Source organism: Pantoea sp. X-Soil-OKNW-713 (assembly GCF_059730685.1).
The window spans coordinates 230,410-288,080 of record NZ_AP035995.1 but is presented as its reverse complement, the minus strand read 5'-3'; the positions used below and the strand labels follow the sequence as shown (position 1 = coordinate 288,080).

The following is a 57,671-nucleotide window of genomic DNA, read 5'->3' as shown; positions in this document are numbered from 1 at the left end:
GATATGCTGGCAGGCAACGCGTTCGGCGATGCCGGCCACCGTATCGTGATTGAAGAGTTCCTCGATGGCGAAGAAGCCAGCTTTATCGTGATGGTTGATGGCGACAACGTGCTGCCGATGGCCACCAGCCAGGATCATAAACGTGTCGGTGACGGCGATACCGGCCCGAATACCGGAGGCATGGGTGCCTACTCTCCGGCACCGGTGGTGACCGATGAGATCCACCAGCGCGTGATGGATCAGATCATTTGGCCAACCGTGAACGGCATGAAAGCCGAAGGTAACACCTACACCGGCTTCCTGTATGCCGGTCTGATGATCGATAAAGCCGGCCAGCCTAAAGTGATCGAGTTCAACTGCCGCTTTGGCGATCCGGAAACCCAGCCGATCATGCTGCGTTTGCAGTCCGATCTGGTGGCGCTGTGTCTGGCGGCCTGTGACGGCAAGTTGGATCAGCAGACGTCACAATGGGATCCGCGTCCGTCACTGGGTGTGGTGCTGGCTGCCGGTGGTTATCCGGGCAACTACAACACCGGCGACCAAATTCACGGCCTGCCGCTGGAAGAAGTTGCAGATGGTAAAGTATTCCACGCCGGTACCACGCTGAAGGATGACCTGGTGGTCACCAACGGGGGTCGCGTACTTTGCGTCACCGCGCTGGGCGCAGATGTTGCTGCCGCACAGCAGCGTGCCTACGAACTGGCGAAGTCGATCTCCTGGGAAGGCAGCTTCTGCCGCCACGATATTGGCTATCGCGCCATCAACCGCAAATAATCAGCAGGGGCACGCACAGTGCCCCTTCTTCATTCCCGGTCAGAAGTCGCTCTCTTTCGGCTGCCAACTACATTCGTCCGTGGGCGTGATATGCAATAGCTGCACCCCTTCAGGCGCTTCCAGCCAGGCCACCATCAACGGTGAGGATGTATTACGCTGCTGCTGTGCCAGCGTTGCCTGGATGCTGCTATCGAACGGCGCATTCACCACCTTCCCTTCGCAGTTGCGTACCTGAGTATCGCCCAGCCAGTGCCCCTGGCTTAGCAATACACGGCCATTCAGCAAGGCATTGCTCTGCGCCAGCATGCGCTGCGCATCGAAGCGATACAGCTCGACACTGTCGCTACTTACCTCCTCACGACGCCCAGCCAGTTGTCGCTGCATAAAATTGAGGTTGCCCTGCTGATCAAAACGCAACGTAACGTCATCCGGCTGCTCGCCCGCGACCTGACGTTGCACGCTGATAAGATTGTTGTCCAGCCAGCTGTAGTCCGTTGTCTCCATTGCATCACCATTGAATGGCGTGAAGACCGTACGCATGTGAATTGATTGATGGTCGCTATTTTTGCGCCAGATACGTACCACGCCACGATCGGCAAGATAGCCGCTGGCGGTAAAGGCAGGAAGATCAGGAGTCGTGCTACAGCCCGTCAGCAGCGCACCACATAACAGGGCGCAGACGCGCTGATAATTAAGTTTCAGCATGGCAGGCCCCGGAAACAAAAAGGGGCGATGTCGCCCCTCTTTTAAAGCTATACCGCGTCGCGGAAACTTACTTAACAGCGTCTTTCAGCGCTTTACCAGAGACGAACGCCGGTACGTTTGCCGCAGCGATTTTGATCTCTTTGCCAGTCTGCGGGTTGCGACCGGTACGCTCAGCGCGGTGGTTCACTTTAAAAGTACCAAAACCAACCAGTTGTACAGCATCACCATCTTTCAGAGACTCAGTGATCGCAGCCAGGGTAGATTCCAGAGCAGTTTTAGCCTGGGTTTTTGACAGGTCTGCTTTTTCCGCGATCACATCAATCAGTTGAGTCTTGTTCATAAGTTATCCTTAAAGTGTATTTATCGCTTGCTAAGCAACGAGTGCGAGGGAAAAGCCATATTCTGGCACTCTTCAGCCTGCACGCACCGATAGCCACAATTTTCAGCCCCCCAAATGTAGACCAGACAGGGGGCTGATGTGAAGCCTCCAGGCGCGCTAATTCGGGCCTGAAGTCACGTTTTCTCGCCTTATTGCTGAAAAATTATACCGATGTTACTGATTCCCGCTTCGCGCAGGTCAGAACGTAACCCTTTAATCAGCTCGAGGTCGCGCTCTTCGCATTCTGCCAACAGGCGGAAAATCTCCCACTGCATATCCCATTCGTCAATAATCGCCTGGTTTTCGCGCAGCTCTTCATCGCTCATTTCGCGTCCAGCCTGGGTCATTTCGAGGATAGCGACAGTGGTCACTGAGGTGCGGCTCACTTCAACCGCATGTTCCAGGGTTTCGCCACTGAGCTGAGCATGCAGCACTTCACTCAATGCCACGCAGGCATCAATCGCCGGATGCACGCCATAGATATCGAAATCGTCGCCATTGGGGATGACCGCTTCCAGCTTCTCCAGTTGGCTGTCGAAATTGATTTTAGCGCCTTTGACCGTCAGGCTTTCCCAGACTAAATCGAGAATACGGCGATAAAGCTGCGGATCGGCGAATTCGGTCTGCTGACAGAAGGCCCAGTAGTTAGGGAACATACGTTCACACAGACAGGCCATAAAGGTGACGTGCTGCCAGCTTTCCAGCTTCGCCAGGCGCAAATGGACGGGGTTCTGTAACATCAAACTTGCTCTCAATAATTTAGCTGGCGGCAGTGTACCGCAAAAGCCGCGCGCAAACAGCGTTAACGCGCATTTTGCCTGCGCAGAAAGGCCGGACGACCAGATGCTACCGCATCGGCCCAGCGTGTTGGCTCAGGCAGGCGATAACCCGCCATGCAATTTTCCACCCACTGCAATGCACTGTCGGTACTGACACGATGGCCGGTGGAGATAAAAAGTGGGTTGCAGCGCGCCTTGCTGCGCCACACCCAACCCAACTGCTCGCCTTTATCCAGCAACGGCTGACGGCTGCCCGGCGCTTCATCCAGCGTATCAAACTGGCCACACAGGCGCCGCTTTGCCACACCAATGGTCGGTACATCCACCAGCAAGCCAAAATGCGCCGCCACACCGAGCCGACGCGGATGCGAGATGCCATGCCCATCGACAAATAACAGGTCCGGTTGATGCTGGAGTTGTTGCCAGGCAGCCACCAGAGCAGGCACTTCGCGGAATGATAAAAAACCGGGGATATAGGGCATGGTGGTGCTGATGCGGGCAATCTGATGCTCCACCAGTTGCAACGAGGGGTACTCAAGAATCACCAGCGCGGCGCGCGTCACTTCCCCGCCCTGTTCAAACCCGACATCGGCACCGGCAATCAAACGGTGCGGCAGCACCTCAAAATCGTCCTGCCGCACCACGTCAGCTGCGCGCTGTTGCTGTTCCGTGCGTAGCGCCGCTAAATCCATCGCTAGCCCTGATGATAAGGACGTGACAAACGATGCACCGCCTCGACAAAGGCACCAGCATGCTCTGGCGGTACATCCTGATGGATACCGTGGCCCAGATTGAAGACGTGGCCTTCACCCTTGCCAAACCCTTCAAGGATGCCAGCCACTTCCTGCTCGATACGGGCCGGTGGGGCGTAGAGCATTGACGGGTCCATATTGCCCTGCAACGCCACTTTGTGGCCGACGCGACGACGGGCATCGGCAATATCGGTGCTCCAGTCCAGGCCCAGCGCATCACAGCCAGTTTCCGCGATCGCTTCCAGCCATTGCCCGCCACCTTTGGTGAACAGGGTGATCGGCACACGGCGACCTTCGTTCTCATGCAGCACGCTATCAACGATTTTGTGCATGTAGTAAAGCGAGAACTCGCGATAATCACGTCCGGTCAGCACGCCGCCCCAGGTGTCGAACACCATGATCGACTGCGCACCGGCTTTGATCTGCGCGTTCAGATAGAGGATCACGCTGTCGGCCAGCTTATCCAGCAACGCATGCAGCGTTTGTGGCTCGGCGTACATCATCTTTTTGATTTTGGTGAAGGCCTTGCTGCTACCCCCTTCAACCATATAGGTCGCCAGCGTCCACGGGCTTCCGGAGAAACCGATCAGCGGCACTTCGCCTTTCAGGTTATGGCGAATGGTGCGCACCGCATTCATCACATAACCCAACTCCTGCTCCGGGTCAGGTACCGGCAGTTTGTCGACGTCAGCGCGGCTGGTAATCGGGTGAGAGAAACGGGGGCCTTCACCGGTTTCAAAGTACAGGCCCAATCCCATGGCATCCGGGATGGTGAGGATATCGCTGAAGAGGATTGCCGCATCCAGCGCATAGCGACGCAGCGGTTGCAGCGTGACTTCACAGGCCAGCTCAGCATTTTTACACAGCGACATAAAGTCACCGGCCTCGGCGCGTGTGGCTTTATATTCCGGCAGATAACGCCCGGCTTGTCGCATCATCCAAACCGGGGTGACATCCACCGGCTGACGTAACAGGGCGCGCAGATAACGATCGTTCTTCAGTTCACTCATAATTGGCTCTCTCACTGACAGGGCGCCAGTGTAGCATTTTCACAGCGCGCTGGCGCGACAGTGGGCAACGGTATCTTCAATCAGACGTCGCGCGACGGTACCCGGCGGCGGTAATAAAGGTAACGCATCGTAGCGGAACCAGCCGGCATCCAGCAGTTCTTTGCCGTCATGCTGTAGCTCCCCGCCATCGTATTCCGCCATATAGGCCATCATCAGCGAATGGGGGAATGGCCAGGGTTGTGAGGTGACGTAACGTACGTTTTTCACCCGTACATTGCTCTCTTCCATCACCTCACGCGCCACCGCCTGTTCGAGAGTTTCTCCCACTTCAACAAAACCGGCCAGTACGGTGTAGACGTTGTTACGATGCTTTGCGTGGTTCGCCAGCAGGATCTCATCTCCGCGCCGAATCGCCACGATGATGCAGGGCGCGATTTGCGGATAATAGCGTTCACGGCAGTGACCGCACAGGCAAGCAAACTCACGTTTGCTCAAATGCATTTCGTGGCCGCAATAGCCGCACCAGCGATGCGAACGAAAGAATTCCGCCAGTTGCACGCCACGCCCGGCAAGCTGGAACAGGCCAACATCTTCGTCGATCAACTGGCGTACTGAGCCCATATTGTCAGAACGTGATTCACGCACCAGCCAGACGTTTTCACCCTGCCATTCGCCAATCACCATGCCGCTGCTGCCCGCCAGATCGAATTGTTCCGCCGTCCCGTGCGGCAGCTCACCCTGTGGCAGCCAAAGTTTTTGTTCATGGCTGACAATCCACCAGCCAGCGTCTACGCTTGAGATCTCACGTTGCATTTAAATCGTCATCCTTAGCGTCTATTCGCAGAATGAACCACTATAACCCACATGGAGCCTTGTATGCTTACTCAGTTAGATGACCTGACCGAGCGTGTAGGCCGCGGTAACGAATTGGTCGATTCATGGCTACACGCGCGTCGTCAGCTACTTGTGACTTACTACCAGTTGGTTGGCATGAAGCCCAAAAAAGATGCGTTGAGTGCCCTGGACGAACAGGCGCTGGATGCCTTTTGTCATAACCTGGTGGATTATCTCTCCGCCGGCCATTTCAGCATTTATGAACATATTATCAGTGAGATGCAAGGTGACAGCCCGATGATCGCCGCCGCGCAAATCTACCCGTCACTGGAAGCCAATACCGAACGGATGATGCAACTGTATGACGGCCATCTGCAACAGGCCATCACCGATGACAACTGCGTCACCTTCCAGCAGGCGCTGTCTGAAGTGGGTGAAGTGCTGGAGTCGCGTTTTACGCTGGAAGATAAGCTGGTGCATCTGGCATGGGACAATCAGCTGGCGCATACGCCGGTAGCGAATGAAAGCATCATCGCCCGCCCTGCTTAGCCGACCGCATTTGTAAAAGACTTGTTATTCGTAAAAAGCCCTTCTATGCTACGAGGGCTTTTTTATTTTACGGTTTAACACCGTAAATATTTTCTTGTCGGAGTGCCCATTTTGGGCTGAGACCGTTAATTCGGGATCCGCGGAACCTGATCAGGTTAGTACCTGCGAAGGGAACAAGAGTAAATATCACAGCCGGTGCGCGCGCCGTTTCTGTTACTCCTTCCGGACTCCGGACAAGCAACTTCCATCATTTACAGGAAACTTGCTATGTCTGTTGTAAAAACTTCTCGTCGTGAACAACGCGCCCAGGCGCAGGAATTTATTGATTCCCTCCAGGGCACTGCCTTCCCCAATTCTAAACGTATCTGGCTCACCGGCAGTCGTGATGATATTCGCGTACCGATGCGTGAGATTCAGCTTAGCCCGACCCTGACCGGCGGCAGTAAAGATAATCCGCAATACGAAGCCAACGAACCGGTGCCGGTGTATGACACGGCCGGGGCTTACGGCGATCCGCATGCGTCGATTGATGTTCATCAGGGGTTGAGCAAACTGCGCGCCAACTGGATCGCGGAACGCGGCGACAGTGAAACCATCGACCAGCTCAGCTCCAGCTATACACAGCAACGCCTGGCAGATGAGGGGCTGGATCACCTGCGTTTTGAACATCTGCCCCAACCGCGACGTGCCAAAGCAGGCCGCCGTGTTACCCAGTTGCATTATGCGCGTCAGGGCGTCATTACCCCGGAAATGGAGTTTATTGCACTACGTGAAAACATGGGGCGCGAACGCATCCGTGGTGAAGTGTTGCTACAACAACATCCTGGTCATAGCTTTGGTGCACATCTGCCGGAAAATATCACCGCCGAGTTCGTGCGTCAGGAAGTCGCCGCAGGGCGAGCCATCATCCCATCCAACATTAACCACCCTGAATCTGAGCCGATGATCATTGGCCGCAATTTTCTGGTCAAAGTGAATGCCAACATCGGCAACTCGGCGGTCAGCTCCTCAATTGAAGAGGAAGTGGAGAAGCTGGTGTGGTCAACACGCTGGGGGGCTGACACGGTGATGGATCTCTCGACCGGCCGTTATATCCATGAAACACGCGAGTGGATTTTGCGTAACAGCCCGGTGCCGATTGGCACCGTACCGATTTATCAGGCACTGGAGAAGGTAAACGGCATCGCGGAAGATCTGAATTGGGAAATCTTCCGCGACACCTTGCTGGAGCAAGCCGAACAAGGCGTTGACTACTTCACCATCCACGCCGGCGTGCTGCTGCGTTATGTGCCGATGACGGCGAAACGTCTGACCGGCATCGTTTCGCGTGGCGGTTCAATTATGGCGAAGTGGTGTTTGTCGCACCATCAGGAGAGTTTCCTGTATCTGCACTTCCGTGAGATTTGCGAAATCTGTGCTGCCTATGATGTTGCTCTGTCGCTGGGTGATGGACTGCGTCCGGGTTCGATTCAGGATGCCAACGATGAAGCGCAGTTTGCCGAGCTACATACGCTGGGTGAGCTGACCAAAATCGCCTGGGAATATGATGTGCAGGTGATGATCGAAGGTCCGGGGCATGTGCCGATGCAGATGATTCGCCGCAATATGACCGAACAACTGGAACATTGTCACGAAGCCCCGTTCTATACCCTCGGCCCACTGACCACCGATATCGCCCCCGGCTACGATCATTTCACTTCTGGCATCGGTGCCGCGATGATTGGCTGGTTCGGCTGTGCGATGCTGTGCTACGTCACCCCGAAAGAACATCTGGGTTTGCCGAATAAGGAAGATGTGAAACAGGGATTGATCACTTATAAAATCGCCGCTCATGCCGCCGATCTGGCGAAGGGCCATCCTGGCGCCCAGATTCGCGATAACGCCATGTCGAAAGCGCGTTTTGAGTTTCGCTGGGAGGACCAGTTCAATCTGGCGCTCGACCCACATACCGCGCGCGCTTATCACGATGAGACACTGCCGCAGGAGTCGGGCAAAGTGGCACATTTTTGTTCCATGTGCGGCCCGAAATTCTGCTCCATGAAAATCACCCAGGAAGTGCGTGACTTTGCCGCCCGTCAGCAGGCGGAAGCCCAGCCGATTGAAATCGGGATGGCGCAGATGTCAGATGCCTTCCGTAGCCGTGGCGGTGAGCTTTATCATGCCGCCGATGCCCTGAAAGAGGAAAATGTATGACCGCCGCCTTCCCCAGTACCGCCCCACGTTTAGGGCTTTACCCGGTTGTCGATAGCGTTGAGTGGATTGCCCGTTTGCTGGAAGCGGGAGTACGCACCATTCAGCTGCGTATTAAAGATTGCGAAGATCATGAAGTGGAAGAGGCGGTGCGGGAGGCTATCGCACTCGGCAAACAATATCGCGCCCGCCTGTTTATCAATGATTACTGGCGCCTGGCGATTCGCTACAACGCCTATGGCGTGCATCTCGGCCAGGAAGATCTGGATGTGGCCGATCTGGAGGCGATTCGTCAGGCGGGCTTGCGCCTCGGCTTATCCACCCATGATGATGCCGAACTGGATCGGGCGCTGGCGCTGCGCCCCTCATATATCGCGCTGGGGCATATTTTCCCGACACAAACTAAAGAGATGCCATCAGAACCGCAAGGCATTGCAGAGTTAACACGTCATCTGGCGCGGCTGGAAGGCATTTCAACGGTAGCCATTGGCGGTATTTCGTTGGCGCGCGCGCCAGAGGTGCTGGCGACCGGCGTGGGTAGCATCGCGGTGGTTAGCGCCATCACTCAGGCACCCGACTGGCTGGCGGCCACGCGGGAGCTGCTGGCGCTGACGGAACCCACCGTCACGGCGTAAAACACGGCTGACGACGCGATTTATTGCGCACTAAATTGCGTGATAAATCGCGCCGCTACCGATCAGGCGCAGACCAACATCGCGCGTTCAATCGCAGCACCCACCAGCGCAATCGCCTGTTCGGTGGCATCGGTAATCGGCAGCGCATAGTTGAGACGCAGGCAGTTGCGATACTTACCCGATGCGGAAAACAGCGAGCCCACCGCCACCTGAATCTTCGAGGCGCGGAGTTCCGTGTTGAGGCGCACCGCGTCGAAGGCTTCCGGCAGTTCGATCCACATCAGAAAGCTACCCTGTGGGCGTGACACACAAATACCACACGGGAAATAGTGGCGTACCCAGCAGCTAAAAGTCTCGTAATTGCGTTGATAAACCTGGCGCATACGCCGCAAGTGCGGCCCGTAATGACCCAGACGAATAAACTCCGCCACCACATGCTGCGTCATGGTCGCGGAAGAGCCGGTGCCGATATATTTCATGTGCAGCACCCGTTCGCGATAACGCCCCGGTGCAACCCAGCCGACACGCAGGCCAGGCGAGAGCGTTTTGGAAAACGAGCTGCACAGCAGCACTCGCCCATCCATATCCAGCGACTTAATACTGATGGGGCGCGGATACTCCCACGCCAGCTCTCCATACACATCATCTTCGATGATGGCGGCGTCGAAGCGTTGTGCCAGCGTCAGCAGCGCCCGTTTACGCGCTTCCGGCATGATAAAACCCAACGGATTATTACAGTTAGGTACCACCACCACCGCTTTAATGGGCCACTGCTCGAACGCCAGCTCCAGCGCTTCAAGGCTGATACCCGTCACCGAGTCGGTCGGGATCTCAATGGCGCGAATACCAAAACCGCGTAGGGTTTGCATGGTGCCGTGGAACGTGGGTGATTCCACCGCAATGATATCCCCTGGCTGACAAACGGCGCGGATAGAAACCGACAATGCTTCGTGGCAACCGGTGGTCACCACAATGTCGTCAGCGCTAAGCTGGCAACCGCTATCAATCGTCAGGCGTGCGATTTGTTCCCGCAACGATGTCAGGCCCAACAGGGTGTCGTAACTCAGCAGGTTGATATCCTGCTTCTGCGCCATACGACTCTGGATTTTCCACAGCGGTTTCAGCGTTGGCTGCGTCAGATCCGGGATGCCACTGCCCAGTTGGATCACGTCCCCTTCGATGCGACTGCTGAGCAGCTCCAGCACCGATTCCCACTGGGTGATCTCCACCGGGCGTTGAGCGGGACGGGTGATGGCAGGAACAGGCGGCGTGGCTTTACGTGTCGCCACAAAATAGCCGGAGCGAGGCTGCGGCACGATCAGCTGCTTCTCCTCCAGCAAATGGTAAGCCTGCTGGACAGTGCTGATACTCACACCATGTTCAATGCTGAGCGTACGCACCGATGGCAAGCGCTCTCCACTGCGATATAACCCTTGCTCGATGCGGTCTGAGAGCAAGCCCGCCAGATGCTGGTAACGCGTCATCGTATGCCTCACATGATTTCCAACAGGAAAAAACCAGTACAGATTGGATTAATTTTTACCATTCAGATCGGTCACAGCGCAATCTGTATGTTTAATAAATGTGTTTATTGAATCTGTATTGGGATGGGTGGAAAACGGACAATGCTTCTCAGACATCATACCGAGGGCAGGATTATGGAATTCGATCAAAACCGGGCGGCAAAACCCTTCAACATCACCTTACTGGATATCTTCCGCGCGGTGCGGCAGTTGGTGAAATCCTGGCATTTACGTCGGCAGACCCGACGCATATTGTCGCACCTCAGCGATACCCAGTTACGGGATATTGGGCTGACGCGCGGCGATATCGACCGCAGAAGCTGAGAATACAGATGAAAAAAAACCCTGCCGAAGCAGGGTTTTTTATTGGCTAACTGACGAGTGATTACTCGTCGTCGCTGCCACCGAGACCGGCGTTCAGCAGTTCAGCCAGGCTTGCAGAGGCTTCATCCGCAGTAACCTGCGGTGCAACCGGTGCTTCACCCGCCTGACGGCGACGCATACGATCCTGATGGTAAGCGTAACCGGTACCGGCCGGGATCAAACGACCCACGATAACGTTCTCTTTCAGACCGCGCAGTTCGTCGCGCTTGCCTGCAACCGCAGCTTCGGTCAGGACACGCGTGGTCTCCTGGAACGATGCAGCAGAGATGAACGACTCGGTTGCCAGAGACGCTTTGGTGATACCTAGCAGGTCACGCATGTAGGTGGCACCCAACTTGCCGTTCGCTTCCAGATCACGGTTAGAGATCTTGATGCGAGACACTTCAGCCTGCTCACCTTCCAGGAAGTCGGTGCTTCCGGCGCTGACGATGGTCGCTTTACGCAGCATCTGACGTACGATGACTTCAATGTGCTTATCGTTAATCTTAACGCCTTGCAGACGGTAAACTTCCTGCACTTCGTTAGTGATGTAACGGGTAACAGCATGAACGCCACGCAGACGCAGAATGTCATGCGGAGATTCTGGGCCGTCAGATACGACGTCACCACGTTCAACGCGCTCACCTTCAAATACGTTGAGCTGACGCCATTTCGGAATCATCTCTTCGTACGGATCGCTGCCATCAACCGGGGTGATTACCAGGCGACGCTTACCTTTGGTCTCTTTACCGAAGGAGATGATACCGCTGATCTCCGCCAGGATTGCTGGCTCTTTCGGACGACGCGCTTCGAACAGGTCGGCAACGCGCGGCAGACCACCGGTGATGTCCTTGGTACCGCCAGATTCCTGCGGAACACGCGACAGGGTGTCACCTGCGCTGATCTTCACGCCATCTTCCAACTGAACAATCGCTTTGCCCGGCAGGAAGTACTGAGCCGGCATGTCGGTGCCCGGGATCAGAACGTCATCGCCATTCGCATCAACGATTTTCAGTGCCGGACGCAGGTCTTTACCACCTGAAGTACGCTCAGCAGAGTCAAGGATAACCAGTGATGACAGACCGGTTAACTCGTCAGTCTGACGGGTAATGGTCTGGCCGTCGATCATATCGGTGAAGCGGATGAAACCGTTCACTTCAGTGATTACCGGCATGGTATGCGGATCCCAGTTCGCCACGGTTTCGCCCGCGTTGACCTGCTCACCATCACCTTTCGCCATCACTGCACCGTAAGGCACTTTATAGCTTTCTTTGGTACGACCGAACTCGTCGATCATTTTCAGCTCAACGTTACGAGAAACGATCACCAGCTTCCCGGAGGAGTTGGTAACGGTTTTCGCGTTGCTCAGCTTGATAGTACCTTTGTTCTTCACCTGAATGCTGGATTCAGCAGCCGCACGCGATGCCGCACCACCGATGTGGAACGTACGCATCGTCAGCTGAGTACCCGGCTCACCGATGGACTGTGCTGCGATAACGCCGATGGCCTCACCTTTGTTGATGATGTGACCACGCGCCAGATCGCGACCGTAGCAGTGTGCACACACACCGAAGTCGGTTTCACAGCTTACAACTGAACGCACTTTGATGGCGTCAACAGAGTTCTGCTCAACCACATCACACCAGTGCTCATCAAGCAGGGTGTTACGCGGGATCAGAATGTCTGCGGTGCCCGGCTTGAGCACGTCTTCTGCGGTCACACGACCCAGTACACGCTCACGCAGAGGCTCTTTAACATCGCCACCCTCGATAACCGGGGTCATCATGATACCTTCGAAGGTGCCACAATCGTCCTCGGTCACCACCAGGTCCTGTGCCACGTCAACCAGACGACGGGTCAGGTAACCGGAGTTCGCGGTTTTCAGTGCGGTATCCGCCAGACCTTTACGCGCACCGTGGGTTGAGATGAAGTACTGGAGTACGTTCAGACCTTCACGGAAGTTCGCGGTGATCGGCGTTTCAATGATGGAGCCATCCGGCTTCGCCATCAGACCACGCATACCTGCCAGCTGACGAATCTGTGCCGCAGAACCACGCGCACCGGAGTCGGCCATCATGTAGATGCTGTTAAAGGAAACCTGCTTCTCTTCTTCGCCGTGACGGTTGATCACAGTTTCAGTTTGCAGGTTATCCATCATCGCTTTGGAAACGCGTTCGTTAGCGGCGGCCCAGATATCGATGACTTTGTTGTAACGTTCGCCTGCGGTTACCAGACCAGACTGGAACTGCTCCTGGATCTCAGCAACTTCAGCTTCTGCTTCTGCGATGATCTCAGCTTTCTTCGCCGGGATAACCATGTCGTCGATACCAACAGAGGCACCAGAACGGGCTGCATAAGCAAAGCCGGTGTACATGGTCTGGTCAGCAAAGATAACGGTCGGCTTCAGGCCCAGAATGCGGTAACAGGTGTTCAGCATTTTGGAGATTGCCTTTTTACCCAGCGCTTGGTTGACGATGGAGTAAGGCAGACCTTTCGGCACGATCATCCACAGGATCGCACGACCAATAGTGGTGTCGATCAGGCTGGTTTTCGCAACGAATTCATCTTGTTCGTTTTTGCTGTACTCGGTGATACGCACTTTTACGCGGGCATGCAGCTCGGCCAAGCCAGCGCGGTAAACACGCTCAGCTTCTTTCGGGCCAGTCAGCACCATGCCTTCGCCTTTGGCGTTCACTTTGTCGCGGGTCATGTAGTACAGACCCAGAACAACGTCCTGAGACGGAACGATGATTGGCTCGCCGTTCGCCGGAGACAGAATGTTATTGGTAGACATCATCAGCGCACGCGCTTCCAGCTGGGCTTCCAGCGTCAGCGGTACGTGAACTGCCATCTGGTCACCATCGAAGTCGGCGTTATATGCCGCACAAACCAGCGGGTGCAGCTGGATCGCTTTACCTTCGATCAGAACCGGTTCAAACGCCTGGATACCCAGACGGTGCAGAGTCGGTGCACGGTTCAGCAGAACCGGGTGCTCACGGATAACCTCGTCGAGGATGTCCCACACCACCGCTTCTTCACGCTCAACCATTTTCTTCGCGGCTTTGATGGTGGTGGCGAGGCCACGCAGTTCCAGCTTGCCGTAAATGAACGGTTTGAACAGTTCGAGTGCCATTTTCTTCGGCAGACCGCACTGATGCAGACGCAGGTATGGACCTACGGTGATAACCGAACGACCAGAGTAGTCAACACGTTTACCCAGCAGGTTCTGACGGAAACGACCCTGCTTACCTTTGATCATGTCTGCCAGTGATTTCAGCGGACGCTTGTTGGAGCCAGTGATGGCGCGACCACGACGGCCGTTATCCAGCAGCGCATCAACCGCTTCCTGCAACATACGTTTTTCGTTACGTACGATGATATCCGGCGCAGCCAGATCCAGCAGGCGTTTCAGACGGTTGTTACGGTTGATCACGCGACGATACAGATCGTTCAGATCTGACGTTGCGAAACGACCACCATCCAGCGGAACCAGCGGACGCAGATCCGGCGGCAGTACCGGCAGCACGGTCAGGATCATCCACTCTGGTTTGTTACCAGACTGAACGAATGCTTCCAGCAGCTTGATACGCTTGGTCAGCTTCTTACGCTTGGTTTCAGAGTTGGTTTCGTTCAGCTCTTCACGCAGCTGCTCGCACTCCTGCTCCAGATCCATGTTTTTCAACAGGGCCTGGATCGCTTCCGCACCCATCTTCGCGTCGAATTCGTCACCGAACTCTTCCAGCGCGTCGAGGTACTGCTCTTCAGTCAGGATCTGACGTTTTTCGAGGTTGGTCATGCCACCTTCGACAACCACATAGGATTCGAAGTACAGCACGCGCTCGATGTCACGCAGCGGCATATCCAGCAGCAAACCGATACGGGACGGCAGTGATTTCAGGAACCAAATGTGTGCAGTCGGCGAAGCCAGTTCGATATGGCCCATACGCTCACGACGCACTTTGGTCTGCGTGACTTCAACGCCACACTTCTCACAAATCACGCCACGGTGTTTCAGGCGCTTGTACTTACCGCACAGGCACTCATAATCTTTTACCGGTCCGAAAATACGGGCACAGAAAAGACCGTCACGCTCCGGCTTGAAGGTACGGTAGTTAATGGTTTCAGGCTTTTTAACTTCACCAAAAGACCAGGAACGGATCATGTCTGGCGAAGCCAGAGCAATTTTGATCGCATCAAACTCTTCGGTTTTAGTTTGCGCTTTCAGAAACTTAAGTAAGTCTTTCACGGATTAGCTCCCGTCGGAGTGAGACTCTCAGGGATGTTCGACCCCAGCCGAACATCCCATAACCAGTACAAATGCGAGTGCTTACTCGTCTTCCAGCTCGATGTTGATACCCAGCGAGCGAATCTCTTTCAACAGTACGTTGAAGGATTCCGGCATGCCCGGTTCCATCTGATGGTTGCCATCGACGATGTTTTTATACATCTTCGTACGGCCGTTCACGTCATCAGACTTAACGGTCAACATTTCCTGCAGGGTATAGGCGGCACCGTATGCTTCCAGTGCCCACACTTCCATCTCACCGAAGCGCTGACCACCGAACTGTGCTTTACCACCCAGCGGCTGCTGAGTAACCAGGCTGTAAGAACCGGTGGAACGGGCGTGCATCTTGTCATCGACCAGGTGGTTCAGTTTCAGCATGTACATGTAACCTACGGTTACCTGACGCTCAAACTGCTCACCGGTACGGCCGTCGAACAGAGTGATCTGACCGGAAGAAGGCAGGCCGCCGAGCTGCAACAGCTCTTTGATTTCGCTCTCTTTCGCACCATCAAACACCGGAGTCGCAATCGGCATACCTTTTTTCAGGTTCTCTGCCAGACGCAGCACTTCGTCGTCGCTGAAGGTGTTCAGGTCAACTTTCTGACGCACGTCAGTGCCCAGATCGTAAGCACGCTGGATAAACTCACGCAGTTTGGCGACTTCTTCCTGCTTCTTCAGCATGGCATTGATCTTCTCACCAATACCTTTCGCCGCCATACCCAGGTGGGTTTCCAGGATCTGACCGATGTTCATACGTGACGGTACGCCCAGCGGGTTCAGTACGATGTCAACCGGCGTGCCGTTTTCGTCGTAAGGCATATCTTCGATCGGGTTGATCTTGGAGATAACACCTTTGTTACCGTGACGACCTGCCATCTTGTCACCAGGCTGGATCTGACGTTTAACGGCCAGATACACCTTAACGATTTTCAGCACGCCCGGTGCCAGATCATCGCCCTGGGTGATCTTGCGACGCTTCGCTTCGAGTTTCTTCTCAAACTCATGCTTCAGCTCGTCATACTGTTCAGCCAGCTGTTCCAGCGCGTTCTGCTTCTCTTCGTCGGTCAGGCCCAGCTCCAGCCAGCGCTCACGCGGCAGCTTGTCCAGCTTCTCAGCCTCAACACCACCCGAGATCAGTACCGCCTGGATACGACCAAACAGGCCAGCTTCGAGGATCTGCAGTTCTTCAGACAGGTCTTTCTTGGCCTGCTTCAGCTGCATCTCTTCGATTTCCAGCGCACGTTTGTCTTTTTCCACGCCATCGCGGGTAAAGACCTGTACGTCGATAACCGTACCGGAAACGCCGTTCGGCACGCGCAGTGACGAATCTTTCACGTCAGACGCTTTTTCACCGAAGATCGCACGCAGCAGTTTCTCTTCCGGCGTCAGCTGGGTTTCACCTTTCGGCGTTACCTTACCAACCAGAATGTCGCCGCCGGTCACTTCAGCACCGATGTAAACGATACCGGATTCATCCAGTTTGGAGAGCGCAGCTTCACCCACGTTCGGGATGTCAGCGGTGATCTCTTCTGGCCCCAGTTTGGTGTCACGAGACACGCAAGCCAGTTCCTGAATATGGATGGTGGTGAAACGGTCTTCCTGGACAACACGCTCAGATACGAGGATGGAGTCTTCGAAGTTGTAGCCGTTCCACGGCATGAACGCTACGCGCATGTTCTGACCCAGCGCCAGTTCACCGAGGTCGGTAGACGGGCCATCAGCCAGCACGTCGCCGCGCTCGATCGGTTCGCCCAGAGACACACACGGCATCTGGTTGATGCAGGTGTTCTGGTTCGAACGGGTGTATTTGGTCAGGTTGTAGATGTCGATGCCGGCTTCGCCCGGATACATCTCATCTTCGTTAACCTTGATCACGATACGTGAAGCATCAACGTACTGGATGATACCGCCACGTTTGGCTACGGCAGTTACACCGGAGTCAACCGCTACAGCACGCTCCATACCGGTACCAACCAGCGGCTTATCAGCACGCAGAGTCGGAACCGCCTGACGTTGCATGTTTGCACCCATCAATGCACGGTTGGCGTCATCGTGTTCCAGGAACGGGATCAGTGACGCACCAACAGAAACAACCTGCTGGGTCGAAACGTCCATATAGTCAACCTGGTCGCGGCTGAACAGGCTTGATTCGCCTTTGCTACGACAGGTAACCAGATCGTCAACGAATGAACCGTCTTCGGCCAGGTTGGTGTTCGCCTGAGCAATAACGAAGTTACCCTCTTCAATTGCAGAGAGGTAATGGATCTCGTCACTCACTTTACCGTCAACAACGCGACGGTACGGCGTTTCCAGGAAGCCATATTCGTTAGTCTGTGCGTACACGGACAACGAGTTGATCAGACCGATGTTCGGACCTTCCGGCGTTTCGATTGGACATACGCGACCATAGTGAGTCGGGTGTACGTCACGCACTTCGAAGCCAGCGCGTTCACGGGTCAGACCGCCTGGGCCGAGGGCTGAAATACGACGCTTATGCGTGATCTCAGACAGCGGGTTGTTCTGGTCCATAAACTGAGACAGCTGGCTGGAACCGAAGAACTCTTTAACGGCAGCGGAAATCGGCTTAGCGTTGATCATATCCTGAGGCATCAGGGTATCGAGGTCGCCCAGAGACAGACGCTCTTTCACCGCACGCTCTACACGCACCAGACCAACACGGAACTGGTTTTCTGCCATTTCGCCAACAGAACGGATACGACGGTTGCCGAGGTGGTCGATATCGTCCACTTCGCCTTTACCGTTACGGATATCGATGAGCTTCTTCATCACTTCGATGATGTCGTCTTTGCTCAGGATACCGGAACCTTCGATCTCGTCACGCAGCAGAGAACGGTTGAACTTCATGCGGCCAACCGCAGAAAGATCGTAACGATCTTCAGAGAAGAACAGGTTCTCGAACAGGTTTTCTGCCGCTTCACGCGTCGGCGGCTCACCAGGACGCATCATGCGATAGATCTCAACCAGCGCGCTCAGGCGATCATTGGTTGGGTCAACACGCAGTGTCTCAGAAATGTACGGACCGTGATCCAGATCGTTGGTGAACAGCGTTTCAATGCGCTTGTGACCGGACTGGCTCAGTTTAGCCAGCAGATCCAGTGACAGCTCCATGTTCGCTGCAACGATCAACTCACCGGTATTGGTGTCGATGTAATCTTTAGCCACCACTTTACCGGCAATGTATTCAACCGGTACTTCGATATGCTGGATATTGTCTTTTTCCAGCTGGCGGATGTGGCGAGCAGTGATGCGACGACCTTTCTCTACGTAGACGTTGCCGTTGGCTTCGATATCGAAGGAGGCGGTTTCACCACGCAGGCGCTCAGGCACCAGTTCCATCTGCAATTTGTTGTCGCGGATTTCGAACACCACTTTTTCGAAGAACAGATCCAGAATCTGCTCCGTGGTGTAATGCAGCGCGCGCAGGATGATACTGGCCGGCAGCTTACGGCGACGGTCAATACGGACGAACAGGTTGTCTTTCGGGTCAAACTCGAAGTCGAGCCATGAACCGCGGTAAGGGATGATGCGTGCGTTATACAGCACTTTACCGGAAGAGTGCGTTTTACCCTTATCGCTGTCAAAGAAAACGCCAGGACTACGATGCAGCTGAGAAACGATAACACGCTCAGTACCATTGATTACAAAGGTACCGTTTTCGGTCATGAGCGGAATTTCGCCCATGTAAACTTCTTGTTCTTTAATGTCTTTGACGGTGCCTTCCGGCGCTTCGCGCTCGTAGATCACCAGACGCAGTTTGACGCGCAGCGGTGCAGAGAAAGTCACGCCACGGATCTGACATTCTTTTACGTCAAAGACAGGTTCGCCCAAGCGATAGCTGACATACTGCAACTCTGAGTTGCCGCTGTAGCTCGCGATCGGGAATACGGAACGGAATGCAGCTTCCAGTCCATACTGACCTTCTGGATCTTGCTCGATAAACTTCTGGAACGAGTCAAGCTGGATAGAAAGGAGATAAGGTATGTCCAGCACTTGCGGACGTTTACCAAAATCCTTACGAATACGTTTTTTCTCGGTATAGGAGTAAACCATAGGGTTCCTCAGCTAGCTGACAAGTCGACCCACTCTGTCCGTCCTGAAGGGACAGTTCATGCAACACTATTTTGTTTTTCATGCGATGCGCAGCACCCCATGCAATACATCTTTCTATCACTCTTAAATCATTTCATCGCCGTTGCGCAGGCAGGGAACCCTCACAGGAAAGCGATATATTAAGTCGTCGATAGAAAAAGATATTGAAGAGAAACAATGGACAAACAGTGCGAAACGCCATCATTCCCCTGTAGCGCAAAAAGGCTGGTGACTAAAAAGTCACCAGCCATCAGCCTGAAACTACTCAGACTGCAACCCGAGGGTTGTCTTACTTAACTTCAACTTCTGCGCCAGCTTCTTTCAGCTGTGCTTCGAGAGCAGCAGCGTCAGCTTTGCTGATGCCTTCTTTGATCACGCCAGTAGCTTCAACCAGATCTTTGGCTTCTTTCAGGCCCAGACCAGTTGCAGTACGTACTGCTTTGATGACGGCAACTTTGTTCGCGCCAGCACCTTTCAGGATCACGTCGAATTCAGTTTTCTCTTCAGCAACTTCAGCCGGGCCAGCAGCAACAGCTACAGCAGCAGCAGCAGAAACACCGAATTTTTCTTCCATAGCAGAAACCAGCTCAACTACTTCCATTACGGACATAGCGGCAACGGCTTCCAGAATTTGGTCTTTAGTGATAGACATAACAATTGTTCCTAAGAATCAGTATAAGTTTATGCGATAAAGTACGAAGGAAAAGAGTGGGCCTTAAGCCGCTTCTTTTGCATCGCGAACAGCAGCCAGAGTGCGGACCAGTTTGCCGGCAGCGGCTTCTTTCATGGTCGACATCAGACGTGCCAGTGCTTCTTCGTAAGTCGGCAGAGTCGCCAGACGGTCAATATTGGCCGCCGTGATCAGCTCACCTTCAAAGGCTGCAGCTTTGACCTCGAATTTTGCATTCGCTTTCGCGAACTCTTTGAACAGACGAGCAGCAGCGCCCGGGTGTTCCATAGAGTATGCAATCAGGGTCGGACCAACAAACGTGTCTTTCAGGCACTCGAAAGGAGTACCTTCAACGACGCGGCGCAGCAGGGTGTTACGAACAACACGCATGTAAACGCCAGCTTCACGACCTGCTTTACGCAGTTCGGTCATTTTATCAACGGTAACGCCACGGGAATCCGCAACAACCGCTGACAGCGCGCCTTTGGCTACTTCGCTGACTTCAGCAACAATCGCTTGTTTGTCTTGAAGATTTAATGCCATTAGCTTTTGCTCCTGGATTTGACCGGGGAAGGATTTCCCCGGAACTCACTTCACTTATTCACCCGAAGGCGAAAAGCGCTATTACACGGTGAGCAGAATCCAGTTAAGAAAAAATTCTTTTTGGTTCTGTCACCGTCTACGCAGGGGATTAAGCGTTTTATCCGAAGATGTCGCGCTCCTGCGGTCTTGGACGGAGGCCAGGATAAGGCCTGGCTCCAACCTTAGTGACTGAATAACAAAGGGATGAACCTTTATCTTCCACTCACTATGAATCTTGGTTCTGAATTGAATACTCAACCAGAACAACGGGCGTAAGATTATAGATGAATTTTTCGCCCGTTTCAAGCAGCAATTAGTTTGCTGCTGCGTTCAGACCAGCCTGGTCGATGGCAACGCCAGCGCCCATAGTGGTGGACAGGCTAACTTTCTTGATGTACACGCCTTTCGCCTGAGCAGGTTTTGCTTTTTTCAGCGCAACCAGCAGAGATTCCAGGTTTTCTTTCAGTTTGTCAGCGTCGAAGTCCACTTTACCGATGGTGGTGTGAATGATGCCGTTTTTGTCGTTACGGTAACGAACCTGACCTGCTTTAGCGTTTTTAACTGCTTCAGCAACGTTCGGAGTTACAGTACCCACTTTCGGGTTTGGCATCAGACCGCGCGGGCCCAGAACCTGGCCGAGCTGGCCAACAACGCGCATTGCATCCGGAGAAGCAATAACAACGTCAAAGTTCATTTCGCCTTTCTTGATCTGGTCAGCCAGATCTTCCATACCTACCAGCTCAGCGCCAGCTGCTTTAGCAGCTTCAGCGTTTGCACCTTGGGTAAATACGGCAACGCGTACTGAACGACCAGTACCGTGCGGCAGTACAGTTGCACCACGTACGTTCTGATCAGATTTACGAGCATCGATGCCGAGGTTAACAGCAACGTCCACGCTCTCTACAAACTTAGCGGTAGCCAGTTCTTTCAGCAGAGCAACAGCTTCGTTGATGTCATACTGTTTAGTCGCATCAACTTTGTCACGGATCACGCGCATGCGCTTGGTCAGCTTAGCCATTTCTTAGTCCTCCACTACCAGGCCCATGGAACGAGCAGTACCTTCGATAGAGCGAGTCATCGCTTCTACGTCAGCACCAGTCATGTCCGCAGCTTTGGTTTCTGCGATTTCACGTACCTGAGCACGGGTTACTTTACCGACTTTGTCTTTGTTCGGCTTACCAGAACCAGACTTGATGCCCGCTGCTTTTTTCAGCAGTACGGCAGCCGGAGGTGTTTTGGTAACGAAGGTGAAAGAACGGTCGCTGTATACGGTGATAACAACAGGAGTCGGCAGACCTTTTTCCAGAGATTCGGTCTTCGCGTTGAACGCTTTACAGAATTCCATGATGTTAACGCCCTGCTGACCCAGAGCTGGACCAACCGGTGGGCTCGGGTTAGCCATACCAGCTGCAACCTGCAGCTTGACGTAGGCTTGTACTTTCTTAGCCATGATATTTCCTCTATTGGGTTATAGCGCCTGCAAAACAGGCTCCCCGTGATGACAATTCACACGCTGTTGCCAGCGCATAAAAACAAAAGGCGCGAAATTGTAGATAAATTCCGCGCCTGCTGCAACTACAAAAATGTCTCGGGCGTTAGCCTTTTTCTACCTGGCTGAAATCCAGCTCGACAGGGGTAGCACGACCGAAGATGGAAACAGAGACTTTCAGGCGGCTCTTTTCGTAATCCACCTCTTCCACCACACCGTTGAAGTCGGCAAAAGGACCGTCGTTGACACGTACCATTTCGCCCGGCTCGAACAACGTTTTTGGACGCGGCTTATCACCCACCTGCTGCAGGCGGTTCATAATCGCATCAACTTCTTTATCGCTGATCGGTGCTGGACGGTCAGATGTACCACCAATGAAGCCCATCACACGCGGTACGCTACGCACTAGGTGCCAGCTGGCATCATTCATTACCATCTGAACCAATACGTAACCTGGGAAGAATTTGCGCTCACTTTTGCGACGCTGGCCACCACGGATTTCCACGACTTCTTCAGTCGGCACCATGACTTCGCCAAACAACTCTTCCATGTTGTGCAATTTGATGTGCTCACGCAGCGACTGGGCTACGCGGCCTTCGAAACCGGAAAACGCCTGCACGACGTACCAGCGTTTTTTTGGAGCTTCAGACATCTCAGAACCTCAGGCCAGTGATAAACGATACAAGTCGGACAAGAATACCATCCAGTCCCCACAAAATCAGTGACATCACGGCAGTTACCGCGGCAACGATTAACGTGGTGTGCAGCGTTTCCTGGCGAGTCGGCCAAATGACCTTACGCATCTCGGTTCTTGCTTCACGCGCAAACGCAACTGTCGCTTTGCCTTTTGTGGTCAGCAACGCAACGCCGCCTGCCACTGCAATCAGAACCACTACGGCCAGCGCACGTAACGGCAGTGTCACATCGCGGTAGTAGTAATTACCAACAATAGCGACAACCAGTAATACGGCAACGACCAGCCATTTTACGGTTTCCAGGCCGCGTCCGCTCCCTTGAGCTTCGGTATTCGCACTCATAAACCAACCTGCCACTATAATTCAGAAACTATTCTGCCCCGCATGGCGAGGCATCCAAACCGAGTAAGCTCTTAAAGCGCAACCCGGTATCCTGCACCGCTTAACAGAGCCTGTCTCAGCAATGATTATGACCGAAAATCACTGATGAGCCAGGTTCTATACAACAGCGTGCAAAAAGGGCATCAAATGATGCCCTTTCCGTGTGCATTGCGTCAAATATTATCGGGATTAAGCGATAACTTTAGCAACAACGCCCGCACCAACGGTACGGCCGCCTTCGCGGATTGCGAAGCGCAGACCTTCGTCCATTGCGATCGGGTGAATCAGGGTAACAACCATTTTGATGTTGTCGCCCGGCATTACCATCTCTACGCCTTCCGGCAGTTCTACTGAACCTGTTACGTCAGTAGTACGGAAGTAGAACTGAGGACGGTAGCCTTTGAAGAACGGAGTATGACGGCCGCCTTCGTCTTTAGACAGTACGTACACTTCTGATTCGAACTGAGTGTGCGGCTTGATGGTGCCCGGCTTAGCCAGTACCTGACCACGCTGGATGTCTTCACGCTTGATACCACGCAGCAGAACACCACAGTTCTCGCCTGCCTGACCCTGGTCCAGCAGTTTGCGGAACATTTCAACGCCAGTACAGGTTGATTTCGCAGTCGCTTTGATACCAACGATTTCTACTTCGTCACCAACTTTAACGATACCGCGCTCAACACGACCGGTTACTACAGTACCACGGCCAGAGATTGAGAATACGTCTTCGATCGGCAGCAGGAACGGCAGGTCGATTGCACGAACCGGATCCGGGATGTAAGTATCCAGGTGGCCAGCCAGCTCAACGATTTTCGCTTCCCACTCTGCGTCGCCTTCCAGCGCTTTCAGAGCTGAACCACGAACGATCGGAGTGTCGTCGCCCGGGAAGTCGTACTGTGACAGCAGGTCACGAACTTCCATCTCAACCAGTTCCAGCAGCTCTTCGTCATCAACCATGTCACATTTGTTCAGGAACACGATGATGTACGGAACGCCTACCTGGCGACCCAGCAGGATGTGCTCACGGGTCTGCGGCATCGGGCCGTCAGTCGCAGCAACAACCAGGATTGCGCCATCCATCTGAGCAGCACCGGTGATCATGTTTTTCACATAGTCGGCGTGGCCCGGGCAGTCAACGTGCGCGTAGTGGCGAGTCGGGGTTTCGTACTCAACGTGAGAGGTGTTGATGGTGATACCACGAGCCTTCTCTTCCGGCGCGTTGTCGATCTGGTCGAATGCACGAGCCTGACCGCCGTAGGTTTTAGCCAGAACGGTGGTGATCGCTGCAGTCAGAGTGGTTTTACCGTGGTCAACGTGACCGATGGTGCCCACGTTTACGTGCAGTTTGTTACGTTGAAATTGCTCTTTAGCCATCGCTTGTCCCTCTAAGACATGGATATATCAAAGATATCGTCACATCAACCAGGCTATGCCTGACTGTTAGTTTTACAGAGAGAGAATCAGGAGAGAGATAAAGGAAGTGGTGCTGATACCCAGAGTCGAACTGGGGACCTCACCCTTACCAAGGGTGCGCTCTACCAACTGAGCCATATCAGCACATCTGGAGCGGGCAGCGGGAATCGAACCCGCATCATCAGCTTGGAAGGCTGAGGTAATAGCCATTATACGATGCCCGCATCCTGGAACTCGGCTACCTGTTCTTTCTGTAGCTTATGAATAATAAAAGAAGACCCTCTATTATTCGAGTCAGCCAGTATTTCCGGCTAACTTTGACTGTGCCAACGCTCAGTCTGAATTCGAAGGTGAGAGAATTGAACTCACCCATCAGACGACGACCTCATCTGACGCTCAACCAGGAGGTTGAGATGGTGGTGGGAGAAGGATTCGAACCTTCGAAGTCTGTGACGGCAGATTTACAGTCTGCTCCCTTTGGCCGCTCGGGAATCCCACCTACTTGATGGTGCCGGCTACCGGAATCGAACTGGTGACCTACTGATTACAAGTCAGTTGCTCTACCAACTGAGCTAAGCCGGCATCAAGTGACGCGCATTCTAGGAAGTGCGGATGCAGGATGCAACAAAAAAATTGCCAAAATCGCGCTATCGATTACTATTTGTGCAAATCCTCGCAAATCAATCATAAATTGCGGCAAATTTGTTCAGGGCTGCTGCTTTTTTACTCGTGAAATCCTGCCACTCAGGCATAGATTTTTCTCTAAACAGCTGCACAATTCTGAGTCACGTTGCCATCTGTCTGTGCAAACTAATGCACATTGCATGACATCCTCCCCTTGTCAGCTGTTTTTTGGCTGGCGCGTAATTTGCTTATTTAGGTAAACCAGCCCAGACAAGGAGGATTTCGCATGAATATTTTTTTACTCAATGCCGCCACCTTACCTCGTTATCGCCATGCTCTGGCCGCATTGATGATTGACGCTATCTCACACAATATGACGTCGCCATTTCGGCAATCGAGTAGACAGGAACAACATCAGGCCGCAGAACGTTACTTTCACGGTTTACGCGACCGCCTGGCGCGACATGAGTTGCTATTATGGGTGGCATTGAATGAATCCGGGCTTGTCGGCAGTGTGCAACTCAGTATCTGCCAGCGTCCCGATGGCCAGAACCGCGCTGAGATCCTCCATTTGTTGGTTCATTCGCAAGCACGTCGTGAAAGGATTGGCTTTAAGCTCATGCAGGTGCTGGAGCAAAAAGCGGAAGCCTGTCATCGCGGGTTGCTTTATCTCGATGTCATGGCAGGCTCGCCAGCAGAAGCCTTTTATCGAACTCAGGGATATCATTATCCTGGAGAGTTGCCTGATTATTCGCTGCGCGCTGATGGACATCCTCATCCGGGAGCCATCTATTACAAACGCTTGCGACCAGGCGCACCAGAAGATGCTTCGTCAACCTACTGAGTGACAAGAAAAATGTGGGCGCGCTTACGAAAGCGTGCTCGCTTTTATCATTTTACTTCTTTTTAAAGTCACACTGGTGTTACCCTCCTGCCCATTGTTCTCGTTAAATTACCCCTGTGACGTGCAACTGAGTTCGACACATCGCTGTATGCCTGATGCTGCAAGGTGTAGATGAGCCAGAATTTGCTGTCAGATGCATGCTTATGAGTAAAAAGACGACGCCACTTACTACGCCCTACCTGGAGTTTGATCGTCAGCAATGGGCTGCCTTGCGCGACTCAGTGCCGATGACACTGGCAGAGGGTGAAATCGAACGATTGCGCGGCATCAACGAGGATCTCTCGCTGGAAGAGGTCGCGGAGATTTATTTGCCGTTATCGCGCCTGTTAAATTTTTACATCAGTTCTAATCTGCGACGCCAGGCTGTGCTTGAACAGTTTCTTGGCACCAACGCGCAGAAAATCCCTTATATCATCAGCATTGCTGGCAGTGTCGCTGTGGGTAAAAGTACTACCGCCCGCGTGTTGCAGGCATTGCTCAGCCGTTGGCCGGAACATCGCAAAGTAGAATTGATCACCACAGATGGCTTTCTCCACCCAAATGCGGTTCTGAAAGAACGCGGGTTGATGAAAAAGAAAGGCTTCCCGCAATCTTACGATATGCATCGACTGGTCAATTTTGTCTCCGACCTAAAGTCCGGTGCCAACCAGGTAACTGCCCCGGTTTATTCACATCTGATTTATGATGTTATTCCCGACGGCGATAAAGTTGTTCAGCAGCCTGATATTCTGATCCTTGAAGGTTTAAACGTGCTGCAAAGCGGAATGGATTATCCTCACGATCCGCATCATGTATTTGTCTCGGATTTTGTCGACTTCTCCATATATGTTGATGCACCTGAAGATCTGCTCGAAAGCTGGTATATCAATCGGTTTCTTAAATTTCGTGAAGGTGCCTTTAGCGATCCAGATTCATATTTCCATCATTATTCTCAACTGCCTGAAGAAGACGCCGTCAGCATTGCCCGCAGTCTGTGGAAAGAAATTAACTGGTTGAATCTTAAAGAGAACATCCTTCCAACTCGTGAGCGGGCCAGCCTGATCATGACGAAGTCAGCTGATCATGCCGTACAACATGTACGACTGAGAAAATAAATACAAAAACAATAAAGCCCTGAATTTTTCAGGGCTTTATTATCAGTGACCAGGCTGTCCTGGCATTAGAAATAACCGCGGGTTAATTATCGGGTCGTAATGAAATTTCACCACCAACCCATGCTTTAACCGCACCATCCTGTTCCAGCAATAAACCACCTTGCTTATCAACACCACGCGCTATGCCATGCACTTCGCGATCGCCAATTAGCAATTTGACTGGCCGATTAATAAAGTTATCCAATGCATCCCAACGCTCAATAAAAGGTGCCAGTCCATCACGTTCAAATAATGGCAAAGCTTCCCGTAGGCTGTTAATCAACTGAGCAGCCAACTGGTTGCGATCGATCTGCACTCCCGCCTCTTGCAAGTTAATCCAGCCTTGATTTATTTGTGTTGCGCCTTCTGATCGCATCGCAAGATTGATACCTGCACCAATGACAATTTGCGCCGCATCGCCCGTTTTTCCGGTCAGTTCAACCAGAATACCGGCCAATTTCCGATCATGCAGATAGAGGTCATTCGGCCATTTAACTCGTACATCTTTTGCACCGAGGGACTGAATAACTTCGGCCATGACAATGCCAATAACAAGGCTAAGCCCCATCGCAGCAGCTGGCCCTTGCTCCAGTCGCCAGTACATCGACATATACAAATTGGCACCAAAAGGGGAAAACCACTGTCTGCCGCGACGCCCTCGTCCTGCCTGTTGATACTCAGCAATACAGGCATCGCCTGAAACCAGCTGATCCATGCGCTCCAGCAGATACTGGTTCGTAGAGTCAATCACCGGAATAACGGCCAGATTAGGTTGATGCAGCCGCGACAATATCTCTTCTTCGTTCAGCAACTGAATGGGAGCAGGCAGGCTGTAACCCTTCCCGGTAACCGTATAAACATCCAGTCCCCAACTCTTCAGCGTTTGTATATGCTTGTTAATCGCTGCCCGGCTCATCCCCAGAACTTCGCCCAGTTGCTCACCAGAATGGAATTCCCCATCTGCCAGTAAAGCGACCAGTTTTAACGGAACACTGTGGTCTTTCATGAGATCACCTCAACGGCATTGCGTTCGCCCTGCGCACCAATAAAACGAACTTCAGGCTCCAGCCAGACATTAAATTTTTCACCGACATGGCTTCGTACTTCCCGTGCCAACTGAACAATGTCCTGAGGTGTCGCTCGATCTTCGTTGATCAGCACCAGTGCCTGCTGACGATGCACAGCAGCACCACCAACCCGATAGCCTTTCAGCTGACATTGATCGATCAACCAACCCGCGGCAAGTTTTACCTCGCCATCAGGTTGCGGATAGAGTGGCATCGTCGGCCACTGGGCACATAAAGTAGCAGCCTGGTTGGCAGTAATCAGTGGATTTTTAAAGAAACTCCCTACATTACCCGTTACGCTGGGGTCAGGCAGCTTACTCTGACGCATCTGACATACCGCATTGAATACATCCCACGCGCTGGCCGTTGCAGGATTCAGTCGTGCCAGGTCGCCGTAACTCAGTACAGGCCGCCATTGTTTTGTCAGGCGTAATCCAACCGCTACAATGACGTAATCGTTTTTCATTGCATGTTTGAAAATACTGTCACGATAACCGAATGCGCACTCTTCACGAACCAGTCGCACGATTTTCTGGGTGGGCAGATGCAAAGCATCAACATAATGGCAGATATCTTTGAATTCCACCCCGTAAGCACCGATGTTTTGGATAGGAGCTGAACCCGCCATACCTGGAATTAGCGCCAGGTTCTCTAGACCCGTAATTCCTTTCTTTAGAGTATGCTCAACCAGTTCATGCCAATTCTCTCCCGCCCCGATATGCAACTGCCATGCTTCGGCATGTTCTTCTATGGCTATGCCTTTGATTGCATTGATAATGACCGTGCCGTGAAAGTCTTCAAGAAACAGCACATTGCTACCGCCTCCGAGTACCATAAATGGCTGTGTCTGCTGGACACAATCCTGCCATGCATCAATGATGGCTTCTGCGGTATCAGCAATAACGATATGTTTCGCACTGACCTCAAGGCCAAGTGTATTGAAAGCTTTAAGAGAAGTGTTGGGGCTGGACATTTCACGGCCTTAACTGATTAATCTGGCCGTAGTTTACCTGATCAGTTAGTAACGAGTGGGATGTTTTCGTGGTTTTTCATCATCTGAGAGACGATTCTTAAACGTAAAAAAGCCCTGAACTTTCGTTCAGGGCTTCTTCACTTATTTGATGCCTGGCAGTTCCCTACTCTCGCATGGGGAGACCCCACACTACCATCGGCGCTACGGCGTTTCACTTCTGAGTTCGGCATGGGGTCAGGTGGGACCACCGCGCTACAGCCGCCAGGCAAATTCTGTTTATCCGTACCGCCCTCTCAGGCCATACGAATCAATCCGTTCGAACAAGGCTGAAAATTCTCGCGTCTCTCAACTCAAAACGCCTCTGGCGTTGTAAGGTTAAGCCTCACGGGTCATTAGTACCGGTTAGCTCAATGCATCGCTGCACTTACACATCCGGCCTATCAACGTCGTCGTCTTCAACGTCCCTTCAGGACTCTCAAGGAGTCAGGGAGAACTCATCTCGGGGCAAGTTTCGTGCTTAGATGCTTTCAGCACTTATCTTTTCCGCACTTAGCTACCGGGCAATGCCATTGGCATGACAACCCGAACACCAGTGGTGCGTTCACTCCGGTCCTCTCGTACTAGGAGCAACCCCCCTCAATTCTCCAGCGCCCACGGCAGATAGGGACCGAACTGTCTCACGACGTTCTAAACCCAGCTCGCGTACCACTTTAAACGGCGAACAGCCGTACCCTTGGGACCTACTTCAGCCCCAGGATGTGATGAGCCGACATCGAGGTGCCAAACACCGCCGTCGATATGAACTCTTGGGCGGTATCAGCCTGTTATCCCCGGAGTACCTTTTATCCGTTGAGCGATGGCCCTTCCATTCAGAACCACCGGATCACTATGACCTGCTTTCGCACCTGCTCGAGCCGTCACTCTCGCAGTCAAGCTGGCTTATGCCATTGCACTAACCTCCTGATGTCCGACCAGGATTAGCCAACCTTCGTGCTCCTCCGTTACACTTTGGGAGGAGACCGCCCCAGTCAAACTACCCACCAGACACTGTCCGCAGCCCGGATTACGGGCCTACGTTAGAACATCAAACATTAAAGGGTGGTATTTCAAGGTTGGCTCCACGCAGACTGGCGTCCACACTTCAAAGCCTCCCACCTATCCTACACATCAAGGCTCAATGTTCAGTGTCAAGCTATAGTAAAGGTTCACGGGGTCTTTCCGTCTTGCCGCGGGTACACTGCATCTTCACAGCGATTTCAATTTCACTGAGTCTCGGGTGGAGACAGCCTGGCCATCATTACGCCATTCGTGCAGGTCGGAACTTACCCGACAAGGAATTTCGCTACCTTAGGACCGTTATAGTTACGGCCGCCGTTTACCGGGGCTTCGATCAAGAGCTTCTCCTTACGGATAACCCCATCAATTAACCTTCCGGCACCGGGCAGGCGTCACACCGTATACGTCCACTTTCGTGTTTGCACAGTGCTGTGTTTTTAATAAACAGTTGCAGCCAGCTGGTATCTTCGACTGGCTTCAGCTCCGGGAGCAAGTCCCTTCACCTAATGCCAGCGTGCCTTCTCCCGAAGTTACGGCACCATTTTGCCTAGTTCCTTCACCCGAGTTCTCTCAAGCGCCTTGGTATTCTCTACCTGACCACCTGTGTCGGTTTGGGGTACGATTTCGTGTTACCTGGAGCTTAGAGGCTTTTCCTGGAAGCAGGGCATCAGTTACTTCATCACCGTAGTGACTCGTCATCACGCCTCAGCCTTGAAGCATTCCGGATTTGCCTGGAATGCAAGCCTACACGCTTAAACCGGGACAACCGTCGCCCGGATAACCTAGCCTTCTCCGTCCCCCCTTCGCAGTAACACCAAGTACAGGAATATTAACCTGTTTCCCATCGACTACGCTTTTCAGCCTCGCCTTAGGGGTCGACTCACCCTGCCCCGATTAACGTTGGACAGGAACCCTTGGTCTTCCGGCGAGCGGGCTTTTCACCCGCTTTATCGTTACTTATGTCAGCATTCGCACTTCTGATACCTCCAGCAGACCTCACAGTCCACCTTCAGCGGCTTACAGAACGCTCCCCTACCCAACAACACATAGTGTCGCTGCCGCAGCTTCGGTGCATGGTTTAGCCCCGTTACATCTTCCGCGCAGGCCGACTCGACCAGTGAGCTATTACGCTTTCTTTAAATGATGGCTGCTTCTAAGCCAACATCCTGGCTGTCTGGGCCTTCCCACATCGTTTCCCACTTAACCATGACTTTGGGACCTTAGCTGGCGGTCTGGGTTGTTTCCCTCTTCACGACGGACGTTAGCACCCGCCGTGTGTCTCCCGTGATAACATTCTCCGGTATTCGCAGTTTGCATCGGGTTGGTAAGCCGGGATGGCCCCCTAGCCGAAACAGTGCTCTACCCCCGGAGATGAATTCACGAGGCGCTACCTAAATAGCTTTCGGGGAGAACCAGCTATCTCCCGGTTTGATTGGCCTTTCACCCCCAGCCACAAGTCATCCGCTAATTTTTCAACATTAGTCGGTTCGGTCCTCCAGTTAGTGTTACCCAACCTTCAACCTGCCCATGGCTAGATCACCGGGTTTCGGGTCTATACCCTGCAACTTAACGCCCAATTAAGACTCGGTTTCCCTGCGGCTCCCCTATACGGTTAACCTTGCTACAGAATATAAGTCGCTGACCCATTATACAAAAGGTACGCAGTCACCTAACAAGTAGGCTCCCACTGCTTGTACGTACACGGTTTCAGGTTCTGTTTCACTCCCCTCGCCGGGGTTCTTTTCGCCTTTCCCTCACGGTACTGGTTCACTATCGGTCAGTCAGGAGTATTTAGCCTTGGAGGATGGTCCCCCCATATTCAGACAGGATACCACGTGTCCCGCCCTACTCATCGGACTCACAATCTGTGCATTTTCATGTACGGGGCTGTCACCCTGTATCGCGCGACTTTCCAGACGCTTCCATTAACACACAAACTGATTCAGGTCCTGGGCTGTTCCCCGTTCGCTCGCCGCTACTGGGGGAATCTCGGTTGATTTCTTTTCCTCGGGGTACTTAGATGTTTCAGTTCCCCCGGTTCGCCTCGTTAACCTATGTATTCAGTTAACGATAGTGCACAAGTGCACTGGGTTTCCCCATTCGGACATCGTCGGCTGTTGCGGTTCATATCACCTTACCGACGCTTTTCGCAGATTAGCACGTCCTTCATCGCCTCTGACTGCCAGGGCATCCACCGTGTACGCTTAGTCGCTTAACCTCACAACCCACAGACGTTTTCACGCATGCAGACTGCAAGCATTTGAGAGACTCGAACACATCGTTTTCATTTCTTATTACGGAGAAATGAAACAACGTGTCGTTTCAAATTTTCAGCTTGTTCCGGATTGTTAAAGAGCAAATATCTCAAACATGACTCGTAAGCCAGTTTTGAGATACTGAGCAGCGACACCTTTCACCTGTCACCAAGCAAGTGGCGTCCCCTAGGGGATTCGAACCCCTGTTGCCGCCGTGAAAGGGCGGAGTCCTAACCGCTAGACGAAGGGGACACATGAAGTGTCACGACTTCGCAGCCGTCTTGCTCATTACGTTTTCATCAGACAATCTGTGTGAGCACTTCGAAGGAAGGTATCTTCAGGTAAGGAGGTGATCCAACCGCAGGTTCCCCTACGGTTACCTTGTTACGACTTCACCCCAGTCATGAATCACAAAGTGGTAAGCGCCCTCCCGAAGGTTAAGCTACCTACTTCTTTTGCAACCCACTCCCATGGTGTGACGGGCGGTGTGTACAAGGCCCGGGAACGTATTCACCGTAGCATTCTGATCTACGATTACTAGCGATTCCGACTTCATGGAGTCGAGTTGCAGACTCCAATCCGGACTACGACGCACTTTATGAGGTCCGCTTGCTCTCGCGAGGTCGCTTCTCTTTGTATGCGCCATTGTAGCACGTGTGTAGCCCTGGCCGTAAGGGCCATGATGACTTGACGTCATCCCCACCTTCCTCCGGTTTATCACCGGCAGTCTCCTTTGAGTTCCCGACCGAATCGCTGGCAACAAAGGATAAGGGTTGCGCTCGTTGCGGGACTTAACCCAACATTTCACAACACGAGCTGACGACAGCCATGCAGCACCTGTCTCACGGTTCCCGAAGGCACTAAGGCATCTCTGCCAAATTCCGTGGATGTCAAGGCCAGGTAAGGTTCTTCGCGTTGCATCGAATTAAACCACATGCTCCACCGCTTGTGCGGGCCCCCGTCAATTCATTTGAGTTTTAACCTTGCGGCCGTACTCCCCAGGCGGTCGACTTAACGCGTTAGCTCCGGAAGCCACGCCTCAAGGGCACAACCTCCAAGTCGACATCGTTTACAGCGTGGACTACCAGGGTATCTAATCCTGTTTGCTCCCCACGCTTTCGCACCTGAGCGTCAGTCTTTGTCCAGGGGGCCGCCTTCGCCACCGGTATTCCTCCAGATCTCTACGCATTTCACCGCTACACCTGGAATTCTACCCCCCTCTACAAGACTCTAGCCTGCCAGTTTCGAATGCAGTTCCCAGGTTAAGCCCGGGGATTTCACATCCGACTTGACAGACCGCCTGCGTGCGCTTTACGCCCAGTAATTCCGATTAACGCTTGCACCCTCCGTATTACCGCGGCTGCTGGCACGGAGTTAGCCGGTGCTTCTTCTGCGGGTAACGTCAATGACGATGCGTATTAAACATCATCCCTTCCTCCCCGCTGAAAGTACTTTACAACCCGAAGGCCTTCTTCATACACGCGGCATGGCTGCATCAGGCTTGCGCCCATTGTGCAATATTCCCCACTGCTGCCTCCCGTAGGAGTCTGGACCGTGTCTCAGTTCCAGTGTGGCTGGTCATCCTCTCAGACCAGCTAGGGATCGTCGCCTAGGTGAGCCGTTACCCCACCTACTAGCTAATCCCATCTGGGTTCATCCGATGGTGTGAGGCCCGAAGGTCCCCCACTTTGGTCTTGCGACGTTATGCGGTATTAGCTACCGTTTCCAGTAGTTATCCCCCTCCATCGGGCAGATCCCCAGACATTACTCACCCGTCCGCCACTCGTCACCCAAGGAGCAAGCTCCTCTGTGCTACCGTTCGACTTGCATGTGTTAGGCCTGCCGCCAGCGTTCAATCTGAGCCATGATCAAACTCTTCAATTTAAGTTTGATGCTCAAAGAATTAAACTTCGTAATGAATTACGTGTTCACTCTTGAGACTTGATATTTTTTAAGTCCGTAGACTTTTGATATCAATCCTGCGAGTGCCCACACAGATTGTCTGATAAATTGTTAAAGAGCAGTGCGAGCAGCGGGTTAACCGTCTGTCGCGAGGTGGCGTATATTACGCTTTCCTCCTTCAGAGTCAATCTCTTTTTCGAGATTTTTCTCTGGCGGGATGAATCACTTCGTCCCTCGCTGACCGTCTGCGTTGCCGCTTTGCCGTGTCAGTGGAGGCGCATTATAGGGAGATAATTCTGACTGACAAGCGTTTATTGCAAAAAAATGATCGTTCGGACTAAATTTCACCAAAGCGGTCTATTTCACAACGATTTGCCTGGTAACTGCACAAAATCCTGGGCAAAAAGCGCGACCTTTTGCCAATCGGTGTACTCCACCTCTTTAGAAGTATCTGTTTCCCCGCCCGTCATACGCATAATCAACTGAATCATGACGCGGTCGAACCAACGATAGCGCGGATAACGCAGTGCACCGGCAAATACCGCACAGCACTCTGGCTGCCAGGGTGACTGGGCCAGAAACTTACGAGTGTAAGCATTAGTCTCCGGTGTGCATTTATCTGCTTTACGTGCTGTCAGATTCACACTGAAGAAACCACTAACACGCTGCTGCAACTCTCCCAAATGCTGAGTGACAAACTTCATTAATGCAGGGTGGAAATGACCATAGCGAATCGAGGCACCAATCAGCACCCGATCATATTGCGCCCAATCAAGCGTCGCTGTCTGTGATATCTCAATCACATCACACAACTGCTGCGGTGCCAGGTTTTGCGCAATACGCCCGGCAATTTTCTGTGTTTGCCCGTCACGGCTGGAATAAACAATCAACGCTTTCATTACACTATCCCGTTTTATCACTCGCGCCAGAAGGTCGGGGTGAAGAGCACCAGCAAAGTAAATACCTCAAGGCGGCCAAACAGCATGGTCGAAATCAATATCCACTTCGCCACATCATTCATCGAAGCAAAGTTATCGGCGACCACCCCCAGCCCAGGTCCGAGGTTATTGAGGGTCGCGGCAACAGCGGCAAAAGCGGAGAAGTCATCGACACCGGTGGCGATGATTGCCAGCATACTCACCAGGAACACCAGCGCATAAGCGGAGAAGAATCCCCAAACCGCTTCCAGAATGCGTTCCGGCAATGCACGGTTCCCCAACTTAATAGTGTAAACCGCGTTAGGGTGGACAAGGCGCTTCAGCTCACGCGAACCCTGTTTGCACAGCAACAGAATACGGATCACCTTCAGGCCGCCACCGGTCGAACCCGCACAGCCACCGATAAAGGCGGAACACAGCAACAGCACCGGCAGAAACAGCGGCCAACGCGCGATGCTGTCGGTAGTGAATCCGGCGGTGGTAGCCATCGATACCACCTGGAAAAAGGCCTGGTTCAGCGTTTGTAAGCCACTGGAATAGACATCATGGAACCACAGCACCACGGTACAGATCACCACCAGCGTCAACTGCACGCCAATGAACATCCGAAACTCCGGATCGCGCCAGTACACTTTCAGGCTGCGGCCACTCAATAAAGAGAAGTGCAAGCCATAGTTACAGCCAGAGATCAGCAGGAATACCGCCACGATGGTATTGATTGTTGGGCTGTTGAAATAGCCAATGCTGGCATCATGTGTCGAGAAGCCACCGATGGCGATGGTGGAAAAACTATGGCCGATAGCATCAAACACCGGCATCCCCGCCAGCCACAGCGCCACGGCACAGGCGATGGTCAGCAGAACATAGATCAACCACAGGGTTTTTGCTGTCTCTGCGATACGCGGTCGCATTTTGTTATCTTTCAGCGGTCCGGGCATTTCCGCGCGATACAACTGCATCCCACCCACACCAAGAATCGGTAGGATCGCCACCGCCAGCACAATGATCCCCATCCCCCCCAACCATTGCAGCATCTGCCGATAGAACAGAATCGCTTTGGGCAACGAATCCAGCCCCACCAGCGTCGTCGCCCCGGTAGTGGTTAAACCGGAAAAGGATTCAAAGAACGCATCGGTCACCGACAGGTGCGGCTGCTCGGCAAACATAAACGGCATGGCCCCCACGCTGCCCAGCACGGTCCAGAATAACACCACGATCAGAAAACCTTCGCGCGGCTTCAGCTCGGTCTTTTGTTTGCGGTTCGGCCACCACAGCAGTGAACCAATGACAATGGCCATCATAAAGGTCTGACTGAACGCCCGTCCGGCACCGTCACGATAAATTAAGGCCACCAGACCTGGCAGGATCATGGTTACTGAGAACAAAATCACCAGCAGGCCCACAATGCGGGTAATGGCGCGAAAATGCATTCAGCCTTTTCCTTTCAAAGAGATATGCTTGAATTTTCCAGTGGGATGAGCGTCAGCACGCCCCGACTGTAATCAGAGAGGTTTTGCCGAAAGCCATCGATCTGGCTATGCGGTAATGCCAGGCGCAGCGTGATGCGATCAAGATAATGGCTCTCTTCGACCTTGCCGTCAAAACGCTGCAACAGGCGCTCGATATCGCTGAGCTGTGCATAGTCACATTGCAGAGTAAAAGATTGCATCGGTACCTTACGGCAACGCGCCAGCTGTTTTAATCCTTGCTGCACACCGCCGCCATAGGCTTTCACCAGCCCGCCGGTGCCGAGCATAATGCCACCGTAATAGCGCACCACCACCGCAGTGATTTCCCCCACACCGCTCCCCATCAGCTGAGCAAGCATCGGTTTGCCTGCGGTACCTGATGGCTCGCCATCATCAGAAAAACCCAGTTGCTGCGAATCATCCGGCGCGCCCGCCACCCATGCCCAACAATGATGTCGCGCGGTGGGGTGCTCAGCTTTAATCTGCTGAACAAAAGCACGCGCCGCTTCCACGCCGTCGGTGTGCGCCAGCAGCGTGATAAAGCGGCTTTTTTTGATGGTTTCCTCGCTAAGGCTGACCGCCTCAGCGGGAATGTCATAAGCGTCCATCAGGCCAGATGCAGATCGCGCGTCATGTTTTCAATCCGGTTGGCATGAATCACCACGTTATCCTCAATGCGGATGCCGCCATACGGTTTCAGCGCATCAATCGCCTGCCAGTCAAAGTGATCTTTGTACTTACCGGTACGCAGTGCGGCCAGCAGTGAATCGATAATATAGAAGCCCGGCTCAATGGTCAGCACCATGCCTGGCTCCAGCACGCGGGTGCAGCGCAGATACGGATACTGTGCCGGAGCGGCCAGGTGCGTACCTTTATCATCCTGCATAAAACCGGCCACGTCATGCACCTGAAGCCCCAACGGATGACCAAGACCATGCGGCATAAATGGACCGGTTAAATCTTCCGCCACCAGCGTTTCTTCGCTCAGTCCCTTCACCAGTTCAAACTTCAACAGCATACGCGCAATGCGTTGGTGCATCTGTAGATGATAATCGGTATATCGCACGCCCGCTTTGAGGGTGGCAATCAGCGCCAGTTCCTCTTTGTTCATGGTTTCAACCATGTCGGCGTAGCGTGATTTCGCCTGGGCGGCGTAACTGCGCGTCAAATCGGCGGCATAACCAAGGTACTCAGCACCAGCGTCAATCAAAAAGCTGTGGCGCTTCGCGGGCGGCTGATGATCCAGTTTGGTGTAATGGAGCACGGCGGCATGTTCATTCAGCGCGATGATGTTGCCGTAAGGCACATCGATATCACGGTGGCCGGTCGCGCTCAGGTAAGCGATATTGATATCGAACTCACTCATGCCAGAGAAGAAGGCTTCTTTGGCCGCACGATGTCCCGCCACTGCCAGCTTCTGTGCTTCACGCATACAGGCCAGTTCATAGTCGGTTTTGATGCTGCGATGGTAATGCAGGAAATCGATCACCCCTTTGGGGTTGATGCTATCCGCCTTGATGCCCAACTGGGTGGCACGGTTCGGCACTGGCCCGATATAAGCCACATTGTCGCGCTGGGTCGGAAGCAGTTGCGCAATTTCGTCAGCATTTTTCAGGCCGATAACGTCAACATCTCCGGTCCAGAAGCTATTCGGCAGCGGCTCCACGTTGTGCCAGTAATCCACCGGTGAATAGAACCACAGTTTCGGTTTATTCACGCCGTCAATCCATAACCAGCAGTTAGGCACCTGCGTCACCGGCACCCAGGCTTTGAACTGCGGATTCACCTTAAATGGATAGTCGTGATCGTCGAGGAACACCGTCAGCAACTCGCCAGAGTGAATCAACATAGCATCGAGTTTAAAACGCGCCAGCACCTGCTGCGCACGCTGTTGCAGCGTATTGATATGCGCGTGATACAGGGTTTTCAGTGAATCCATGAACTTGTCTCCAATATCGCGAAAATGGCCGCAGTGTAGCATAGCCGCGTCCGTGATGCCGTGCCCCTGCGCGCTGTGATCGCTGTATCAAATAATCAAACTCTTGTTTGCAAAAAATTAACATCGAACTCACACTCACGATCATCTGGTATGACCAGATCAACTTTCGCGGTTTCAGGAGACGGACATGCTCTACCAAGGCGATACCCTTTCTGTTCGCTGGCTCGACGATGGCATCGCCGAGCTGGTTTTCGACGCGCCCGGTTCGGTGAACAAACTCGATACCAAAACCGTAGCCTCGCTGGGTGAGGCGCTGGGTGTACTGGAGCAGCAGCCCACATTGCGCGGCCTATTGCTCACGTCGGCCAAACCGGCGTTTATCGTCGGTGCCGATATCACCGAATTTCTTTCCCTGTTTGATGCGCCAGTTGAAAAACTGAGCCAGTGGCTGGCGTTTGCCAATAGCATCTTTAATCGTCTGGAAGATCTCCCGGTCCCTACCGTCTCCGCTATCGATGGCTATGCCCTGGGTGGTGGTTGCGAGTGCGTACTGGCAACCGACTTCCGCATCGGGACCCCACAACTGCGCATTGGCCTGCCGGAAACCAAACTGGGCATCATGCCGGGCTTTGGTGGTAGCGTGCGTTTACCGCGTCTGTTGGGTGCCGACAGTGCACTGGAGATTATCGCCGCAGGCAAAGATGTCGATGGCAGCAGCGCCCTGAAACTGGGCCTGATCGATGCGGTAGTCAGCAGTGACAAACTGCGCAGCGCCGCATTAACCGTGTTGCGGGACGCTATGGTGCAGGGCAGTTGGCAGGCGCGTCGCGCACCGAAACTGGCGCCACTGAAACTCAGCCCAATTGAAGCGGCGATGAGTTTCACCATCGCCAAAAGCATGGTGCTGCAAACGGCGGGCAAACATTACCCGGCACCGATCACCGCAGTTAAAACCATTGAAGCGGCTGCCACACTCGGACGCGATGATGCCTTGAAACTGGAAACCGCCGCATTTGTGCCGCTGGCGCAAAGTGATGTGGCACGCTCGTTGGTCGGCATCTTCCTCAATGATCAATATGTCAAAGCCGAGGCAAAAAAACGCGGCAATGCCACCTCAACGCCAGCGCAGGCGGCGGTACTGGGTGCCGGGATCATGGGCGGCGGCATTGCATATCAGTCAGCGTGGAAAGGCGTACCGGTGCAGATGAAAGACATCAATCCGCAGGCGCTGGCGCTCGGCATGAAAGAAGCGAGCAAGCTGCTGAACAAACAGTTGGAACGCGGCAAGATTGATGGCACGAAGCTGGCCAGCGTGCTGACCACCATCCAGCCAACGCTGGACTACGCCGGATTTGCACGCGCGGATGTGGTGGTGGAAGCGGTGGTGGAAAACCCGCAAATCAAAGCTAAAGTGCTGGCCGAAACCGAGCAGCATCTGCGCGATGATGCCATTCTGGCTTCCAACACCTCGACCATTCCTATCAGCCTGCTGGCGCAGTCGCTGCAACGACCAGAAAATTTCTGCGGCATGCACTTCTTTAACCCGGTGCCACGTATGCCGCTGGTTGAAGTGATCCGTGGCGAAAAAACATCGGAAGAAACAATCGGTAAGGTGGTCGCCTGGGCCAGCAAGATGGGTAAGACGCCCATTGTGGTCAATGACTGCCCCGGTTTCTTTGTTAACCGTGTGCTGTTCCCCTACTTCGCCGCCTTCAGCCTGTTGCTGCGTGATGGTGCCGATTTCCGTCAGATCGACAAAGTGATGGAGAAACAGTTTGGCTGGCCGATGGGTCCGGCATGGCTGTTGGATGTGGTAGGGATCGATACCGCTCATCACGCCCAGCAGGTAATGGCGCAGGGTTTCCCCTCCCGGATGCAAAAAGATTATCGCGACGCCATCGACGTACTCTACGAAGCCGGTCGCTATGGGCAGAAAAATGGTCTGGGTTTCTGGCGTTGGACCGAGGACAAAAAAGGCAAAGCGCAGAAACAGGCCGATGCGGAAGTGGATACGTTACTGCAACACGTCTGCCAGCCGAAGCGTGTCTTCAGCGATGAAGAGATTGCTAACCGCATGATGCTGCCAATGCTGAACGAGGTTGTGCGCTGCCTGGAGGAGAAGATTATCGCTTCCCCGGCCGAAGCGGATATGGCGTTGGTATATGGCCTCGGTTTCCCGCCGTTCCGTGGCGGCGCCTGCCGTTATATGGATACGCTGGGCAACAACACGGTGGTTGATCAGGCCAAACGCTACACCGCGCTCGGTCCCCTGTATGCGCTGCCGGAGTTGCTGGTGCAGAAAGCTCACCAGCATCAAAGCTGGTATCCCGCAGCCCTCCCCATTGATGAAGCCGCGCTGCAAAGTGCCTGAGGATAATAAAATGGAAAATGTGGTTATTATCGATGCCGCCCGCACGCCAATGGGACGTTCCAAAGGTGGCGCATTTCGTCAGGTCCGTGCGGAAGATCTCTCTGCTCACCTGATGCGTGAACTGCTGAGTCGTAACCCGGAGATTGATCCCGCTTCCCTGGACGACATTATTTGGGGCTGCGTACAGCAAACGCTGGAACAAGGCTTCAACATTGCCCGTAACGCTGCGTTGCTGGCAGAAATCCCGCATCGTGTCCCCGCCAGCACCGTTAACCGCTTGTGCGGTTCGTCGATGCAGGCACTGCACGATGCCGCCCGCGCCATTATGGTCGGCGACGCACAAAGCTGCCTGATTGGCGGTGTGGAACATATGGGGCACGTTCCCATGAATCATGGTGTGGATTTCCATCCCGGCCTGAGCCGTACCGTCGCCAAAGCTGCCGGCATGATGGGCCTGACCGCCGAAATGCTGGCACGTATGCACCATATCAGCCGTGAACAACAGGATGCCTTTGCGTTACGTTCACACCAGCGTGCCTGGCAGGCTACCCAGCGTGGCGATTTCAAGCGTGAAATTATCCCCACCTACGGTCACGACGGCGACGGGGTGCTGAAACGCTATGATGCTGATGAGGTCATCCGCGAAGACGCCAGCCTGGAAGGATTGGCGGCGCTGAAACCGGCGTTTGACCCGGTCAACGGTACCGTGACCGCCGGTAGCTCCTCCGCCCTTTCCGACGGCGCGGCCGCGATGCTAATCATGAGCGAAAGCCGTGCGCGCGAGCTTGGCCTGACGCCGCGCGCGCGTATTCGCAGCATGGCGGTAGTGGGCTGCGATCCATCGATTATGGGATACGGTCCGGTCCCCGCCAGTAAGCTGGCGCTAAAGCGCGCCGGTTTAACCGTACAAGATATTGATCTGTTTGAATTGAACGAAGCCTTCGCCGCCCAGACGTTACCGTGCCTGAAAGATTTGGGCCTGCTGGAGTTGATGGATGAGAAGGTCAATCTGAATGGTGGCGCGATTGCGCTTGGCCACCCGTTGGGATGTTCCGGGGCACGAATCAGCACCACGTTGTTGAATCTGATGGAACGTCGGGATGCGCAGTTTGGCCTGGCCACCATGTGTATCGGTTTAGGCCAGGGCATTGCCACCGTATTCGAACGCCTTTAATACGTTGACCACCTGCATGATTTCCCGCCCTTTCGGGCGGGCTTTTTTGGCTTTTCGCTATCGCCTGTAACCCGTAGCGGCGCGATTTATCGCGCGGATTTTTCTGCCAGCTCGCACAAAATTGCGCGATAAATCGCGCCGCTACAAGCTGGTGCTGCTATCAGATAAAGGCAAAGGCATCGCCGTACATCTGCGCTTCCAGCGCACCACGTTCCGCGCAGAAGCGCTCGCGGGCAATCTTCGCCATTTCAAACCGACCTGCAATATAAATATCGTGCCCACTCAGCGTGGCGTAGTCCTGCATTACTGCCGTCAGCACCGTCCCGGTACGTCCCTGCCAGCCTGCTGCTGGCTGCTCCACCACCGGAATCACCTTCAGATGTGGGTGTTTCACCGCCAGCGCATTCAGTTCGTCAAGATCGTACAAATGCGTGAGTTCGCGGCCGCCCCAGTAAATGGCGATATCACGATCGGGCTGCTGCGCCAGCGCGGTCAGCAGAATGGAGCGGGCGTAGGAGAAACCGGTACCGCCGGCAATCAGGATGATGGGACGATCGCTCTCTTCGCGCAGCCAGGCATCGCCGTGCGGCATATCCACGGTAATTTCACGCTGGTTCTGGATACGCTCCATCACCGCCATCGCATAGAGATTCAACTCAGAGGCACCGATATGCAGCTCAATGATGTCTTTTTCCATCGGCGTAGAGGCGAGGGAAAAGGGACGCTTATCGCGCTCATCCATCACCACCATCAGGTACTGTCCGGCACGAAAGCTAAAATCCGCTTCCGGGATCAAACGGACGCGGTAGACGGTATCCGTAATTGCTTCAACCGAAGTCACTTTGCAGCTTAACGTTGTCATGCGTTCCCTCTGTCGGGTCGTTTGTTTTTATGGTTTGCTCGCCGCCATCAGCGCTGTGGCGGCTCGGCAAAAATGCCTAACTCATCCCAAATGGCGTCGATACGCGCCGTGACCGCCGGATCTTTCACAATCGGTGTGCCCCACTCACGCGTGGTTTCGCCCGGCCATTTATTGGTGGCATCGAGGCCCATCTTCGAACCCAGCCCGGAAACCGGTGACGCAAAATCGAGATAATCGATCGGCGTATTTTCCACCAGCACCGTGTCACGCGCCGGATCCATACGGGTGGTAATGGCCCAGATCACATCGTTCCAGTCACGCGCATTGACGTCATCGTCACACACAATAACAAATTTGGTGTACATGAACTGCCGCAGGAACGACCAGACGCCAAACATCACGCGCTTGGCATGACCGGCGTACTGTTTTTTCATGGTCACCACGGCCAGCCGATACGAACACCCTTCCGGCGGCAGATAGAAATCCACAATCTCCGGGAACTGCTTAATCAGAATCGGCACCAGCACTTCGTTCAGCGCCACCCCCAACACTGCCGGTTCATCCGGTGGACGGCCGGTATAGGTTGAGTGATAAATCGGGTTACGACGTTGCGTTATGTGCGTCACGGTAAACACCGGGAAGCTATCTACTTCATTGTAGTAGCCGGTGTGGTCGCCGTACGGACCTTCAGGGGCCATGTCGCCGGGTTCGATGTAGCCTTCCAGCACAATTTCAGCGCTGGCGGGTACTTCCAGGTCGTTGGAGAGGCACTTCACCACTTCGGTTTTATTGCCGCGCAGCAGGCCCGCGAAGGCGTATTCGGACAACGTATCCGGCACCGGCGTCACTGCGCCGAGGATGGTGGCGGGATCCGCCCCCAGAGCCACCGCAACCGGGAAACGTTCGCCGGGATGGGCTTTGCACCACTCCTGAAAATCGAGTGCGCCACCGCGATGTGATAACCAGCGCATGATCAGACGGTTTTTGCCAATCACCTGCTGACGATAGATGCCGAGATTCTGCCGCTCTTTATGCGGTCCACGCGTGACGGTTAAACCCCAGGTAATTAACGGCGCGGCGTCGTCCGGCCAGCATTTCATTACCGGGATGCGCGATAAATCGACCTCGTCACCGCTAAACACTTCTTCCTGGCACGGCGCATTACGCAACCGCTTGGTTGGCATGTTCAGCACCTGCTTAAACTGCGGCATCTTGTCGAACAGATCGCGAAAACCTTTCGGCGGCTCAGGCTCTTTAAGAAACGCCAGCAGTTTACCCACTTCGCGCAGTGCGCTGACATCTTCCTGGCCCATGCCCATTGCCACGCGCTTGGGCGTACCAAACAGGTTGCACAGCACCGGCATGTCATAACCTTTCGGGTTTTCAAACAGCAGCGCCGGGCCACCGGCACGCAGAGTGCGGTCGGCAATTTCGGTCATCTCCAGTTCGGGATCGATCGCCTGAGAGATGCGTTTTAACTCGCCCCGCTGCTCCAGCAGCGCAAGGAAATCACGTAAATCCTGATATTTCATGTAGGGTTAACTTCCAGCCCAGAGGAATCGGCCATTATAGGGCCGATTCTGCGGGCATGTTGAGGTTTCTGCGTCAGGCGGGCTGACAGGAAAAAGGCACCAACGATTGCAGCGCCAGCACGTCATGGAAGGCGGCGATCGGCTCGCCGTGGCGGAACACCTTAAAATCTTCCCCACGCGCGCTGTAATAACGCAGACGATTTTCGCTAACGTGCAAGAAACTGCCTTCACGTAAGGCAATCACCGACTCATGCGGGTTGACCGCACAAAACTCCGCCAGCCGTTCATCACGGGTTTCGCCCATATGGCCGCTGACGTGCGCATCGAGATAATGTGGGTTGATTTGTACCGGAAACAGTCCCAGCGCAGGCAAGACCACACTGCTACGCACCGGCATATCATTGGTGGTACGGATCGACGGGGTTGCCACATTGCATCCGGCACTCCAGCCGACATAAGGCACCTGACGTTCACGCACCGCGCGCTGAATCGCCACAATCAACCCATGTTCATGCAGCATTTGATTGAGCAGCCAGGTGTTACCGCCGCTGACCAGAATCAACTCAGCCTGTTCAATGGCAGCCACCGGAGAGTCGAACTCATGCACGGTACGCACCTGGATACCGAGTGAGTCGCTGAGATCCTGCGCGCGTTGGGCATGATCACCACGAATAATCGCGTAAGGCACCAGTACGGCGGAGGTAATACCGCGTTGCGCAATCATCGCATGCAGCTGCGGGTGGGCGTAGCTCAACAACGGGGCATCATCGGCCAGCTTGCCATTACTTAACAGGAACAGTTCCATCAGACGGTCCTTTTCATTCATAAGATGGAGAAGGAGTCTGATACAGATTATCGCCAGACGTCAATTTTCTTGCGATAAACGTCATTAAAGGGTTAAGACTCAGAAAAATCGTAGTGAAATTTGTTTCGCGGCTGCGTTTCCCCCGGCTGATGCGCTATAACTCTGACAGCAGGTTTGCTATTCTTAGCGTCCATTCTTTGGGAGCAGTTATGGAATCCTGGTACTTACTCTATTGCAAACGTGGACAACTGTTGCGCGCGAAAGAACATCTTGAGCGGCAGGCAGTGAATTGTCTCAGCCCAATGATTGCGCTGGAGAAAATCGTTCGTGGTAAACGTACCACCGTGAGTGAGCCACTGTTTCCCAACTATCTGTTTATCGAGTTCGATCCGGAAGCGATTCACACCACCACCATCAGCAGCACGCGTGGCGTCAGCCACTTTGTTCGCTTCGGCACGATGCCAGCTACGGTACCCTATGAGGTGATCGAAGCGCTGCAAAGTGATGCGCCTCAGATCCTGATCGATCCAGAGACGCCACAAGTCGGTGATGAAGTGATCATCACCGAAGGCACCTTTGAAGGTCTGCGTGCCATTTTTGCCGAGCCGGATGGTGAAACCCGCTCAATCCTGCTGCTTAACCTGCTGAATAAACAGGTAATGCGCAGTGTTGATAACAAACAGTTCCGTAAAGCCTAAGCCAGCCTGAACAGCTGACGCGCATTAGCAACCACCTGCGCGCCCAACGTCTCTGCCGCCTCATTACGCCATAACGCCACCTGCTGCACGATGTGCGGCAGAAAACAGGGTTCGTTGCGGCGCGAGGTCGGACGCGGATGCATATCACGCGGCAGCAAATACGGCGCGTCGGTTTCCAGCAGCAGACGTTCTGCCGGGATCAACGGCAGCAGCTCCCGCAGCTCCATGCCACGCCGTTCGTCGCACACCCAACCGGTAATGCCAATCGACAGTCCCATCGCCAGACAGGATTCCAGTTCCTCACGGGTACCGGTAAAGCAGTGAGCCACCGCCCCGACCAGTTTCGGCAGCCAGGGTTGCAGGATCGCGGCGAAACGCGCGTGCGCTTCACGGCAATGCAGGAAAACCGGTAATTGCAGCTCGGCGGCCAACTGAAGTTGTGCATCGAAGGCGTATTCCTGCTGATCATGCGCCGAAAAGTTGCGGTTAAAATCCAGCCCGCATTCGCCAATCGCCACCACCTGCTCACTCTCCGCCAGACGACGCAGGGTATTGGCGGTTTCCGCTGACCATGCGCTGGCATGGTGCGGATGAACACCCGCAGTTGACCAGCAGTAGCCTGGATGCAGTGCCGCCAGCCGCTGCGCCTGTTGGCTTTCCAGTGCGTTGGTGCCGGTAATTAACAGGCCGGTGACGCCTGCTTCGCGCGCACGCGCTACGACCTGTTCGCGATCTTTCGCAAATTGCGTGCTGGTCAGGTTTACACCGATATCAAACATGTTTCTTCCCAAATAAAAAAACCGCCCAACGGGTGGGCGGTTTAGATTTATCGTCATCCCGCTCGCACACGGGATCTGCTGCAAGAAAGCATCAGGATTCGGTGTGATTTTCCTCGTCCACCGATTCTGACTCCGCCTTGCGTCCTTTCCCCACATAGTAACGGGAGAAGAATACGCCGACTTCAAACAGGCAGTACATCGGAATAGCGAGCAAAGTTTGTGAGAAAACATCCGGTGGTGTGAGCAACATCCCAACAACGAATGCGCCAACCAGAATATATGGACGTTTCTTTTTCAGGTCTTCCGGCGTGGTGATCCCAGTCCAGCACAGCAGCACAATCACGACCGGCACCTCAAACGCGACCCCAAACGCCAGGAACAGGGTCATGACGAAGTCGAGATAGTGGGTGATATCCGTGGCGATTTGCACACCCTGCGGCGCAGTTTTGGCAAAGAAGCCAAACGCCAGCGGGAACACGACGAAGTAAGCAAATGCCACACCGACGTAAAACAAAAAGGTACTGGAGAACAACAGTGGCATCACCAGTCGACGCTCATGACGATAGAGCGCCGGTGCAATAAAGGCCCATACCTGATACAGAATCACCGGCACGGCAAGAAACACCGACACAATGATGGTGAGTTTAATCGGGGCAAAGAAAGGCGACGCAACTTCGGTGGCGATCATGCTGGCACCGGCAGGCATCTGGCTAATTAACGGCTCTGCCACCATATGGTAGATGTCGTTGGCGAAGTAAATCAGCGCCAGGAAGATGACAAATACCGCGATGATGCAGTTTAACAGACGTTTACGCAGCTCAATCAGATGGCTGATGAGCGGTTGGGTATCTTCAACGGCCATGTTTATCGTTCATCACCTGCGGGTCGGTTGGCGCTGTGCTGTGAGATGCACTGGCGGAATCGGGTTGCTCCACGGCAGACGGCGCGGTTTGCGGCGTCTGCGCCGGAGCACTGGCCTGATGTTCCGCGGTCGCCGGTGTCACCGGCGATGCAGGAGCAACAGGCGGCGGCGTATGAATGGTATTGGCTTCGTCTTCCGCTTTCTCTACATCGATGCTCTGCTGATAAGAACGTTTCATGGAGTCAGCGGTTTTACGCAACTCTTCCATCGATTCTTTCAGTTCCGGTGACAGCGTGCCACGGCCCGCTTCTTCCACCTTCTTCAGGCTATCCTGCAGCTCCTGCAGTTTCAGTTCCTGCGCCAGTTCATGCTGTACGTTAGCCGCCAGCGAGCGAATCGCCCGAATCCAGCCTACTACGGTTTTTACCGCAACCGGTAATCGTTGCGGGCCGAGAACAATCAGCCCAATAACGAACACCAATACCAGTTCACTAAAACCAATGTCGAACACGGTTATACCTGCTTGTCGTTCCTGGCGTCGTCTTTACTTGCCGAGGTTTGCTGTTTATCTGCCAGGGTTTTGGCGTTGAAGTCAGCGTCCTGCTCCTTCGGTTGATCCTTTTTTTCGTCTTCATCACTCATGGCTTTTTTGAAACCACGAATGGAAGAACCTAAATCCGAACCCAGATTGCGTAGCTTATTGGTACCGAACAGAAGTACAACAATGACGGCAATGATTAACAATTGCCAAATACTGATACCGCCCATGAGATATGCCTCTAATATTCTGTGAAAAACTGTCGTATGTAACACACAGAAAGCCCATATGATTTCGGGCCTTAGCCTGCGACATTACGCGTTTTAGATCTGGCTGACAATCAGTTTGTCTTGCGCCAGCCTATCAGCCAGGTCACGATGCCTGCGGCCATTAATATCGCCGGGAAGAAATCCCAGTCAGGCCGACTCAGCAGCACTGCGGTGCCACTTAATAACAGTGTAGCCCCTACCCCGAACAGATAACGCGCCTGATGATGTCGGCTGCGTTGTGCGTTCATATCCGTGACCAGTTTATCGACGCTGTGCTGCAACAATTTATGCTGACGCATGCTGTCGTAGAACAGTTCCGGCAGCTCCGGCAGTTTCTCGGCCCAGAATGGGGCTTTATCTTTCACGGCACGCAGGATCGCCGGAATACCGATTTGATCTTTAATCCAGTCTTCCAGGAAGGGCTTCGCGGTTTTCCACAAATCGAGCTGCGGATAAAGTTGGCGACCGATGCCTTCAATATACAGCAGCGTTTTTTGTAACAGCACCAGCTGCGGCTGCACTTCCATGTTAAAGCGACGCGCGGTGTTGAACAGATTCAGCAGCACATGGCCAAAGGAGATCTCCGCCAGCGGCTTCTCAAAAATGGGTTCACATACGGTACGGATCGCGAACTCAAAATCTTCCACATTGGTATCTGGCGGTACCCAGCCAGAATCAACGTGCAGTTCCGCCACTTTGCGGTAATCGCGGTTGAAGAAGGCGATAAAGTTCTCCGCCAGGTAGCGTTTGTCTTCTTTGTTCAGTGAGCCAACGATACCGCAGTCGATACCGATATATTGCGGGTCTTCCGGGTGGTCATAGCTGACGAAGATGTTGCCGGGATGCATATCGGCATGGAAGAAACTGTCGCGAAACACCTGAGTAAAGAACACCTGCACGCCACGCTCGGCCAGCAGTTTCATATTGACGCCATGTTGCTCCAGCGTCGCGACATCAGAAATCGGAATGCCGTAAATGCGCTCCATCACCAACATCGATTCACTGCAATAGTCGGAGAAAATCTCCGGGACATACAGCATGTGACTCTGATCAAAGTTGCGGCGCAACTGGATGGCATTTGCTGCCTCACGCAACAAATTGAGTTCATCAATCAGGGTTTTTTCATAGTCGCGCACCACTTCTAGCGGGCGCAGACGGCGTCCATCCGGCAACAAACGCGGTACCCAGCGCGCCAGACGGTAGATCAGCTTCATATCCGCTTTGATCACCGGCAGGATATCGGGACGGATAACCTTGATCACCACTTCGCGGCCATTCTCTTTCAGCGTCGCGGTATGAACCTGGGCAATTGACGCTGACGCCAGCGGGGTGATTTCAAAATCGTCGAACCAGGTTTCAACCGGGCCGCCAATCGCTTTCTCGATCTGCGCTTTGGCTTTTACACCATCGAACGGTGCGACGCGGTCCTGCAAAATCGCCAGTTCATCTGCAATCGCCGGAGGAAACAGGTCACGACGCGTTGACAGCATCTGACCAAATTTGATCCACACCGGACCCAACTGCTCCATCGCCAGACGGATACGCACGCCCATTGATTCGTTTTTGTGTTTGTTGGGGAGCCAGAAAATGCAGCGCCGCCATAAACGCAGCGGCAGCGTGATGCGCATGTGTGGGATCAGTTCATCAAGGCCATAGGTGAGAAAGACCTTAACAATAAAATATAAGCGCCGAATTTCTCCCAGCGTCATTTCGCCTCCAGCTGTGCTAAACGCGCCTCAAGCGCATCAAGCGAACGGTCCATCGCTTCCACTTCCTCGCAAAACCAGGCCAGTTCCAGCGCACCCGGAGCCAGTCGCCACTCTTCCGTCAGCGTCTGACCAAGATAATCCTGCCGACGCGTAACCTCGTGTTTAACAAAGGTCAGCGCCCGCTGTGCAGCCTGGCTAATGCCCTGTGCGGCGATATCGCCAATCCACGGCGCGAGATATTCCGCCGGATCCAGCTCCGCTAAATCCATTAACGCCGAGAATTGCTGCACCACCTGCAAGTCGCCTTCCACTTCCAGTTCGCCGCTGCGAATCAGGCTGGTGAGTTGCTGGCGGTCACGTAATTTCGGCAAGGTGCTGAAACGCAAACTGACGGTGCAATCGCTGCTGTCCTGCCAGTCACTCAGCACATCCAGCTGGTTTTCGCTGAACACCAGCACCAGCGGAAAGGAGAGTTCCTGCAAGCGCAGCATCAGCACCTTACCCGCCAGACGCTGACGCGCGGCTTTCAGGCTGCGATCGCGGTATAAAACACGATTCAGGGCGGTCTCAAGACCGCCAGTAATCAAAGGAGTGAAAGTCATCGCCATGATTTGTCAGAACTTAAAGCCGCGATGCAGCGCGACAATGCCGCCAGTCATGTTGAAGTAAGTGGTATTTTCGAAACCGACGTCGTTCATCATCGCCTTCAGGGTTTCCTGATCGGGGTGCATACGAATGGATTCCGCCAGATAGCGATAGCTTTCTGCATCCTTCGCCACCAGTTGACCAATGCGCGGCAGAATATGGAACGAGTAAGCATCGTAGGCTTTGCTGAGCGGTTCCAGCAGCGGTTTGGAGAACTCCAGCACCAGCAGACGGCCACCCGGCTTCAGCACGCGGAACATCGATGCCAGCGCTTTCTCTTTCTCGGTCACGTTACGCAGACCGAAAGAGATGGTGATGCAATCGAAATAGTTATCCGGGAATGGCAACGCTTCGGCATTCGCCTGCACATAGCTGACGTTGCCGGAAATGCCGAGATTACGCAGTTTCTCGCGGCCCATCTTCAGCATTGAGCTGTTGATATCCGCCAGCACCACCTGGCCCGTTTCGCCCACCAGACGGGAAAATTTTGCCGTCAGATCGCCCGTACCACCGGCGAGGTCCAACACGCGCTGCCCACGGCGAACGCCGCTGCTGTCGATGGTGAAACGCTTCCAGACACGATGGATGCCAAACGACATCAGATCGTTCATCAGGTCATATTTTGCCGCTACGGAGTGAAACACGTCGGCGACTTTATCTGCCTTTTCGCTTTTTGCGACGGTCTGAAAGCCAAAGTGGGTAGTTTCCTGCTGTGATTCATCTGCCATGGGTTTTACCTGTTCCACAAACAATACTTCGCGAAGTGTATCAGAGTTGCGCTGGCCGGGCACGCGACCGGCGCGTTATTCGTTGATACGGCGCAGGGAAGCGGCGGAAGAATCTGTTGTTTTTTCATCAGGCTGGTCATCATCGGCCCAATCATTATCAGACTCCTCCGGCTGTGCCTGGGCCACCAGCTGCGGATTAATCGGACGCTTGATCTCCACACCCAGCGAACGAAAGGCTTCACTTTGCGCAATCAGATTGCCACGCCCCTCCGCCAGCTTTTTCATCGCCAGATGATAACTTTGCTGCGCTTTATCCAGGTTGTGACCGATGCCGCTCATGTCATCGACAAACAGCCGCATTTTGTCGTACAAGCGCGCGGCGCGGTCAGCAATACGCTGGGCGTTGCGACTTTGATGCTCATAACGCCACAGGTTGTTGATGGTGCGCAGCGCCACCAGCAACGTCGTGGGACTGACCAGCATGATGTTCTGCTGCAACGCTTCGCTGATCAGCTCCGGCTGACGATCGATTGCCAGCAGAAAGGCCGGTTCAACCGGGATAAACATCAACACATAATCCAGAGAGCGTAAACCGGGCAATTGTTGATAATCTTTTCGCCCCAACAGGCGAATATGACCGCGCACCGCGTTGATGTGCTCCTGAATCGCCTGCTCGCGCGTGGCTTCATCCTCGGCATTGAAGTAGCGCTCATAGGCGATGAGCGTCATTTTGGCGTCAATCACCACATCTTTGCCCTGCGGCAGACGCACGATCACATCCGGTTGCATCCTGCCCTGCGATTCCAGCTGCACGCTGACCTGGGTTTCATACTCATGGCCTTCGCGCAGGCCGGAAGCCTCCAGCACCCGGCCAAGCACTACCTCGCCCCAGTTCCCCTGGATTTTATTGTCACCTTTCAGGGCTTTGGTAAGGTTGATGGCTTCCTGCGCCATCTGCGCATTCAGTTGTTGCAGCTGACGGATCTCATGCGCCAGCGTGTGACGTTCGCGCGCTTCCTGGCCGAAGCTGTCTGTCACCTGACGACGAAATCCGTCCAGTTGCTCGCGCAGCGGCCCAATCAGGCTGTTCAGGCTTTGGCGGTTTTGTTCATCAACACGACGGCCGCTGTTTTCGAAGATGCGATTGGCAAGATTTTCGAATTGGGCGCTCAGGCGCTGTTCGCTGTTGGTCAGCAGACGCTGTTTCTCCTCAGCGGCAAAGCGTGTCTCTTCAAGGCGGATGGTGACTTCACGCAATTCGGCTTCCTGCGCGCTGTTCACCTCCAGCTGATTGCGCAGTTCACGGCTGAGCTGTTCGCTTTCGCCGCGCCAGTAATCGAGTTGTTGCAGGCGCTCCTGTGCACCGCTCAACGCACCGTGCAGCTGGCGTAATTCCTGCTCGCGCAATTGCACCTGCTGCTGTGCCAGCTCCAGTTGCTGCTGCTGACGCAGTTGCGCCTCTTCAGATAAGCGGCGCTCCGTTAAGAAGCTGGCCTGTTGATGACCGGCTCGCATCTGCGCCACAATCCAGCCGATGCCAAAACCGGCCAACGCCAATGCGCCACTGATGATGATAAGTTGCTGATCCATAATTCCCCCGCGGATCGTCTCGCTGAGGGAAAAGGTAGAGGCGTACTGTATGAATGTCCAGACAATTCTGCCGGATGTTTGCCACGATCGTTGAGCATACATTCGTAGCGGCGCGATTTATCGCGCATTTACGACCGAAGCACGTATTGCGCGATAAATCGCGCCGCTACGGAATGTGGAATTTATACCAGCTGCACCGTTAACTCACCCGCTTTCCACGCCTCTATCAGGAAAAATGGCATCGGTAGTTCCCATTCGCCGTTGCGCACTCTGGCCGGATAGCTCCAGCTTTGCCCTGCCCAGGTGAGTTCAACCTGCTGCCACTCGGCATCCACCACGCTGGCTTTCCCCGCCATGCTGGAAAACCCGGCATTACTGCCGACGTGGAACTTGTCCGTCTGCCAGCGGATTGGAGGATGTGCGGGCCACGCCTGAGCATGATGAAAACGAAAAACATCGTCATGATTAAGGATGCTATCGCGTACCGTCGGCCACAGCGCCCGTTTCAGGAAGTACTGGTCGGTAAAACGTTCGCTGCCCTGATACTCAGCGATGAAATCCCGCATCTGTTGTTCCACCTGGCTGAATACGCCATGACAACCTCCCCACATCCCCGCCAGCAGCAACTCGGTGTGGGTAAAGTAGTCGCGCATATGATGGAACCAGTAAGGCGAATGCAGCCAGGCATCGACTGCGGCCACTTCACGTTCAGAAAGAAGTGAGTCGGCATCACGTACGATGAAGCGTTTGACGCTGGGGTCGTCGATCACCAGGAAACGCCACAACGTCGGGAACAACGTTTTTTCCTCAGACATGTCGACCAGTTGCACATCAGGCTGCTGCAAACGTTGCCAGACATGCTGCGGTACGCTGTCATCCAGATAAACGCGACAGGTCCAGGCCGGGTAGAGTTCGCGTGCTACCTCAACGTTTTTAATCAGGGTTTCGCAATATCGCGGCTGATTGCCATACAGGCTAAAGGCGATGATATTTTCCTGGGGCTTGCTGGCATCAAAAGCCGGTGGTGCCTCAGCCGGGAGCGGGTGCTTCTGCCCGGTACTGAACTTCGCATCAGATTGCTGCAACGATTCCAGCCCGTAACGCGCCACTTCATCCGCTTTATTGAGCCAGCCGCACACTTCAGTCAGGCCATCCAGCCAGGTCTCAGACGCCTGTGCCCGCTGGTCGGCGGAGGCTTGATAGATTTTCAGGTAGGTTTTGTAGGACTTGTTGTAATCACCGGTGCGCATCAAAGTCAGCGCGTAGTCACTTAACACCTGCATGTTATGTGGCATCACACGCAGCACGTCTTCACAGCAGCGGCGGGCGGCGGGATAATCCGCCACCGCCATCGCCTGACGGAAGCGCGCGGCCGCACCTTCGACACGGGATTGCATCGCTGCCGGGTTGGTCATAAAGGCCGGACGTTGAACAGCAACAGTTTTGCGCATAAAAGACTCTCAGTAATCCGCTGAACTTGCGCGCATCCTTAACGGGCAGCGAACCTTAGCCCGCTGCCGGGCGCGCTACATTAACCGGCGCGCAGCTTCAACGACAATTTTCACCGCATCGCTTTCGGTTTGTTTCATGGTCGCCGCATCCGGGATCTCCTTCTGCGTACGGTTCACGATGACACCCGCCACCATACCGGCTCGCAGCCCCTGGCTGGCGCACATGGTTAACAGTGTAGCGGATTCCATCTCATAGTTGAGGACACCCATCTGCTGCCACTCTTTCATGGAACCCTGGAAGCGGCTGACCACGCGCCCGGAAAAAGTGTCGTAACGTTCCTGGCCGGGATAGAAGGTATCTGACGACGCGGTGATGCCGATATGGGTTTTTGCGCCACAGGCTTCCGCCGCCGCCACCAGCGCCGTGGTGCAGGTGAAATCGGCTACTGCCGGGAACTCCATCGGTGCGAAATGCAGGCTGGCACCGTCCAGGCGTACTGACGCAGTGGTGACCAACACGTCACCGACATTGATGCCCGGCTGAATCGCGCCGGTGGTGCCCACGCGCAGGAAGGTGCGGACGCCGAGTTGCGCCAGTTCTTCGACCGCAATTGAGGTGGACGGCCCGCCGATGCCGGTGGAGCACACCACCACCGGTTTGCCCTCCAGTTCAGCCAGATAAGTGGTGAATTCACGGTGCGACGCCAGATGTTGCGGGTTGTCCATTAACGCCGCAATTTTCTTCACGCGCTCCGGGTCACCGGGAACGATGGCCAGTGTGGCTCCTTTCAGGCTGGCTTTGGTGATGCCAAGGTGGAAAACGTCAGACTGGGCCATAACAGACTCCTGGTAGATATAGGGATATGCGCGCCACTTTACGTCAGCAGACGCGATAAATATGTGAGTAATTTCACTATAAATAATGAAAGTTACATTAACAGAAAATATTTTCGTGATTTAAGTCACACATCAGCGGTCTGCCATTCTGAATTGCTACATCCGGTGCTGTGTAAGTTCAGTCGGCGGTGTTAATAGAGAAGAAGAATTCATGCGTATCCCCTCTGAAACCTACACCCGCCCGGCCTCTACGGCCAGGCTATAGTTACGTGATTGCGCACTTGCCAGCATGGAGAGAACAATGAAAACCGAAGACAATATGGCACAAAAATCTGCAACGGGTGGCTTTGCTCCCGCCGTCCAACCGACCGCCAGCAGCACTATCCTTACCCACAGCGAGGCAATCCATGCCGGAGAAACCTCGGTTCCGAGCCAGGGGGAAAATCTGCCCGCGTTTTATGCCCGCCCGAAAGAGTATCAAGGGACGTTGCCGGTGGTGTTGGTAGTCCAGGAAATTTTTGGCGTGCATGAGCATATCCGGGATATCTGCCGCCGTCTGGCGCTGGAGGGTTATCTGGCGGTGGCACCGGAACTCTATTTCCGCGAGGGCGATCCGAGCGAATACACCGATATCCCAACCCTGTTCAAAGAGTTGGTAAGCAAAGTGCCGGACTCACAGGTGTTATCCGACCTCGACCATGTCGCCAATTGGGCCGCCCGCAACGGCGGCGATATTCGGCGTATGGGGATTACCGGTTTCTGCTGGGGCGGCCGCATAAGCTGGCTGTTTGCCGCGCACAATCCGCAGGTGCGTGCGGCGGTCGCCTGGTATGGTCGTCTGGTGGGTGATAAGACGCTCAAGCAGCAGAAGCACCCGATTGATATTGCGGTTGATCTGAATGCCCCGGTGCTGGGCCTGTACGGTGGTCAGGATGAGGGGATTCCGCTGGAGAGCGTTGAGCAGATGCGCCAGGCGCTGCACGCCGCCAATGCCAAAGCGGAGATTGTGGTTTATCCCGAAGCGGGTCATGCCTTCAACGCTGATTACCGTCCGAGCTATCATGCGGAATCCGCAAAAGATGGCTGGACGCGCATGCTGGCGTGGTTCCAACAGTATGGCGTCACGCCTGACGCGTAATAAAAAAGGGGCGCTTGCGCGCCCCAAAGTGTCAACACAACATTCAGGCTGTTTCACCGCGCAGGTGCTTCGCCGCGATAACCATATTCGCCAGTGCCTGACGAGTTTCTGTCCAACCTCGGGTTTTCAGACCGCAGTCCGGATTCACCCACAGACGTTGCTCCGGGATACTCAGCGCGGCTTTACGCAGCAAATCCTCCATCCATTCAACACTCGGTACGTTCGGTGAGTGGATGTCATACACACCTGGGCCGATTTCATTTGGGTATTCAAACTCTTTAAACGCATCCAGCAGGTCCATGTCGGAACGTGAGGTTTCGATGGTGATCACGTCGGCATCCAGGGCGGCAATCGAGTCCATGATGTCGTTGAACTCGCAATAACACATATGGGTGTGGATCTGGGTGTCATCCTGCGCCACAGCGGCGTTGAGACGGAACGCATCCACCGCCCAGGTGAGGTACGCCGCCCAGTCAGATTGATGCAGCGGCAGGCCTTCACGCAGCGCCGGTTCGTCAATCTGGATAATGCCGATACCGGCTTTTTCCAGATCGGCCACTTCGTCGCGCAGTGCCAGCGCAATCTGTTTAGCAATGGTTTCACGGCTGACATCTTCGCGCGGGAACGACCAGCACAGGATGGTGACCGGACCGGTAAGCATACCTTTGACCGGTTTGTCGGTCAGCGACTGCGCATATTTCGCCCACTCCACGGTGATAGCTGCCGGGCGGCTGACATCACCGATGATCACTGGCGGTTTGACGCAGCGTGAACCGTAGCTCTGTACCCAACCGTTCTGGGTAAAGATGAAGCCATCGAGATTTTCCCCGAAGTATTCGACCATGTCGTTACGCTCTGCTTCGCCGTGCACCAGCACGTCCAGACCGAGGCGTTCCTGCTCGACAATCGCCTGTTTGATGTGTTCAGCGATGCCGGTACGGTAGTGGCCGCCATCAATGTTGCCTTTTTTAAAGTCGAGGCGCAGGCCGCGAATTTCTGTGGTCTGGGGAAATGAACCAATGGTGGTGGTTGGCCATGCGGGCAGATTGAAGCGGTTACGTTGCGCTTTGGCGCGTTCACGGTAAGCGCTGTGACGCTCAGTATCTGCGGCCTGAATATTGGCCAAACGCTGCGCCACGGCGGCATTGTGCACCCGGCTGGAGTGGGCACGGGCTCGGATTGGCGCGCTCCAGGCTTCCAGTGACTGGGCATCATTGTTATTCAATGCCTTGCTCAACAATGCCAGCTCTGCGCATTTTTGCAGGGCGAAGGCGAACCAGCTTTTGACTTCATCATCCAGGCGGG

47 protein-coding genes, 5 tRNA genes, 3 rRNA genes and 1 riboswitch (2 of these 56 only partly in view) are annotated in these 57,671 nt (G+C 54.1%); of the genes, 11 read left to right on the top strand and 44 right to left on the bottom strand.

Annotation, left to right across the window (positions count from 1 at the left end):
• Positions 1–774, top strand: the 3' portion of a protein-coding gene (gene purD, locus AC6I8R_RS01310; protein WP_021186412.1) for a phosphoribosylamine--glycine ligase. The gene continues 507 nt to the left of window position 1, outside the view; only the last 774 of its 1,281 coding nucleotides appear in the window; the start codon falls outside the window, past its left edge; its stop codon occupies positions 772–774.
• Between the two features lie 39 nt (positions 775–813).
• Here the strand turns inward: purD and AC6I8R_RS01305 are convergent, their stop codons facing one another.
• The 6 genes from AC6I8R_RS01305 to nudC all read right to left on the bottom strand — a co-directional run bounded on the left by AC6I8R_RS01305 (position 814) and on the right by nudC (position 5,212).
• Entirely contained in the window at positions 814–1,479 is a 666-nt protein-coding gene (locus tag AC6I8R_RS01305; protein ID WP_497831822.1) for a DUF1481 domain-containing protein, read from the bottom strand.
• 67 nt (positions 1,480–1,546) lie between these two features.
• A complete protein-coding gene (gene hupA / locus AC6I8R_RS01300; RefSeq protein WP_013507416.1) occupies positions 1,547–1,819 on the bottom strand; it encodes a nucleoid-associated protein HU-alpha in 273 nt (90 codons plus the stop codon).
• A 188-nt stretch (positions 1,820–2,007) separates the two neighbouring features.
• The gene (locus tag AC6I8R_RS01295; RefSeq protein ID WP_021186414.1) at positions 2,008–2,598 is read right to left on the bottom strand and encodes a YjaG family protein; all 591 of its coding nucleotides are present in this window, start codon (positions 2,596–2,598) and stop codon (positions 2,008–2,010) included.
• 62 nt (positions 2,599–2,660) lie between these two features.
• Positions 2,661–3,329 (bottom strand): deoxyribonuclease V, encoded by a 669-nt coding sequence (gene nfi, locus AC6I8R_RS01290; protein WP_497831821.1) that lies wholly within the window; start codon positions 3,327–3,329, stop codon positions 2,661–2,663.
• 2 nt (positions 3,330–3,331) lie between these two features.
• A complete protein-coding gene (gene hemE / locus AC6I8R_RS01285; RefSeq protein WP_021186416.1) occupies positions 3,332–4,399 on the bottom strand; it encodes a uroporphyrinogen decarboxylase in 1,068 nt (355 codons plus the stop codon).
• Between the two features lie 39 nt (positions 4,400–4,438).
• A complete protein-coding gene (nudC, locus tag AC6I8R_RS01280; RefSeq protein ID WP_021186417.1) occupies positions 4,439–5,212 on the bottom strand; it encodes an NAD(+) diphosphatase in 774 nt (257 codons plus the stop codon).
• 63 nt (positions 5,213–5,275) lie between these two features.
• On the opposite strand from nudC, the gene AC6I8R_RS01275 reads away from it, so the two are divergent.
• The 3 genes from AC6I8R_RS01275 (at position 5,276) to thiE (ending at position 8,607) form a co-directional block, all read left to right on the top strand.
• Positions 5,276–5,782, top strand: coding sequence for an Rsd/AlgQ family anti-sigma factor (locus tag AC6I8R_RS01275; protein WP_021186418.1), 507 nt, complete (start codon positions 5,276–5,278; stop codon positions 5,780–5,782).
• Between the two features lie 88 nt (positions 5,783–5,870).
• Positions 5,871–5,972, top strand: a riboswitch (TPP riboswitch).
• A gap of 77 nt (positions 5,973–6,049) precedes the next feature.
• Positions 6,050–7,975, top strand: a complete 1,926-nt coding sequence (thiC, locus tag AC6I8R_RS01270) for a phosphomethylpyrimidine synthase ThiC (RefSeq protein ID WP_497831820.1) — start codon at positions 6,050–6,052, stop codon at positions 7,973–7,975.
• The gene (gene thiE / locus AC6I8R_RS01265; protein WP_497829886.1) at positions 7,972–8,607 is read left to right on the top strand and encodes a thiamine phosphate synthase; all 636 of its coding nucleotides are present in this window, start codon (positions 7,972–7,974) and stop codon (positions 8,605–8,607) included. Before thiC ends, thiE begins: the two co-directional genes overlap by 4 nt.
• A gap of 62 nt (positions 8,608–8,669) precedes the next feature.
• Here the strand turns inward: thiE and AC6I8R_RS01260 are convergent, their stop codons facing one another.
• A complete protein-coding gene (locus tag AC6I8R_RS01260) occupies positions 8,670–10,091 on the bottom strand; it encodes an aminotransferase-like domain-containing protein (protein ID WP_021186421.1) in 1,422 nt (473 codons plus the stop codon).
• 174 nt (positions 10,092–10,265) lie between these two features.
• Here AC6I8R_RS01260 and AC6I8R_RS01255 point away from each other — a divergent pair, with 174 nt between their 5' ends.
• A complete protein-coding gene (locus tag AC6I8R_RS01255) occupies positions 10,266–10,454 on the top strand; it encodes a DUF1127 domain-containing protein (protein WP_415174830.1) in 189 nt (62 codons plus the stop codon).
• A 61-nt stretch (positions 10,455–10,515) separates the two neighbouring features.
• Here AC6I8R_RS01255 and rpoC read toward each other — a convergent pair whose 3' ends face one another.
• From rpoC to AC6I8R_RS01190, 13 genes are all read right to left on the bottom strand, one after another.
• On the bottom strand, positions 10,516–14,739 hold the full coding sequence (rpoC, locus tag AC6I8R_RS01250) for a DNA-directed RNA polymerase subunit beta' (RefSeq protein ID WP_021186423.1): 4,224 nt from the start codon (positions 14,737–14,739) through the stop codon (positions 10,516–10,518).
• Between the two features lie 81 nt (positions 14,740–14,820).
• Positions 14,821–18,849, bottom strand: coding sequence for a DNA-directed RNA polymerase subunit beta (gene rpoB, locus AC6I8R_RS01245; protein WP_021186424.1), 4,029 nt, complete (start codon positions 18,847–18,849; stop codon positions 14,821–14,823).
• 328 nt (positions 18,850–19,177) lie between these two features.
• The gene (gene rplL, locus AC6I8R_RS01240) at positions 19,178–19,540 is read right to left on the bottom strand and encodes a 50S ribosomal protein L7/L12 (protein WP_497831819.1); all 363 of its coding nucleotides are present in this window, start codon (positions 19,538–19,540) and stop codon (positions 19,178–19,180) included.
• Between the two features lie 63 nt (positions 19,541–19,603).
• Positions 19,604–20,101, bottom strand: a complete 498-nt coding sequence (gene rplJ, locus AC6I8R_RS01235) for a 50S ribosomal protein L10 (protein WP_084871753.1) — start codon at positions 20,099–20,101, stop codon at positions 19,604–19,606.
• A 352-nt stretch (positions 20,102–20,453) separates the two neighbouring features.
• Entirely contained in the window at positions 20,454–21,158 is a 705-nt protein-coding gene (gene rplA / locus AC6I8R_RS01230) for a 50S ribosomal protein L1 (protein ID WP_013507402.1), read from the bottom strand.
• 3 nt (positions 21,159–21,161) lie between these two features.
• Positions 21,162–21,590 (bottom strand): 50S ribosomal protein L11, encoded by a 429-nt coding sequence (gene rplK, locus AC6I8R_RS01225; RefSeq protein WP_013507401.1) that lies wholly within the window; start codon positions 21,588–21,590, stop codon positions 21,162–21,164.
• Positions 21,591–21,735: 145 nt separating this feature from the next.
• Complete coding sequence (nusG, locus tag AC6I8R_RS01220; protein WP_013507400.1) at positions 21,736–22,281, bottom strand: transcription termination/antitermination protein NusG; 546 nt, start codon at positions 22,279–22,281, stop codon at positions 21,736–21,738.
• Between the two features lies 1 nt (position 22,282).
• On the bottom strand, positions 22,283–22,666 hold the full coding sequence (secE, locus tag AC6I8R_RS01215) for a preprotein translocase subunit SecE (protein WP_013507399.1): 384 nt from the start codon (positions 22,664–22,666) through the stop codon (positions 22,283–22,285).
• 228 nt (positions 22,667–22,894) lie between these two features.
• Positions 22,895–24,079 (bottom strand): elongation factor Tu, encoded by a 1,185-nt coding sequence (tuf, locus tag AC6I8R_RS01210; RefSeq protein WP_013507398.1) that lies wholly within the window; start codon positions 24,077–24,079, stop codon positions 22,895–22,897.
• Between the two features lie 107 nt (positions 24,080–24,186).
• Positions 24,187–24,262 (bottom strand) — tRNA-Thr (locus tag AC6I8R_RS01205).
• Positions 24,263–24,267: 5 nt separating this feature from the next.
• Positions 24,268–24,342: transfer RNA gene (locus AC6I8R_RS01200), tRNA-Gly, on the bottom strand.
• A 190-nt stretch (positions 24,343–24,532) separates the two neighbouring features.
• Positions 24,533–24,617, bottom strand: a tRNA-Tyr gene (locus tag AC6I8R_RS01195).
• A 7-nt stretch (positions 24,618–24,624) separates the two neighbouring features.
• Positions 24,625–24,700: transfer RNA gene (locus tag AC6I8R_RS01190), tRNA-Thr, on the bottom strand.
• A gap of 328 nt (positions 24,701–25,028) precedes the next feature.
• Between AC6I8R_RS01190 and AC6I8R_RS01185 the strand changes: the two genes are divergently transcribed.
• Together AC6I8R_RS01185 and coaA are read left to right on the top strand one after the other, a co-directional pair.
• On the top strand, positions 25,029–25,586 hold the full coding sequence (locus AC6I8R_RS01185) for a GNAT family N-acetyltransferase (protein WP_497831818.1): 558 nt from the start codon (positions 25,029–25,031) through the stop codon (positions 25,584–25,586).
• A gap of 203 nt (positions 25,587–25,789) precedes the next feature.
• Positions 25,790–26,740: a type I pantothenate kinase gene (gene coaA / locus AC6I8R_RS01180; protein ID WP_497832733.1), complete on the top strand. Its 951-nt coding sequence runs from the start codon at positions 25,790–25,792 to the stop codon at positions 26,738–26,740.
• Positions 26,741–26,822: 82 nt separating this feature from the next.
• Here the strand turns inward: coaA and birA are convergent, their stop codons facing one another.
• The 10 genes from birA to pepQ all read right to left on the bottom strand — a co-directional run bounded on the left by birA (position 26,823) and on the right by pepQ (position 38,378).
• The gene (birA, locus tag AC6I8R_RS01175; RefSeq protein ID WP_021186491.1) at positions 26,823–27,785 is read right to left on the bottom strand and encodes a bifunctional biotin--[acetyl-CoA-carboxylase] ligase/biotin operon repressor BirA; all 963 of its coding nucleotides are present in this window, start codon (positions 27,783–27,785) and stop codon (positions 26,823–26,825) included.
• Positions 27,782–28,819, bottom strand: a complete 1,038-nt coding sequence (murB, locus tag AC6I8R_RS01170) for a UDP-N-acetylmuramate dehydrogenase (protein ID WP_497831817.1) — start codon at positions 28,817–28,819, stop codon at positions 27,782–27,784. Before murB ends, birA begins: the two co-directional genes overlap by 4 nt.
• A 150-nt stretch (positions 28,820–28,969) precedes the next feature.
• Positions 28,970–29,085, bottom strand: a 5S ribosomal RNA gene (gene rrf / locus AC6I8R_RS01165).
• Positions 29,086–29,190: 105 nt separating this feature from the next.
• Positions 29,191–32,093: ribosomal RNA gene (locus AC6I8R_RS01160) — 23S ribosomal RNA — on the bottom strand.
• A 214-nt stretch (positions 32,094–32,307) separates the two neighbouring features.
• Positions 32,308–32,382: transfer RNA gene (locus tag AC6I8R_RS01155), tRNA-Glu, on the bottom strand.
• A 90-nt stretch (positions 32,383–32,472) separates the two neighbouring features.
• A 16S ribosomal RNA gene (locus AC6I8R_RS01150) occupies positions 32,473–34,014 on the bottom strand.
• The 16S, 23S and 5S rRNA genes sit together here with 1 tRNA gene alongside, the layout of an rRNA operon.
• 380 nt (positions 34,015–34,394) lie before the next feature.
• Complete coding sequence (gene hemG / locus AC6I8R_RS01145) at positions 34,395–34,931, bottom strand: menaquinone-dependent protoporphyrinogen IX dehydrogenase (RefSeq protein ID WP_021183832.1); 537 nt, start codon at positions 34,929–34,931, stop codon at positions 34,395–34,397.
• 17 nt (positions 34,932–34,948) lie between these two features.
• Complete coding sequence (trkH, locus tag AC6I8R_RS01140) at positions 34,949–36,400, bottom strand: Trk system potassium transporter TrkH (protein WP_021183831.1); 1,452 nt, start codon at positions 36,398–36,400, stop codon at positions 34,949–34,951.
• A gap of 14 nt (positions 36,401–36,414) precedes the next feature.
• The gene (locus AC6I8R_RS01135) at positions 36,415–37,047 is read right to left on the bottom strand and encodes an IMPACT family protein (RefSeq protein ID WP_021183830.1); all 633 of its coding nucleotides are present in this window, start codon (positions 37,045–37,047) and stop codon (positions 36,415–36,417) included.
• Positions 37,047–38,378 carry a Xaa-Pro dipeptidase gene (pepQ, locus tag AC6I8R_RS01130; RefSeq protein ID WP_021183829.1) on the bottom strand — a complete coding sequence of 444 codons (1,332 nt, stop codon included), beginning with the start codon at positions 38,376–38,378 and terminating at the stop codon, positions 37,047–37,049. Before pepQ ends, AC6I8R_RS01135 begins: the two co-directional genes overlap by 1 nt.
• Positions 38,379–38,565: 187 nt before the next feature.
• Between pepQ and fadB the strand changes: the two genes are divergently transcribed.
• Positions 38,566–40,749, top strand: coding sequence for a fatty acid oxidation complex subunit alpha FadB (gene fadB, locus AC6I8R_RS01125; protein ID WP_497831816.1), 2,184 nt, complete (start codon positions 38,566–38,568; stop codon positions 40,747–40,749).
• 10 nt (positions 40,750–40,759) lie between these two features.
• Positions 40,760–41,923 carry an acetyl-CoA C-acyltransferase FadA gene (fadA, locus tag AC6I8R_RS01120; protein ID WP_497831815.1) on the top strand — a complete coding sequence of 388 codons (1,164 nt, stop codon included), beginning with the start codon at positions 40,760–40,762 and terminating at the stop codon, positions 41,921–41,923.
• A 160-nt stretch (positions 41,924–42,083) separates the two neighbouring features.
• Here the strand turns inward: fadA and fre are convergent, their stop codons facing one another.
• The 3 genes from fre to pepE all read right to left on the bottom strand — a co-directional run bounded on the left by fre (position 42,084) and on the right by pepE (position 45,122).
• Positions 42,084–42,785, bottom strand: a complete 702-nt coding sequence (gene fre, locus AC6I8R_RS01115) for an NAD(P)H-flavin reductase (RefSeq protein ID WP_021183826.1) — start codon at positions 42,783–42,785, stop codon at positions 42,084–42,086.
• A gap of 47 nt (positions 42,786–42,832) precedes the next feature.
• On the bottom strand, positions 42,833–44,317 hold the full coding sequence (gene ubiD, locus AC6I8R_RS01110; protein ID WP_021183825.1) for a 4-hydroxy-3-polyprenylbenzoate decarboxylase: 1,485 nt from the start codon (positions 44,315–44,317) through the stop codon (positions 42,833–42,835).
• A 73-nt stretch (positions 44,318–44,390) separates the two neighbouring features.
• Positions 44,391–45,122 (bottom strand): dipeptidase PepE, encoded by a 732-nt coding sequence (pepE, locus tag AC6I8R_RS01105; protein ID WP_415175226.1) that lies wholly within the window; start codon positions 45,120–45,122, stop codon positions 44,391–44,393.
• 209 nt (positions 45,123–45,331) lie between these two features.
• Between pepE and rfaH the strand changes: the two genes are divergently transcribed.
• Entirely contained in the window at positions 45,332–45,820 is a 489-nt protein-coding gene (gene rfaH / locus AC6I8R_RS01100; RefSeq protein ID WP_021183823.1) for a transcription/translation regulatory transformer protein RfaH, read from the top strand.
• Here rfaH and tatD read toward each other — a convergent pair.
• The 10 genes from tatD to udp all read right to left on the bottom strand — a co-directional run bounded on the left by tatD (position 45,817) and on the right by udp (position 55,228).
• Positions 45,817–46,599 carry a 3'-5' ssDNA/RNA exonuclease TatD gene (gene tatD, locus AC6I8R_RS01095; protein ID WP_208724556.1) on the bottom strand — a complete coding sequence of 261 codons (783 nt, stop codon included), beginning with the start codon at positions 46,597–46,599 and terminating at the stop codon, positions 45,817–45,819. The two genes, rfaH and tatD, sit on opposite strands and share 4 nt — an antisense overlap.
• Positions 46,600–46,690: 91 nt before the next feature.
• On the bottom strand, positions 46,691–47,461 hold the full coding sequence (tatC, locus tag AC6I8R_RS01090; RefSeq protein WP_021183821.1) for a Sec-independent protein translocase subunit TatC: 771 nt from the start codon (positions 47,459–47,461) through the stop codon (positions 46,691–46,693).
• Positions 47,451–47,972: a Sec-independent protein translocase protein TatB gene (gene tatB / locus AC6I8R_RS01085; protein ID WP_415175225.1), complete on the bottom strand. Its 522-nt coding sequence runs from the start codon at positions 47,970–47,972 to the stop codon at positions 47,451–47,453. Before tatB ends, tatC begins: the two co-directional genes overlap by 11 nt.
• Positions 47,973–47,974: 2 nt before the next feature.
• Positions 47,975–48,229 (bottom strand): Sec-independent protein translocase subunit TatA, encoded by a 255-nt coding sequence (gene tatA, locus AC6I8R_RS01080; RefSeq protein ID WP_013507380.1) that lies wholly within the window; start codon positions 48,227–48,229, stop codon positions 47,975–47,977.
• Positions 48,230–48,339: 110 nt separating this feature from the next.
• Positions 48,340–49,977: a ubiquinone biosynthesis regulatory protein kinase UbiB gene (ubiB, locus tag AC6I8R_RS01075; RefSeq protein WP_021183819.1), complete on the bottom strand. Its 1,638-nt coding sequence runs from the start codon at positions 49,975–49,977 to the stop codon at positions 48,340–48,342.
• The gene (ubiJ, locus tag AC6I8R_RS01070) at positions 49,974–50,579 is read right to left on the bottom strand and encodes a ubiquinone biosynthesis protein UbiJ (protein ID WP_036625866.1); all 606 of its coding nucleotides are present in this window, start codon (positions 50,577–50,579) and stop codon (positions 49,974–49,976) included. The genes ubiB and ubiJ overlap by 4 nt, the downstream gene beginning before the upstream one ends.
• Before the next feature lie 12 nt (positions 50,580–50,591).
• Positions 50,592–51,350 carry a bifunctional demethylmenaquinone methyltransferase/2-methoxy-6-polyprenyl-1,4-benzoquinol methylase UbiE gene (ubiE, locus tag AC6I8R_RS01065; RefSeq protein WP_021183817.1) on the bottom strand — a complete coding sequence of 253 codons (759 nt, stop codon included), beginning with the start codon at positions 51,348–51,350 and terminating at the stop codon, positions 50,592–50,594.
• A gap of 75 nt (positions 51,351–51,425) precedes the next feature.
• Positions 51,426–52,940 carry a DNA recombination protein RmuC gene (rmuC, locus tag AC6I8R_RS01060; protein WP_497831814.1) on the bottom strand — a complete coding sequence of 505 codons (1,515 nt, stop codon included), beginning with the start codon at positions 52,938–52,940 and terminating at the stop codon, positions 51,426–51,428.
• A 182-nt stretch (positions 52,941–53,122) separates the two neighbouring features.
• A complete protein-coding gene (locus tag AC6I8R_RS01055) occupies positions 53,123–54,391 on the bottom strand; it encodes a tetratricopeptide repeat protein (protein ID WP_497831813.1) in 1,269 nt (422 codons plus the stop codon).
• A 75-nt stretch (positions 54,392–54,466) separates the two neighbouring features.
• Positions 54,467–55,228 (bottom strand): uridine phosphorylase, encoded by a 762-nt coding sequence (gene udp, locus AC6I8R_RS01050; RefSeq protein WP_208724551.1) that lies wholly within the window; start codon positions 55,226–55,228, stop codon positions 54,467–54,469.
• A gap of 301 nt (positions 55,229–55,529) precedes the next feature.
• Between udp and AC6I8R_RS01045 the strand changes: the two genes are divergently transcribed.
• Entirely contained in the window at positions 55,530–56,366 is an 837-nt protein-coding gene (locus AC6I8R_RS01045) for a dienelactone hydrolase family protein (protein ID WP_208724550.1), read from the top strand.
• Positions 56,367–56,409: 43 nt separating this feature from the next.
• Here the strand turns inward: AC6I8R_RS01045 and metE are convergent, their stop codons facing one another.
• On the bottom strand, positions 56,410–57,671 hold the 3' portion of the coding sequence (gene metE, locus AC6I8R_RS01040; protein ID WP_497831812.1) for a 5-methyltetrahydropteroyltriglutamate--homocysteine S-methyltransferase. The gene runs 1,009 nt beyond the window's last position; the window shows 1,262 of its 2,271 coding nt (coding positions 1,010–2,271); its start codon lies off the right edge, out of view — the gene reads right to left on this strand; the stop codon is at positions 56,410–56,412.

Bases quoted from the DNA above. Each gene is read 5' to 3' on its own strand.
- AC6I8R_RS01260 (WP_021186421.1), bottom strand. From the start codon at position 10,091: ATGACGCGTTACCAGCATCTGGCGGGCTTGCTCTCAGACCGCATCGAG.
- birA (WP_021186491.1), bottom strand. From the start codon at position 27,785: ATGAAAGACCACAGTGTTCCGTTAAAACTGGTCGCTTTACTGGCAGAT.
- rplL (WP_497831819.1), bottom strand. From the start codon at position 19,540: ATGTCTATCACTAAAGACCAAATTCTGGAAGCCGTTGCCGCTATGTCC.
- pepE (WP_415175226.1), bottom strand. From the start codon at position 45,122: ATGGAACTGTTCCTGTTAAGTAATGGCAAGCTGGCCGATGATGCCCCG.
- nudC (WP_021186417.1), bottom strand. From the start codon at position 5,212: ATGCAACGTGAGATCTCAAGCGTAGACGCTGGCTGGTGGATTGTCAGC.
- ubiD (WP_021183825.1), bottom strand. From the start codon at position 44,317: ATGAAATATCAGGATTTACGTGATTTCCTTGCGCTGCTGGAGCAGCGG.
- tatD (WP_208724556.1), bottom strand. From the start codon at position 46,599: ATGTTTGATATCGGTGTAAACCTGACCAGCACGCAATTTGCGAAAGAT.
- AC6I8R_RS01045 (WP_208724550.1), top strand. From the start codon at position 55,530: ATGAAAACCGAAGACAATATGGCACAAAAATCTGCAACGGGTGGCTTT.
- ubiE (WP_021183817.1), bottom strand. From the start codon at position 51,350: ATGGCAGATGAATCACAGCAGGAAACTACCCACTTTGGCTTTCAGACC.
- rpoB (WP_021186424.1), bottom strand. From the start codon at position 18,849: ATGGTTTACTCCTATACCGAGAAAAAACGTATTCGTAAGGATTTTGGT.
- pepQ (WP_021183829.1), bottom strand. From the start codon at position 38,378: ATGGATTCACTGAAAACCCTGTATCACGCGCATATCAATACGCTGCAA.
- AC6I8R_RS01305 (WP_497831822.1), bottom strand. From the start codon at position 1,479: ATGCTGAAACTTAATTATCAGCGCGTCTGCGCCCTGTTATGTGGTGCG.
- tuf (WP_013507398.1), bottom strand. From the start codon at position 24,079: ATGGCTAAAGAGCAATTTCAACGTAACAAACTGCACGTAAACGTGGGC.
- coaA (WP_497832733.1), top strand. From the start codon at position 25,790: ATGAGTAAAAAGACGACGCCACTTACTACGCCCTACCTGGAGTTTGAT.
- hupA (WP_013507416.1), bottom strand. From the start codon at position 1,819: ATGAACAAGACTCAACTGATTGATGTGATCGCGGAAAAAGCAGACCTG.
- ubiJ (WP_036625866.1), bottom strand. From the start codon at position 50,579: ATGACTTTCACTCCTTTGATTACTGGCGGTCTTGAGACCGCCCTGAAT.
- AC6I8R_RS01275 (WP_021186418.1), top strand. From the start codon at position 5,276: ATGCTTACTCAGTTAGATGACCTGACCGAGCGTGTAGGCCGCGGTAAC.
- thiE (WP_497829886.1), top strand. From the start codon at position 7,972: ATGACCGCCGCCTTCCCCAGTACCGCCCCACGTTTAGGGCTTTACCCG.
- fre (WP_021183826.1), bottom strand. From the start codon at position 42,785: ATGACAACGTTAAGCTGCAAAGTGACTTCGGTTGAAGCAATTACGGAT.
- AC6I8R_RS01295 (WP_021186414.1), bottom strand. From the start codon at position 2,598: ATGTTACAGAACCCCGTCCATTTGCGCCTGGCGAAGCTGGAAAGCTGG.
- trkH (WP_021183831.1), bottom strand. From the start codon at position 36,400: ATGCATTTTCGCGCCATTACCCGCATTGTGGGCCTGCTGGTGATTTTG.
- hemG (WP_021183832.1), bottom strand. From the start codon at position 34,931: ATGAAAGCGTTGATTGTTTATTCCAGCCGTGACGGGCAAACACAGAAA.
- rmuC (WP_497831814.1), bottom strand. From the start codon at position 52,940: ATGGATCAGCAACTTATCATCATCAGTGGCGCATTGGCGTTGGCCGGT.
- rplK (WP_013507401.1), bottom strand. From the start codon at position 21,590: ATGGCTAAGAAAGTACAAGCCTACGTCAAGCTGCAGGTTGCAGCTGGT.
- tatC (WP_021183821.1), bottom strand. From the start codon at position 47,461: ATGGCCGTTGAAGATACCCAACCGCTCATCAGCCATCTGATTGAGCTG.
- ubiB (WP_021183819.1), bottom strand. From the start codon at position 49,977: ATGACGCTGGGAGAAATTCGGCGCTTATATTTTATTGTTAAGGTCTTT.
- tatA (WP_013507380.1), bottom strand. From the start codon at position 48,229: ATGGGCGGTATCAGTATTTGGCAATTGTTAATCATTGCCGTCATTGTT.
- secE (WP_013507399.1), bottom strand. From the start codon at position 22,666: ATGAGTGCGAATACCGAAGCTCAAGGGAGCGGACGCGGCCTGGAAACC.
- rfaH (WP_021183823.1), top strand. From the start codon at position 45,332: ATGGAATCCTGGTACTTACTCTATTGCAAACGTGGACAACTGTTGCGC.
- nfi (WP_497831821.1), bottom strand. From the start codon at position 3,329: ATGGATTTAGCGGCGCTACGCACGGAACAGCAACAGCGCGCAGCTGAC.
- rplA (WP_013507402.1), bottom strand. From the start codon at position 21,158: ATGGCTAAGCTGACCAAGCGCATGCGCGTGATCCGTGACAAAGTTGAT.
- fadA (WP_497831815.1), top strand. From the start codon at position 40,760: ATGGAAAATGTGGTTATTATCGATGCCGCCCGCACGCCAATGGGACGT.
- fadB (WP_497831816.1), top strand. From the start codon at position 38,566: ATGCTCTACCAAGGCGATACCCTTTCTGTTCGCTGGCTCGACGATGGC.
- AC6I8R_RS01135 (WP_021183830.1), bottom strand. From the start codon at position 37,047: ATGGACGCTTATGACATTCCCGCTGAGGCGGTCAGCCTTAGCGAGGAA.
- AC6I8R_RS01055 (WP_497831813.1), bottom strand. From the start codon at position 54,391: ATGCGCAAAACTGTTGCTGTTCAACGTCCGGCCTTTATGACCAACCCG.
- udp (WP_208724551.1), bottom strand. From the start codon at position 55,228: ATGGCCCAGTCTGACGTTTTCCACCTTGGCATCACCAAAGCCAGCCTG.
- AC6I8R_RS01185 (WP_497831818.1), top strand. From the start codon at position 25,029: ATGAATATTTTTTTACTCAATGCCGCCACCTTACCTCGTTATCGCCAT.
- hemE (WP_021186416.1), bottom strand. From the start codon at position 4,399: ATGAGTGAACTGAAGAACGATCGTTATCTGCGCGCCCTGTTACGTCAG.
- murB (WP_497831817.1), bottom strand. From the start codon at position 28,819: ATGTCCAGCCCCAACACTTCTCTTAAAGCTTTCAATACACTTGGCCTT.
- nusG (WP_013507400.1), bottom strand. From the start codon at position 22,281: ATGTCTGAAGCTCCAAAAAAACGCTGGTACGTCGTGCAGGCGTTTTCC.
- rplJ (WP_084871753.1), bottom strand. From the start codon at position 20,101: ATGGCATTAAATCTTCAAGACAAACAAGCGATTGTTGCTGAAGTCAGC.
- thiC (WP_497831820.1), top strand. From the start codon at position 6,050: ATGTCTGTTGTAAAAACTTCTCGTCGTGAACAACGCGCCCAGGCGCAG.
- AC6I8R_RS01255 (WP_415174830.1), top strand. From the start codon at position 10,266: ATGGAATTCGATCAAAACCGGGCGGCAAAACCCTTCAACATCACCTTA.